At 42.1% G+C, this 44,170-nt stretch carries 28 protein-coding genes; 11 read left to right on the top strand and 17 right to left on the bottom strand.

Going from position 1 to position 44,170, the window contains the following annotated elements; all coding sequences use genetic code 11:
• Positions 1 to 468: 468 nt before the first annotated feature.
• A complete protein-coding gene (locus tag EAG18_RS18865) occupies positions 469 to 1,095 on the bottom strand; it encodes a LysE family translocator (protein WP_125253911.1) in 627 nt (208 codons plus the stop codon).
• Between the two features lie 357 nt (positions 1,096 to 1,452).
• Here EAG18_RS18865 and EAG18_RS18860 point away from each other — a divergent pair, with 357 nt between their 5' ends.
• From EAG18_RS18860 to EAG18_RS18850, 3 genes are all read left to right on the top strand, one after another.
• On the top strand, positions 1,453 to 2,814 hold the full coding sequence (locus EAG18_RS18860) for a phosphatidylserine decarboxylase family protein (RefSeq protein ID WP_125253910.1): 1,362 nt from the start codon (positions 1,453 to 1,455) through the stop codon (positions 2,812 to 2,814).
• Positions 2,815 to 3,041: 227 nt separating this feature from the next.
• Complete coding sequence (locus EAG18_RS18855) at positions 3,042 to 4,067, top strand: hypothetical protein (protein WP_125253909.1); 1,026 nt, start codon at positions 3,042 to 3,044, stop codon at positions 4,065 to 4,067.
• A gap of 105 nt (positions 4,068 to 4,172) precedes the next feature.
• A complete protein-coding gene (locus EAG18_RS18850) occupies positions 4,173 to 5,015 on the top strand; it encodes a glycosyl hydrolase family 18 protein (RefSeq protein WP_125253908.1) in 843 nt (280 codons plus the stop codon).
• A 111-nt stretch (positions 5,016 to 5,126) separates the two neighbouring features.
• Here the strand turns inward: EAG18_RS18850 and EAG18_RS18845 are convergent, their stop codons facing one another.
• The gene (locus EAG18_RS18845) at positions 5,127 to 6,392 is read right to left on the bottom strand and encodes an amidohydrolase family protein (protein ID WP_125253907.1); all 1,266 of its coding nucleotides are present in this window, start codon (positions 6,390 to 6,392) and stop codon (positions 5,127 to 5,129) included.
• Positions 6,393 to 6,482: 90 nt separating this feature from the next.
• Entirely contained in the window at positions 6,483 to 8,228 is a 1,746-nt protein-coding gene (locus tag EAG18_RS18840) for an MFS transporter (RefSeq protein ID WP_125253913.1), read from the bottom strand.
• A gap of 74 nt (positions 8,229 to 8,302) precedes the next feature.
• Between EAG18_RS18840 and EAG18_RS18835 the strand changes: the two genes are divergently transcribed.
• Complete coding sequence (locus EAG18_RS18835; RefSeq protein ID WP_125253906.1) at positions 8,303 to 10,723, top strand: hypothetical protein; 2,421 nt, start codon at positions 8,303 to 8,305, stop codon at positions 10,721 to 10,723.
• An 84-nt stretch (positions 10,724 to 10,807) separates the two neighbouring features.
• Here the strand turns inward: EAG18_RS18835 and EAG18_RS18830 are convergent, their stop codons facing one another.
• The 5 genes from EAG18_RS18830 to EAG18_RS18810 all read right to left on the bottom strand — a co-directional run bounded on the left by EAG18_RS18830 (position 10,808) and on the right by EAG18_RS18810 (position 13,716).
• Positions 10,808 to 11,332 (bottom strand): GrpB family protein, encoded by a 525-nt coding sequence (locus tag EAG18_RS18830; RefSeq protein WP_125253905.1) that lies wholly within the window; start codon positions 11,330 to 11,332, stop codon positions 10,808 to 10,810.
• A gap of 8 nt (positions 11,333 to 11,340) precedes the next feature.
• The gene (locus EAG18_RS18825) at positions 11,341 to 11,736 is read right to left on the bottom strand and encodes an ACT domain-containing protein (RefSeq protein ID WP_125253904.1); all 396 of its coding nucleotides are present in this window, start codon (positions 11,734 to 11,736) and stop codon (positions 11,341 to 11,343) included.
• Between the two features lie 198 nt (positions 11,737 to 11,934).
• Positions 11,935 to 12,357, bottom strand: coding sequence for a GFA family protein (locus EAG18_RS18820; RefSeq protein ID WP_125253903.1), 423 nt, complete (start codon positions 12,355 to 12,357; stop codon positions 11,935 to 11,937).
• A gap of 2 nt (positions 12,358 to 12,359) precedes the next feature.
• The gene (locus EAG18_RS18815) at positions 12,360 to 12,818 is read right to left on the bottom strand and encodes a YaiI/YqxD family protein (RefSeq protein ID WP_125253902.1); all 459 of its coding nucleotides are present in this window, start codon (positions 12,816 to 12,818) and stop codon (positions 12,360 to 12,362) included.
• A 100-nt stretch (positions 12,819 to 12,918) separates the two neighbouring features.
• Complete coding sequence (locus tag EAG18_RS18810; protein WP_125253901.1) at positions 12,919 to 13,716, bottom strand: PhzF family phenazine biosynthesis protein; 798 nt, start codon at positions 13,714 to 13,716, stop codon at positions 12,919 to 12,921.
• A 328-nt stretch (positions 13,717 to 14,044) separates the two neighbouring features.
• Between EAG18_RS18810 and EAG18_RS18805 the strand changes: the two genes are divergently transcribed.
• The gene (locus EAG18_RS18805) at positions 14,045 to 14,230 is read left to right on the top strand and encodes a hypothetical protein (RefSeq protein ID WP_125253900.1); all 186 of its coding nucleotides are present in this window, start codon (positions 14,045 to 14,047) and stop codon (positions 14,228 to 14,230) included.
• A gap of 270 nt (positions 14,231 to 14,500) precedes the next feature.
• On the opposite strand, the gene EAG18_RS18800 is transcribed toward EAG18_RS18805, so the two are convergent.
• From EAG18_RS18800 to EAG18_RS18775, 6 genes are all read right to left on the bottom strand, one after another.
• The gene (locus EAG18_RS18800; protein WP_125253899.1) at positions 14,501 to 14,791 is read right to left on the bottom strand and encodes a PilZ domain-containing protein; all 291 of its coding nucleotides are present in this window, start codon (positions 14,789 to 14,791) and stop codon (positions 14,501 to 14,503) included.
• A gap of 8 nt (positions 14,792 to 14,799) precedes the next feature.
• Positions 14,800 to 15,183 carry a response regulator gene (locus EAG18_RS18795; protein ID WP_125253912.1) on the bottom strand — a complete coding sequence of 128 codons (384 nt, stop codon included), beginning with the start codon at positions 15,181 to 15,183 and terminating at the stop codon, positions 14,800 to 14,802.
• 81 nt (positions 15,184 to 15,264) lie between these two features.
• Positions 15,265 to 19,158 carry an ATP-dependent RNA helicase HrpA gene (hrpA, locus tag EAG18_RS18790; protein ID WP_125253898.1) on the bottom strand — a complete coding sequence of 1,298 codons (3,894 nt, stop codon included), beginning with the start codon at positions 19,156 to 19,158 and terminating at the stop codon, positions 15,265 to 15,267.
• Positions 19,159 to 19,277: 119 nt separating this feature from the next.
• A complete protein-coding gene (locus EAG18_RS18785) occupies positions 19,278 to 19,706 on the bottom strand; it encodes a CBS domain-containing protein (RefSeq protein WP_125253897.1) in 429 nt (142 codons plus the stop codon).
• A gap of 78 nt (positions 19,707 to 19,784) precedes the next feature.
• Positions 19,785 to 20,813 (bottom strand): isoaspartyl peptidase/L-asparaginase, encoded by a 1,029-nt coding sequence (locus tag EAG18_RS18780; protein ID WP_125253896.1) that lies wholly within the window; start codon positions 20,811 to 20,813, stop codon positions 19,785 to 19,787.
• A gap of 507 nt (positions 20,814 to 21,320) precedes the next feature.
• A complete protein-coding gene (locus EAG18_RS18775; protein WP_125253895.1) occupies positions 21,321 to 22,031 on the bottom strand; it encodes a SapC family protein in 711 nt (236 codons plus the stop codon).
• A gap of 676 nt (positions 22,032 to 22,707) precedes the next feature.
• Here EAG18_RS18775 and EAG18_RS18770 point away from each other — a divergent pair.
• From EAG18_RS18770 to EAG18_RS18745, 6 genes are read left to right on the top strand one after another with little or no spacing between them, the layout of a single operon-like run.
• Entirely contained in the window at positions 22,708 to 23,628 is a 921-nt protein-coding gene (locus EAG18_RS18770; RefSeq protein ID WP_125253894.1) for a glycosyltransferase, read from the top strand.
• 27 nt (positions 23,629 to 23,655) lie between these two features.
• A complete protein-coding gene (locus tag EAG18_RS18765) occupies positions 23,656 to 29,757 on the top strand; it encodes a type I polyketide synthase (protein ID WP_125253893.1) in 6,102 nt (2,033 codons plus the stop codon).
• A complete protein-coding gene (locus EAG18_RS18760) occupies positions 29,757 to 34,436 on the top strand; it encodes a non-ribosomal peptide synthetase (RefSeq protein ID WP_125253892.1) in 4,680 nt (1,559 codons plus the stop codon). The genes EAG18_RS18765 and EAG18_RS18760 overlap by 1 nt, the downstream gene beginning before the upstream one ends.
• A gap of 2 nt (positions 34,437 to 34,438) precedes the next feature.
• Positions 34,439 to 36,037 (top strand): hypothetical protein, encoded by a 1,599-nt coding sequence (locus EAG18_RS18755; protein WP_125253891.1) that lies wholly within the window; start codon positions 34,439 to 34,441, stop codon positions 36,035 to 36,037.
• A 1-nt stretch (position 36,038) separates the two neighbouring features.
• Positions 36,039 to 37,349 (top strand): MFS transporter, encoded by a 1,311-nt coding sequence (locus EAG18_RS18750; RefSeq protein ID WP_125253890.1) that lies wholly within the window; start codon positions 36,039 to 36,041, stop codon positions 37,347 to 37,349.
• Positions 37,342 to 37,986 carry an acyltransferase gene (locus EAG18_RS18745; RefSeq protein WP_125253889.1) on the top strand — a complete coding sequence of 215 codons (645 nt, stop codon included), beginning with the start codon at positions 37,342 to 37,344 and terminating at the stop codon, positions 37,984 to 37,986. Before EAG18_RS18750 ends, EAG18_RS18745 begins: the two co-directional genes overlap by 8 nt.
• A 130-nt stretch (positions 37,987 to 38,116) precedes the next feature.
• Here EAG18_RS18745 and EAG18_RS18740 read toward each other — a convergent pair whose 3' ends face one another.
• The 3 genes from EAG18_RS18740 to EAG18_RS18730 form a co-directional block, all read right to left on the bottom strand.
• Positions 38,117 to 39,610 (bottom strand): tryptophan halogenase family protein, encoded by a 1,494-nt coding sequence (locus EAG18_RS18740; protein ID WP_125253888.1) that lies wholly within the window; start codon positions 39,608 to 39,610, stop codon positions 38,117 to 38,119.
• Between the two features lie 2 nt (positions 39,611 to 39,612).
• Positions 39,613 to 41,157 carry a tryptophan halogenase family protein gene (locus tag EAG18_RS18735; RefSeq protein WP_125253887.1) on the bottom strand — a complete coding sequence of 515 codons (1,545 nt, stop codon included), beginning with the start codon at positions 41,155 to 41,157 and terminating at the stop codon, positions 39,613 to 39,615.
• 95 nt (positions 41,158 to 41,252) lie between these two features.
• A complete protein-coding gene (locus tag EAG18_RS18730; protein ID WP_125253886.1) occupies positions 41,253 to 43,784 on the bottom strand; it encodes a TonB-dependent receptor in 2,532 nt (843 codons plus the stop codon).
• Between the last annotated feature and the right edge of the window lie 386 nt (positions 43,785 to 44,170).

The following is a 44,170-nucleotide window of genomic DNA, read 5'->3' as shown; positions in this document are numbered from 1 at the left end:
GTCCTGCTATCGCCAAGGTTCCTACATCCTTGTAGGCAAGGCAAAAATTTTGCTATTTAGTTGTTCTAAATGAGAAATTTTTAACGCTGTTAGCGTCAGATTTACTCCTTCAAATTGAGCAAGTATTAAGTCAAATTGGTATTACTATCGAAAATTAGTCAAGCAGCGACTGAGTACAAGCCACGAAAAACGGCAGCTAAGCCAAATGAAGCAAAACTTCTCGCTACTTGGTAAACAGTGGGATCCGCCGATACTGAACACTATCAACTTTTCCCGCCATAGAGCATACCTTCAGCACCATCTTCTATCACTTCGATGGCCAACTTATCTGCCAATGTTTGGCAAGCTCAAACTTGGTATACTGCGCTGATAAGAGCGCAATCCTTACAACAGACATATCTTTGCAAATTGTAGACTTTTCCATGTACCACCCAATTGGTTTATCTTGTTCGGTAACCCTGCTCTGCTCTACTTCTCGCTGGCGATAACTTTCCCAGCTAACCCTAGTAGCAACATACCCGAAGCGCCCTCAAGTGCACGAGAATAACGCGTTGTATTCGGTTGATTAAACAGCCAGCTGCCAGCAACTGCATACGCTAAGTTACAAACCGTAGCCAAAACACTAAATAGTATCCCTAGTATTAAAATTTGTAGCGACGTTGATGGTGCTGCAAGATCCACAAATTGCGGTAAAAAAGACAAAAAGAACAAGGCTACTTTGGGGTTCAGCACACTAACTAAAATACCTTGGATAAAGACATTACCCGTTTGAGTTTCAGGTTGTTTTAGCCCTAGCTGACTCTCGCCACGCCACATTGACCTTATTGATTGAACGCCTAAATAAACTAAATAGGCAGCGCCAAGCCACTTCACCACGCTAAATGCAAAAGCTGAGCTCGAAATAATTGCCGACAATCCTAAACAAGCAGCAATCGTATGAACAAAATAACCAGTACCTAAACCAAGTGCAGCCTGCAGTCCTGACGACATTTTTCCTTTCATGGTGTTGGATACGATATAGATGACATCAGGACCAGGAATAAGGTTAATCGCTAAACAAGCTATAGCGAATAAAGCGAGAGTGTGTAATTCCATAAAAATTTCCTTTTATATTGTGGCTTTTTAACATTAAATGAATAAGCCATATTTTTATCAATTTTATGTCTCAGTTGCTAGTGCTAAGCCACCAGCACCAGCGTTCACAGTCTTCGATTTCGTTCTTACGTATTTTTTCTTCTGTATTTAAAGGGGTATATTTTTGTTCGCTTAATACCTCAGGGGCAATTCCTCTAGTCGGTATATTTTCAAGTATTTGTCAGTAAAATTTGCGTGTAGGTAAACCTCTTTATAACTGCCCAAGATGTAATTCTCTGTAATAGTCATCCGCATAAAACTGAACTACATTCTTCTTGACCCGCGCCATCACCCACTCTTATTAAGGAGAGCACTCAAATGAAAGAAATCATGAATATTTTACGCGTTGTTAGTGAAAGTCGTCAGGCAGAAATTAGCCCTGAAGATAAACACAAGGTTGAGCAAATTGTAAAGTGGCAAAAAGAAACTTTGACTCAAGCTGAACTGGCTTTTTCTGGTAGCTATGAACCCGCAGTTCAGGCACTTTCAGATTACCTTTCATGCACACCGAGTAGCGACAGTACCGCAAGGCGTTTCGCCACCCAAATGTTAACTGAGGTACCCGAGCCGTATCGAGCTTTCGAGACTCTGTCGCAATGGCTCGTTGCTATTAACTACGTTATTCAACGTGCCCCCGAGTTCGATAAAGAAACTTTCCCTATGTCTAAACTATTTGTTTTCTATATGTTTGTACCATCAGGGAATAAGCTGTTCGTTATGAATGAGTTTAATACGAAGCTAACGCAAGTACTTCAAGCGTGGCAGACTTACTTAGACTCAGAAGAGTCTAAAGTCGTGCTCAATCCCGAAGGCACTATCCCCGCACCGACGGGCTGGCTATCTCAAAGTGCCCAAGAGCAACTTTGTCTATCTCAGGCAAAAAACTATGCAGATAGAGCGCAAACTTACTGGGGCTTTACCTCATATAATGATTTTTTCCATCGAGAGTTAGATCTTGACACTTATCGACCTCTTCCTGCCAATGACTCCAATAAAATAGTCGTATCTGCAAATGATGGTACTGTTTATCGCATAGCAAGAGACGTGCAATACTGTAACCAGTTCTGGTTGAAGGGCCAGCCCTACTCATTGTTTGATATGCTCGGCGGTAACGCGATTAGCAAAGAACACGATGCTCCCACCCCTTCTTATCTCATCGAGCCTTTTGTTGGTGGAGATGTGATGCAATCCTTCCTCTCTGGCGCGGATTACCACCGTTGGCATGCACCAATTTCAGGTAAAGTCGTGCGCAAACAAACTATTGAAGGATTTACCTTCAGTGAATTGCGTAGTGAGGGCTTTGATGCCAGTGCTGGCACTGAATCTCAAGGCTATCAAGCTATGGTAAACACGCGTGGTATTGTTTTTATCGAAGATGAATTCGGTAGAGGGCTAGTTGCTGTGATCCCAATTGGGATCACCGAGATTTCATCGGTAGAAATCACAGTTGATGAAGGCCAATACGTCAAAAAAGGTCAAGAGCTGGGTTATTTCAGCTATGGTGGCTCAACCTTAGCATTGGTATTTCAGCGCGGTATGGTAGCGTCATTTATGGCAGAGCCAGCCAGCGATGATGCGCAGTTCCCAGCTTGTAAAAGTGCAGAGAATTGCCCTGCAGAAAAAGGGTGCCTGCGAGTACGCTCTGCGATTGCTACGTTGCATGACCCGCAAAAATGTTAAGCGTTATCACTTTGTTACAAAGCGCTATTTAGCTCCTCTGTGGAGGAGCTAACGTGAGCTAGCTGTGTTCTTTGGTGATAAACGAGCTTAAAGAGGAGCATTAGCACCTCTTTAATCGCTCAATTACCTCTTTTGAATACTCAATCTCGTCATTGTATTGAATGACATGTCATCTTGATCTCACGTTAAATAAAACTGGCACATCTAACACCAACTAAGGAAGAGTCATGGCGCTCATAATTTACAAGACTGAAATATCACAACCGCAACAATTTTCAGATAAGATACAGACATTGCTTCAGCTTATTCACCAAGGTATGCCCTGCACCGAAGCACTCATAAAACAAAAACAAATCGTAAAGTGCAACTCAGAAGAACAATTTATTGAAATGTTATGCCTAAAATTAATGGGCTCTATTTTACTTTATTTACACCAACTTCATTTATCGGTGGGCACTGGAAAACTGCTTGAGTTACATACCCAAGACCTCTGGACACTAGCCGTTTTAAATAACCACAATTCAGAGAAAGAGCGCATTATTCTCTCGGAGATATTGGCTAAATACAACCTAGTTGATAGCAACGCTTTAAATAAAATAGCGCGTTTTTATCACCGTTATAACTTAGACTATCCAGCAATAAATTTGGGCGCATCGTTTGATGAAAAGCTGACCTTATATAATGTTATTTGTTATTGTGAACAGGCATTTACATTGTCTGAAGAAACAGTGACTACAGCTTATCATTGGGCGACGCAAAAAGCGCAAAACCTGAGTGACTTTGCCCGCTATTTTTGCATTTATTTAGCATGGGTAAACAGCCAATCAAAAACCCTCACCTCACCGGATAATCTCATTGAGACACTGGCACCTATCGTAAATAGTAACTTAAACTGCCCAATTACCGAGAGCGAACTAGACGTGGTTGCCCTGCAACAAATGATAAAATGCTGGTATCAAGATGGAAATAACTTTGGGTTTAGTGGCTTCACGTCAGGACTACTTAGTATTGTCCTGAATATAGATTTAAAGTCTGAGGACGTGGTGAAAGATGCTAGCGCCTACCTTGACGCGTTGCAAACTACATTACGWAGTACCAGCTGCAATGCCTATTATATGTCTCAGTCTGGGTTATCCCATCATTATTTATTCAACTCACAACGTGGTGAAGTCATTCTCAAACTAGACAGGCAGGGTTACCTGAGCCTATTTAGCCACTGGCCAAGCCCTTCTATATTTAATCTACACTTATGAGCTATTTAGCGCACCGGCTATTTATTGTAATCCCCTGTAATTTCATATATCGGCAAACTTAGCTAATTTGTAATAGTTGATTGTCTTTTCATAAAAGGAACTAGCATGTCAAAAACGATTACCTACTACAATTCAGGCGCTATCCCGCTTATTAATGCCAGCGAGCTGCCCTATGACGTGGTTAACCTCGCATTTTTGTCTGCAACAAGTGACAGTCCGTTTACTTTAATACTGAATGGTGCGGTCGCAGCCACTCACTCCAGCTTCACCAACGCAACCGTTGAGGCAATCAAGGCTATGCAGCAAAAAGGGCAGAAAGTGCTTATCTCTTTTGGTGGTGGAGACATGGATTATAATACTTATCGTCTACAATCCACAGATACAGCACAGTTAGCAGAAGCGCTTGCAAAATTTGTAAAAGACCACCATCTCGATGGTGTTGACATTGATTACGAAGACAGTGCTGCATTCATCGGCAAGGCTGGATACGACGGCGCACAGTTTTTGATTGCCTTAACTCAGGAACTCAGAAAGCAACTACCAAGCCCAGACTTTCTTATAACCCATGCACCTCAGCCTCCTTATCTGGAGCAAGGAGATGCTATGGCAGGATATATTGAGGTAGTAGAACAGGTAGGGCAAGATATAGATTGGTTAAATGTGCAGTTTTATAACAACCCACCTTGGAGCGCCAACCCAGACCAAATAGTTAACTCATATTTTAACTATATTAAGTTGCCGAATATGTCTCCTGAAAAGGTAGTGTTAGGATTCCCCGTTACCATGCGCGACGCAGGCTCCGGATACATGCCAGCAAGAACCATAGTTAACGAGGTGATTATGCCTATTCAAAACATTGCTAAACTGGGTGGCGTTATGAATTGGCAATTCTCCAGCGACCAAAACGGTGATTGGATCAACACCATTTCAGAAGCACTGAATAGATAAATGTACGCCAGTGAAACAGATAGCAGGCTACCTTTTGTAGCCTGTTAAGAAGAGACATTAATGTCGGTAAAAGGGGTTTGACGAATGCGACACCAGCCTTGGGTTGCTTTATTACCGTTTCTCTACTTTGCCATCTTTCATAACAAAAGTGACATTTTCCATCACACCAATGTCTTTGAGCGGATTGCCTTTAACCGCAATAATATCAGCAAGTTTCCCCGCCTCAAGCGAGCCTAATTGTGTATTTTGCTTGAGTAACGTCGCGGAGTTAATGGTAGCGGCCTGCAAAGCCTGTAGTTCAGTCATGCCAAATTTCACCATACGGCTAAACTGCTTGCCATTGTCGCCGTGAGGATAAACCCCAGCATCAGAGCCAAACACCATATTCACGCCCGCTTTTACCGCTTTTGTGAAACTGGCACGCTGAGTAGCCCCAACTTTACGTTCTTTATCTAAGCTCTCYGCTAAAATTCCCGCTTTTTCGCCCTCGCCTAGAATATATTCAGTATTGTAGATGTCCATAGAGAAGTACGTGCCTTTATCTTTGGCTAGCTGAATGGCTTCATCATCAACAAAACTGACATGCTCAACCGAGTTCACACCCGCTTTAATTGCGGACTTGATACCGTCAGTACCATGCGCGTGGGCTGCAACCGTTAAGCCGCGTAGGTGCGCTTCGGTTACTATCGCCGTCATTTCCTCTTGAGAATATTGCTGAGCTCCCACTTTAGTGCCTTTAGACAATACCCCACCCGTTGCACAGAACTTGATTAAGTTAGCACCATATTTAATATTTTCACGTACTTTTTGCCTTACCGCCCAAGGCCCATCTGCAACCCCTTCTGAAAAGACTTTATGCTCATGGGTTAAAAGGTTGTTGTCACAATGACCGCCGGTGATCCCAAGAGAAGGGCCTGCTGCATTTACACGCGGGCCTGGTACGTCACCATCAATAATGGCATCTCGCAGCGCGATGTCAGCATAGCCAGCAGCACCGAGGTTACGAACAGAAGTAAAGCCCGCATCCAGTGTGCGCTTGGCGTTTCTAACACCGGTGATCGCTGCTCGAGGAGCGGTGCGTTGCAACCTTTTGTAGCCATGAACATGAGCATCTGAAGTCAAGTGGACATGCATATCAAATAGACCGGGTAATAATGTGTGACCGCTTAGGTCTATCACCTCTGCGCCCTTTGGATAGGCTTTACGATTTGACTTTCCGACTGAGGTAATTTTATTGTCTTCAACGACCACAGTGGCAGGTGAGATAAGCTTGCCTGACACCACATCAATCGCAGAGTCAGCGTGTAAAACATACGTTTGCGCATACACACTGCTGGAAACAAAAAGCACTGTGCTCATCCATATTTTTTTATTCATGTTACTTCCTCATTTTTTGCTTGAGTGTAGAAAGAATATGGCTTGCAAACAAACCGATCGCGACCAATAACTGTTCCCATTTCAATAGTGCTATGTTTTTCTGTTTATTATCACTTTGTTGAACCAGAATAATGCAATGGCAGTGATAAACGCGATAGCGGCAAATAGTCCCCACATTAACTCAGGTGCCGCCATTTCTTGTACTAACACTTTATAGCTCCAACCAGATAAAAATCCAGCAAATAAGAAGCCCAGCGCCATAGAAACAAAATAGTATCCCATATACAGCGCAGCTTGAGATTGAGGCGCGATACTCGCGACATATTCTTGGCTTTTAGGAGAGGCAAGCATTTCACCCAGCGCGATAAGCAATATGACAGTAACAATGAGCTGACCGCTTAGCCAGTTACTATCGCTAAGTAATGCGAAAAACGCAACCGCCATCACCAGTAAACCTGTGACTAGCACATAAAATGGTCTAAATCGCTGACAGAGAAAGCTCACCAAAATTTGTGCGACCACGATCGCCGCAAAGTCTAAGTTGATGAGATACTCAGGATTGATTTGACGATATTGTACGAGTTGCTTAGCAAGGGCTTGCGCTTGGTGCTGTGAAAGTGTCTGTCCATTATCGTGAAGCGCGTTTAGCGTTTGTAGTATCAACTGTATTTGCTCATGGGGGACATTCACTTTGAGGTGAACCCATTCCAGCCTAATGGTTTCAATGGATACCATGCCACTTTCCTTAAGCTCATTGAACAGCGTAAAAATAGCAGCAGTTAACTTATCAATATCAACATACGCTAAAAACGCGACGCCAGAATCGCCAAACCACGCCAATATATCTCGGGTATCTGCATAATCACGGATATACACAGGTAAAGTATAAAACAGCTGATTATAAACAGTCCAAAAGCCTGCAAGGATCAGCAAATATAACGCAAACGGCAGGTTACTCACCTTCATCGGTTGTTGCCACCATGCTTTAGTCGACGCTCGATTTATAAGCATTCTGTCCCACACCCAGTTAGCTACTAACCAGATTGCAATCCAAGTAAACGCCTGACTGTAGTCAGAAAACCCAACGCCTGCCGACATCAATAGCGCCAGTGCGACAAACAGCGCAAGTGCTAAACGGGTATTACCCAGCACCGACTGTGCCGTTTTTAATACTTGAGTAGGAGATTGCTTGGTTTTAGGTAATGTTTGCGGGTCTTTGTAAAATAACATCAAGGGGATAAAGTTTATGGCAATCCAAATCGCCGACATCATAAATACCGCATCCCAGCTAATAGCGCGCATATACCCCGCAACCAAAGGACCTAAAAACCCACCAATATTCACCATGGTATAAAAGATCCCAAATCCCAGACCACGATTACCATCGTTTGTACTGTGGCTGACGGTGCCAACAACCACAGGCTTAAAGCAAGCAGCCCCCAGCGCAACAAAACTCAGCGCAGCAAAAAACGGCCAAAAACTCTGTGCCTGTCCCAGTAAATAATAACTTGGCGTCATCACCAAAAATGCAAAAAAGAACATCTTTTTATACCCTACGCGATCCCCTAGCGCACCAGTTACAACAGGCAAAAGATATAAAAAGAAGGGAATAATCCCCTGCACTGCGCCACGCTCTATATCAGTAAAGCCAATACCACCTTGTGATTTTGGGGTTGTCATATAAATTGATGACACAGCGAAAAAGCCATACCAAGCGAGCCGTTCAAATATTTCCATAATATTCGCAATGTAAAACGTGCGACCAAACCCAGAAGACGACTTTGACCGATTTGTCTCATTGAGATCTGGCTCACACCACTGCTGCTGATTTTGCATAATGACAATACCTGTTATCTTTGTTATTTTATATTGCATACAATATACACCAATAATAGCGAGAACAAAGTATCATGTCTTTATTTTATTTATTCCCAACCATTTCCTTTTATAGACAAATACTCTTCCTGCAAAAGCAACAACTTGTATTTGCTCCTTTGATTGCATTACTTGCTTTACTCAGCGGATGCCAAACTACGCAAAGCTATACCGTCGCTATTCCAAGCCCAGCTGATATGCGATCGGAAGTGAGCGTTAATGGCCGAGTCAGTACACTGAAGCACATCGATATCCAACACGTTGGTAAACAAATTCCGCTCACTTATAGCGAAGGAAAAATAGCTAACTCGCGGGGATATGACTGGTGGGTGAGTAAACATTTTGCACTCAAAAGTGACCTGCCTGAAGACAAAGTAAAACTTTATTTAGAATTACTTGAAATGTCTTACCCTCATTATGTTGAATTGTTTGGTATGGCACCCGCCGCGATTGATAAGAAGAGGATCGCTGTCGTTTATGGCAGTTCACGCCAACGTACAAAAGAAGCCATGCTGGACGATGGTTTTTTGCGAGGCGTACATAAAACAGCTGGCGGCGAAACTATGTTTTATAACCGTGCAGGGTACAACTTTCCGAGTCATCGCCAGCATCACCAGCGCTACATCGTGATCCACGAAACTATGCATGCGTTTCATATGGCACTGAACGGTCACTCAACTTGGGCACCCAATTGGATCACCGAGGGGATGGCAGATGCCATTGCAAGCCACGTATATGATCCAAATAAAAAGCAGTTAACTGTGATGGTTTTTGACCGTGCTCCAATGAATTATCTGCACTTGGGTTTACAGCAGTATTATCAAAATGGCCTGCCATCTTTTGAAGCCATCAATGACGACCCATCGCTCAAACGCGGGCTCAACTTTTTTATCGTACATTTTTTATTGAGCGATCCTGAGCGATATCAATATTTTAAACGCTTTATCGGCAAATTAATGGACGCAAATCCTCACTCTSAAAACACCTTGCCAACTGCTAATGCACTCTTAAAACAGACCTTCCCCGGTTGGCCTCAACTTGAACAGCAGTTTGCAGCGTTTGTGCGCTCTGCCACGCCAAGTTTTTATATTGTCGATGGGCCTTGGGAGCAAAACGGTGCCACATATTGGCTCAGAAATACCGAAAGCAAAGCTCTTAATCGTCTCGATATTCATCCAAACTTTTCCTCTACACATGCCGTGATGGATTTTCCCGCCCCCGATAAAACACCTTTAATCAACTCACTTGATGAGCATAGTGTTGCAGCAGTAATCGACTTAGAACCAGAGCAGATAAAACGTGGGGAAATTGGCTTTGCGTTAATCGTTGATTTAACAATCGAGAGCTTAGATGCGCGTCTCGGGCGCGTTAAACCAAAAGAAGTTGATTTTAGTAAAGACAACTTACTGCAATTTACCCTTCAAGAAGGGGTGAAGTTAACAGTCTCTAGCAATCAAGCATTGTTTCCTGCAAAGTCTATCGCACTGCTGCCGCAATTACGCACGGATATTAAGCTATATCATCAAGTGGCGCTCACGCTTTCAAAGCAGGACGATGCACTGATTATTAAAATGAAAACACAACACCATGAGCAATTAGCTAGGTTACCATTACGCCAAATCGACATTTCAGCGCTTAGCTTGCAAAAAATAAGCCTTATTGGCCGAAATAATAATCATAGAATAGCGCCCTACTTTGCTGCGCATAATTACTTAATCACGAATGAACAAACCACTAATCCTTGGCAATTTAACGATGCAGCGCTACTTCGCAGAGCTTTTAACACTTGTGTGGAATATAGCGCTCAGTTAAGTGATTGTATGACCCCACTTCGCGAAATCTTTAACAAACAGAAATCAAGAACAGTCACGGAAACTGAGCATAAAACCCTCAACCACTTGATGCAAAACTGGCAATCAACACTTGGCGACAATGCGCTATTTACCCTAAGTGGTATCAACATCCAAAGCTATTTTTCTGACGAAAAGCACTATCTGTACGTCAACAACCCTAGTAATCATCATATGACACTAAGTATGGCTAACTACTCTGAAACTCTGGATTTTGGTGAGCACCGTATTGAATTGCCAACACCAAGCGTTAAAAGCTTAATGATTCATTGGAACGGATTAACACAACAAAAGCCACTTCTAACGCCAAAGATACCTTTTGATGGTGTTCAAATGAAAGTTAGTGTTCGTGATAATATCACCATCACACTTAACGGCCCCTATTCAGGTGCGTCAAGTGGTGTATTGCGTGTTAATTTTATTCCATTTCACTCATTCAAAAATGATGAGCCACTTTGGCAGCTGCCCGTTACCTTTGCACCTTATGAAAGTAAAACTTTTAGCGTAGATAAGTTACGGGGATTAAAAGATGGCGTACTTAAAATAACCGGTGAGTTTGACGTTGATGGTGAACCACTTCAGTTGACTAAAACCATTAACCTGTAATGCCAAACCCTTGTAGCGAGCAGCGTATATAAAAACGCTACTCGCTGCTATGAGACGCCATTATATTGAAATCTGAAGCCGAAGTTATAGCGCCGATAATGTACGCTTTACAAACGGAGCTTTGGCTTTGCCATAGTCATCTTGTTGAGCAATACCTTGTGCTATGATTTGCCGCTTTTGTTCCTCATATTCTGAGCGAGCTTTGACATTATCAAGCATATACGCTTTAAATTGCACCTGCTTGTGATGTTCTTCACTGTCCTGTTCGATAATATGAGCATGAATTTGGAACAGTTCACCTTGAAACCGTACCGCAATATCCTTACGTGGCCTAGTAGGAGGAAATGGTTTGTCACTATGCTGATTTTCAAAGCCAAGCTTGGTTAGATGGGCAACTGCTTTTGTTAATTGACCGGGCTGATACAGCACAGATATATCAATGATCCCTTTACCTGCTACTTTAAACGAGCTTGAGCCAAAGTGTAAAAAACGAAGCTCTGGATGTGCAATTTTCTTTATCACTTCATCAGCGACTTCAATAAATATTTCGCGCCATGGATTAAAGCTTGCTGGCACTAACTTGTATGGTACAAATTCAATGACTGACATACACACTCCTAGGTTGCCAAGTTTTGAATCGCAGATATCGCTTTACTCGCATCATCTGCTGGTACAAAGATGTGATCATGATAAAAACCCGCGAAAACATTTGCGCTAACATTGACCTCTTTTAACGCATTTGAGAATGCTGCGGTCAGTCCCACCGCTTCAAGGCTAGAGTGGACTTGTAAAGTGATTTTATTCATCACACATGAATAAGCCAGTTCATGAGCATCTGCGACCGATTGTTTAACAACTAATGTTAGCCCTTCGTGTTCAACAAAAGTGGCGATAGGGTCTAGTGTTAGACACTCTCGCAAAGGCTTGTCTACGGTGCAAAAAACATAAGGTGTGCTATCTAACTGTGGTGAGATCTCTTTCAATAGCCGCGAAAGTTCATTAATTCCTGCCACTGTTGTCTCCTGATGTTAAAGTTATACCAATTTTCTTAATTAAGTGGTCTATTTTGAGGAGAGAAAATCTTGTCGATAACCCCGCTACCGCGCCCTGCTATCGCCAAGGTACCTACCCCATGTAATCAAGGCAAAAATTTTGCTATTTAGTTGTTCTAAATATGAAGTTTTTAACGCGTTAGCGTCAGATTTACTTCTTCAAATTGGTATTAAATCTCGATTCGGTTCAAACGCATCATATCGCGGTAAGCAGTCGTCTAAGTCATCCCAATTGGCTTTGGAAGAGACAAAATTATGCGACATTGGGCGTTCATTAATATCTGAATCTACAATGCCAAGGCGGAGCCTAATACGGTTAGGGTCTGCATCGTTTGAACTATAGATTGGGCTCGCGCAGTGTACGCAAAAATGGCGCTTTCGTCCCGGTTTGACTGTATATGCCTTGAGCGAATCTTTACCACTTTGCACTATAAATTCGTCTGCTTTAACAAAGCCGTTGGTTGCATAAGCGGTCCCTGTTGATTTTCGACATAACGAACAGTGACAATGGATGATGTCAGAGATAGCACCACGGATTTCAATTTTTACAGTTTGACACAAGCAGCTCGCTTTGTAGCCCATATTTAATCCTTTTTATTTCTGGTGATCCAAGTATCTAATTGATTTGCGAAATTTTGTTTATCAGATTGAGATAATGGCGGAGGACCTTGTGTTTGTACTCCGCTGGCACGCATAGTATCCATAAAATCACGAATGTTTAAACGTGATTTTATATTTTCTTTGGTCAACAACTCACCGCGAGTGTTTAGCGCAGTGCATTTTTTTTCAATAACCTCATCAGCAAGCGGAATATCACCCGTGATCACAAGATCCCCCTCATTGACACGCTTCACTATTTCATTATCAGCAATATCAAAACCCTTTGGGACTTGTAGTTTCTGAATAAAAGGAGATGGCGGGGTCTTTAGGTACTGATTCGCAACCAAAGTGACAGTGGTAGAAGTACGCACTGCAGCTCGAAATAACATTTCTTTGATAACCACGGGGCAAGCATCAGCGTCAACCCATATTTGTCTTGTCATAGTGACTCTTTTTCAATTTAATGCTGAATACCTTTGACACTCAGCTAACCTATTAATTTGAGCAATGGTTCAAGCTCTTACTTGCACTAAAACCTGATGTCTACTCGTCATCAATGTCAAACATGCCTTTGGCATATAGTACACCAAACCCAGACACAATCACATTCGCCCCCGTTACCTCACAAAATAACTCTCCACCACGTTTAGAGAGTTGATGCGCATGAAGATTATATTTTCCGAGTACATCTGCCCAATATGGTGCAAGGCCCGCGTGAATTGAACCCGTAACGGGGTCTTCATCACCGCCATTGGCTGGCCAAAAATAACGAGATACAAAGTCAACACTATCGCCTTTTGCAGTAACAACAACATCATATGGTGCAAGCAGTTTCAACGCTTCACTGTCATATTTACAATCACGTACCTGCTGCTCGTTATCTGCGATAACGAAGTAAGCTTGGCGATTTTTGAGTACTTGAGTGGGTGTTATGCTAATTCCTTTAAGTAGCGCATCTGGTACATCCGCTACAATTGGTGCTAGATTCGGAAATTTCATCACAATTCTACCGTCAGCGGATTGTTGGATGACAAGTATTCCAACCTCCTGAGTATGAAAGAATATTTCACCAGAGTTTCCTCTACAGTTAAATAATACATAAGCCGCAGCTAAAGTAGCGTGTCCACAGAAATCAATTTCAGTAATGGGTGAAAACCACCTGATCTCATAATTACTTTTATCTAAAGCCTTAACAAACGCGGTTTCAGACAAGTTATTTTCAGTGGCTATTTGCTGCATCAACTTATCACTAAACCACCGCTCAACCTCTACCACTGCGGCGTTGTTACCTCCAAACCGCTTACGAGTGAAAGCGTCTACCACAAAATACTCGAACCGCATCTGTTACTCCTTTTAGAAATATCTGAAAGTAGGATATAATTTACTCCAATTGGGGACGAATACATAATTAAATGCACTGCTGTTCAGGGATCTATATCAATTAGCTTAATAGAGCTGTCTATGTTGAGGTACTAAAACCTTCGTCTAAAACATCGCGTTTAGATGCCCTCATCATCAAGATATTTACATGCTTTGAATCAAATTTACGCCCTAAGATTGATCATGTATTAAGTCGAAACGGTATAACTAGCCAATCGCAAATCAATACGTGCAGTGCCATAACCGTCTGCTAAAAAGACACTAATACCAACCTATAGTCGAGGCTTATATGTTTACAGATGCTGTTTTATCTATCTTATGTTTATACTCTCTAGCTATGTTGATCACTAGCTTATTAATGATAGCAACAACCCCCAAAGACAATGAAGAAAAGCGCAAACAATCAATCACTGAATACACCATGTTCGCACTGGCATCCATCGCCACTTTCTTTGTGTCGTTTTATACCCTGTAGATATAGGTTTTATATACCAGCTCACTGTTGGCAATAAAGTTATTTAGAAAAAATGGGGTTATGCTGGTGGTACCAGTGCTGTTTTAGGTATCAGCTTCGATACCTCTACATCTTTTAAGTCAAGTACATACTCGCCAGTAGAGGCTTTATTGGCGAGTATATTGCGAATATTGACACTGTGATGTGCGCCAGTGAGGTATAAAATCAAACGCGCTTGATTGCATAACATCAAGTTGATAACAAAAAGACACTCTCAATATAGGGCTTGGACTAATTAAATTTGGTGATCTCTAAACCTGCAATCCATTGACCGTCTTGTTCTTGACTGCAACGTATCACGGTAGCATGGGCACTCAAAGGCTGGATCATATCACCACTTGAATCAATAAAAATATCAACAACAGTGTTTGCTTCTACAGGGTCTGATATTGTTACAGAAAGGCCTGTAGCACTAAGATCATGACACACCCCTTGGTGTGTTTTTCCGGACTCTAGCTCTCTTAATTGTGCCACCGCATCCACAGACATACGCATAAAGCGACGTTTATCTTCATTGATCATGTGTGCTCCTACACCATTGATTTTATTTTTTCTAATAACGACTGCATCGAAAATGGCTTAACTACGTACGCATCACAGCCGGCATCAAAACCTGCTTTTTGTTCTTTTTCAGATTCTAAGCCTGACACCATCAACACTGGAATGTTCTTCGTCTCTGGTGTGTTTTTCAGCATCCGACACGTATCATAGCCATCAAGCCCAGGCATACATACATCTAATAAAATTGCATCTGGAGGATCTGCAATTGCATTAGATAAACAGCTGGTACCTGAATTGGCATAACTAAGCTCAAACACCCCAGACAATGCGACCTCGAGCATTTCATAATTAAAATACTCGTCGTCAACCACTAACAGGTGCGGCGTATTTTTCCTTTTCTCTCGTGTGGACATAACCAATGCCGCTTCCTTCTCACAATCCAAAACTTTACTTCCTCATATAATAAAGTAACTGTCGTACTCTAAAATGCAAGTTTATATTTCACACTCTTTTATTGCGTTAAGAACACGTTTAGCCGAAATTGGATAAGCGGTTCCTAATGTTTGAGCAAACAAAGACACGCGAAGTTCCTGTTGCATCCAAAAAATATCTTTAAGCGATGGTGGTATCGGGAATCCTGATGGGACTTTTGCTAACTTATCTTGATAAGCCGCCGCTACCTTTTCCAATTCTAGTACACATAACCTATCTCTGTTTGGATCTACAGCAAGCTTTTCAAGTCTTTTTTCTATGGCTTTCATATAGCGTAAAATGTCTGCGATTTTTTGTGCCCCGTGTGCTGTTACAAAGCCCTTAAAAACAAGATCAGATAGCTGCGATTTAATATCACCATGCGCAGTGATCATGGTTAAATCAACACGTCCTTTCATGCGTTTATTGATACTATGAGCTACGCTGAGCAGTGACTCAACTTGTTTTGCTATCTCAACAACCGYATCACCTAATTCAGCTCGAATGTATTCTTTAGCCTGTTCAAATGCGTTGTCATCCCGCACCTCACCAAATTCGAGCAACAGCTTATCCACTCCAGCAGCAGTACAGTCGTCTATTAAGTCTTGCACTTTACCAAAAGGATTAAAATATAAGCCAAGCTTTGCCTTATTAGGTAAATGTTGCTGTAAGTACTTCACGGGTGAAGGTACATTAAGCAAGATTAGCCTCCGTACACCAGCCTGATGTGCCGCTTGTGCTTTTGTTTCATTATCAAAAAGCTCTATTGCTGCGCTTTGCTTTTTATCAACCAACGCGGGATATGCTTTAATCTCATAGTTCCCTTGTTTTTTGGTGTACTGCTCTGGCAACTCTCCAAAATTCCACTGCTGAATATCGGTTTGCTCAATCCCCTGCTCGGCGACTTGGGAGAGCGTTTGTGTCACTTGCCCCTGCAACTTGGCCTTAAGCGAACTTAAATTAAAACCGTGAGCAATTACTTTTCCGTGTTCATTCACCACTTGAAACTGCATTTTTAAATGTGGTTCAAGCGAACTTGTATCCCAGTCGGTCTGCGCAACTTTGACTCCAGTCATTTTAAGTAGACGATTTGCAACCGCTTCCAAAAATGGACCTTGCATTACCTCCACAGAGGCAAGCACAGCATCAGCATAGTTTGGCGCGGGAACAAAGTTCCGTCGTAAGGTTTTTGGTAAAGATTTAATCAATCCACATACCAGTTCATGCCTAAGTGCAGGAATATGCCAATCAAAACCCTCATCGTTAATTTGGTTTAGTAACGCCAGTGGTATATTAACCACCACGCCATCAAGCGCTTGGCCAGGATCAAAGTGATAACTTAGCGGCAATATCAAGTTATCTTGTTGCCAAGTATCGGGGTAATCTGTGGCATTAATATGATCCGCACCATGCTTCATTAGCAGTTCTCGGGTCATGTGTAAAAAGCGCTTGTCTTTTTGCTTTTTAACTCGCCACCATTTGTTAAATGCAGCGCGGTTATTCACATCCTGTGGAATTCGGTCATGGTAAAATGCCACTACATCTTCTTCATCAACCAAAATATCGCGACGCCTAGCTTTGTCTTCAAGTGCTTGCACTTCCTCGACTAACTTTTGGTTTGCAGTTAAAAAGCCTTCACTTTGTCCAAGTTGCCCGTTGGCTAGGGCTTCTCGAATGAAAATTTCGCGGCTAACTACAGGGTCTATCTCGCTATATACTGTGCGCTTACGACCTACGATAATCAAACCGTAGAGAGTTTGTTGTTCAAATGCGATTACTGCACCGGCCTTTTTTTCCCAATGCGGTTYACTATAACTGCGATTAACCAAGTGCTTGGCTAAAGGCGCTATCCAGTTCACATCGATTTTTGCATTGACCCGTGCATACAGTTTACTGGTCTCTACCAGCTCTGCCGACATCAACCATTTTGGACTTTTTTTGAATAAACTTGAGCCTGGAAAAATATGAAACTGACTATTGCGCGCCCCTTTAAAGACCTGCTTTTGTTTTTCGTCTTTCACCCCAATATGGCTCAACATACCACTGAGTAAGGCTTGGTGAATAGCTTCATCTGCTGCGGGTGTATTATTGACTTTAAAACTCAGCTCTTCACACACCGTTGTGAGCTGATACACAATGTCTTGCCATTCGCGCACTCGCATATAGGCTAAAAAATCTTTTTGACATTGCTTTCTAAACTGATTTCGGGTTAGCGCTTGTTGCTGGGCTTCAATATAGTTCCAAAGATTAAGATAGGCGACAAAATCAGAGTGCTCGCTCTCAAAACGACTATGCTTTTCGTCTGCTACTGCACGCTTATCCTGCGGCCGCTCTCGGGGGTCTTGAATGGATAAAGCCGCAGTGATTACAATAGCCTCCCAAAGTGCGCCATTTTGCGCACCAGACATGACCATTTTGGCAAGTCTGGGGTCTATTGGAAGGCGACTTAGCTTACGCCCAGAATCAGTGAGTTGAGCTTTTTCTCTACGTTTTGCAGGTACAATCGCTTCAAGTTCCTCGAGTAGCGACATACCATCTTTTATATTTCGGCTGTCAGGCGCTTGAACAAATGGAAATTGACTAATATCACCAAGTCCAAGTGCAAGCATTTGCAGGATAACTGACGCAAGGTTTGTTCTTAAGATTTCAGGATCAGTAAACTCTGGGCGGCCAAGAAAATCTTGTTCACTATACAAACGAATACAAATACCTGATGCCACCCGCCCACAGCGACCTTTTCGCTGATTGGCACTGGCTTGAGATACAGCCTCAATCGGTAGGCGCTGTACTTTGGTGCGATAACTATAGCGGCTGATCCGCGCAGTACCAGGATCGATAACATAACGTATACCAGGTACAGTCAAAGACGTTTCTGCCACATTTGTCGATAATACGATACGGCGCTGGCTGTGCGGTGCAAAAATACGATTTTGTTCAGCGTTTGAAAGGCGCGCATAGAGGGGTAATACTTCGACTCCTTTTAAATTACGCTTTGCCAAGGCATCAGCGGTATCACGTATTTCACGTTCCCCGTTCATAAATACCAGAATATCACCTGGCCCTTCTGCACACAGCTCATCAACTGCGTCAAAGATCCCTTGTAGCTGATCGTTCTCTGCTTCGCTATTTTGTGGGTCAATATCTTCGACTGGGCGATATCTTACTTCCACCGGATAGGTTCGACCTGAGACTTCAATAATCGGCGCGTCATTAAAATGTTTGGAGAAACGCTCAGGGTCAATCGTTGCAGAAGTAATAATTACTTTTAAGTCTGGGCGTTTAGGCAAAAGCTGTTTTAGATAACCTAAAATAAAGTCAATATTAAGGCTACGCTCGTGCGCTTCATCTATGATGATGGTGTCGTATTGATTTAGGAATCTATCTTGCTGAATTTCAGACAGTAAAATACCATCAGTCATTAATTTTACGTAGGTATTATCGGAAACTTGATCTGAAAACCGAATTTTAAACCCTACTTCTTGCCCCATTTCACAACCAATCTCCTCTGCAATACGAGTCGATACACTTCTAGCGGCAAGCCTTCTAGGCTGAGTGTGGCCAATGTAACCATCCACACCGCGCCCAAGTTCCAAACAAATTTTTGGTAACTGAGTGGTTTTACCAGAGCCGGTTTCACCAGCGACAATCACCACTTGGTGACTAGCAATCGCTGCTTTTATATCTTCTTTCTTTTGACTTACTGGTAGCTGTTCAGGGTACTCTACTGCCGGGATATTTGCGCTTCTCGTTACCTTTAGTTGCTGGCTTTTTGCAATTGCTGCTGCGATTTTTGCAATAACCTGCTTTTGTTTTTCTTGATCGGTAATTTTTTTCGCACCATGAAGGCGCTTTTTGAGGACGAAGTAATCCTTTTTAAGACATGAATTTAGCTCTTTAAACAGCGAGTCAACCTGCACTACACGACACCTTGTGATTACATAAAACGCCGTGTAGTTTAGCAAATCAAGTAGGACGAACCCAACTAAATTTCATCAGTACGTCTTATTTTGCGCTAATAAATGTATTACTAAAGGCGTTATACGTATCGTTGCCCAGACATATAGGTATCATGTAAATGTTTATCTATTGCGAGTAATACATTCGCCCGGCTGATCACGCCCAGCAAGCGCTTATCTTCGTCAACAACAGGGTAGATTTTGGGCTTATTACAACTCATCATATCTGCGATTTGCACGATACTATCTTCACAATTTACACATAACGGGTCTTTTGTCATCACATCAGACACTACACTATGAGACTCATTTTGATACGTTGCCTCTAACATTTTTTTAAGGCAATCCTGTTCAGACAAAAAGCCGATGACTCGTCGACTTTCATCGATGACAGGGCCACCAGATTGTCCACTTTGAAGCAGTTTTTCAACTGCAGCTTCTATGCGCATATCTTGATTAAATGTTACAGGTCGATGATTTAAGTAGTCTGCGACTTTTATTGATTGCATTGCCCATCTCCATTAAAACGCCAGCTATCATAGTAATAGTAGTTGGCGTTTTAAGAAGTTGCTTAATCTAATATTGTTTTAGTCGCGATAAATACCTACGTACGTTTCGGTGCTTGAGGATTTACTTGCTCGATACATTCCTGCTGTATTAAACGGCATGCTGATATTGCCATTGGGATCTACAATTATCACACCGCCGGTGCCACCAACAGGGTAAAGCGTGTCAAAAATAACCTCTTTGCCTGCTTTTTCTATCGACTTACCCTGATAAGCAACGCGAGCGCAAATATCGGCCGCAACATTATACCGAATAAAATACTCGCCATGGCCCGTTGCAGACACTGCACAGGAGCGGTTATCTGCAAATGTGCCTGCACCAATCACAGGTGAGTCACCTATTCGTCCAAAGCGTTTCGCCGTCATCCCACCTGTTGACGTTCCTGCAGCTAAATTCCCATGCTTATCAAGCGCCACGGCACCGACAGTCCCCACCTTATATTCGCTCTCTAATTGCTGATGTGCTGCTTGATAGTCTTTCGTGGCGGCTTCTTTCATCTGTAATCGCTTTTTTGCCTTTAAGAGCGACTGGTAACGAGCATCAGTGTCAAAGTAGTTATTTTCCACTAACTCAAAACCGCGTCTCTTAGCAAAATCTTCAGCACCATCACCACTTAGCATGACATGTACAGAGTGCTGCATGACTTCTTTTGCCAGATTGATGGGGTTTTTAATGTGCTTTACGCCAGCCACTGCGCCTGCTTGACGGTTACGACCATCCATAATTGATGCGTCTAATTCATGACCTTCATCGTAGGTGTATACGGCACCTTTCCCCGCATTAAAAAATGCAGAGTCTTCAAGAGTATTAATGGCTGCCGTTACTGCATCAAGACTTTCTCCACCTTGTGCCAGTACCTTATAGCCAGCCTCGACGGCTTCTTTTAATTTAGCTTTGTATTGTTTTTCTTTTTCCGGCGTGAAGTTACTACGCTCAATTGTGCCCGCCCCGCCATGAATAGCGATTGCAAATGGCTTTGATTGCGCCTCAGCCATCACACCTGTTGTCGTCAATGCTAGCATGAATGCAAACAAAGAAGTTTTATTCATTTTTTTACCTTGGTTCTTTATTGTGCCAACAGCATGTGATGAACTATAGAAGGATGCAAGTATTCACGTTGAAATGTTTGTGGATTATTAAGTTAAAGATGATTTTTTATAACAATTATCTTAATTAAGTGGTCTATTTTGAGGCGAGAAAATTTTGTCGATAACCCCGCTTTTGCGTCCTGCTCCTACCGAGGTGCCTATGCCCTATAGGCAAGGCAAAAATTTTGCTATTAAGTTGCTCTACACTAGAGGTTTTTAACGCAGCTAATGTCAGATTCATTCCTAAAATTGAGCAAGCATTAAGGTTAGTTGGTATTACAGTGAGGCAATTGTTTTTGAAAACGCCACCCGTCATATAAACATTTCATCATAGCAAAAGGTCGATTCGATTAGTTTTATCGCATGAAGCATCAAGACTTACAAAGAGCAAAGGTGTGACTTTTAGAGCATAAAAAAAGCGCTTCCTCTGGAAGCGCTTCTATCGAATCATTCTATATCTAAAAGCGTTTAGCTAGCTTCGCGCTGTGCTTTAATACGAGCTAGACGCGCCACTTGATGCGTAGAAGTCAAAAATGCGAAGATCGGAGCTAAATAGCCACGTTTACGTAGCTCTAGGAAATCTTCGTCACCTAACTCATTTAACTTGCGCTCATCTACAAGATAGATACCGTTGATGTCTTTCTTCTCACCACGGATCTCTACAGTTAACGTTTGTTGAACTAAAAGCTCTTTGTCAGCAAGATACTGAGTAAATGCTTCAGTTACACGAGCAAACTCAACGTAGCTTACTAACGCTTCTTTACGACGTGCTAAATACTCAGTCTCTTTACCGTCTTCAAAAAGCGCATTGCCTTCTTCTTCACCAACTAACGGGCTTGCTTCATCAATCACAATACCAAACTGATCTTGCTCTGGGTGCTTAACTAAACCAAACGGGTAACGAGCTGCTGCCATTGGTACAAAGCTACCAGTCCACTTGTCGCCTTCAACAAATAGATTTTCATTTGGCTGAAGACCAAACATAGCAACCGCTTGAAATTGACCAGTTTCTGAATTTTTAACAAAAGCCATCGGGAATTCAGTCGCTACACGTGCAAATTCGTGTGCAACCACTGGCATTAAGTGCTGAGTTTTAAGGAATTCAACATTCACGCCGTTTTTAACTTTAATGTTAGCGTGCTTCTCGTTGTGTAAAGGCTGCACTTGTTGCTCTGCCATAATACTGCTCCATTATTTTACGTATTTGTTACTTTATTTATTGCCCCTAAGGCTAGCGGTTTTCGGGGCAAATTGGAAGTTAAATATTTATTTAACCTGAGCCTTGAATAAGGAGTGAGCTAACGTTGGGATTGTTAAGACTCGCTATATTTAGCTCTCTACCTAATTAAAAAGTTGTATTGTTGCGACCGTCATCTTCTTTTTCTACTAAATATGCAACTTGTTTATTAAGACCATAATAAGGTATCGACTCAAAGTTAAGAATTGGTTGTAAACTCATATTGGTAAGCATCAATACTGGCAATAAAAGAACTCGCTATTAAACGCAAATACGATGTTAATACACGCATACAGGTGCTTCCTATAAAGCTCTTCACATTACAGTGTCCCTGCTGGTGTTGAAAATGATTAACAACATAACACGAATAAATCACCTTCCCAATTTACAAAACATTAACCATATACATATCGAACCTCATTGATGAACAATATTCAACCAAAAAAGGCGAACAAAAAAACAACAACCTTAATAATCATTAGGTTACTAAATACACACAAAATAACAACTTGAAAAAACCAAATAACATATTGACACCAATAATTCACATATTAAAAATAACGTATCCAATTTCGGTGCTATTTTTTGCGACGATTGCAAATTCAAAGGAATATAAAAATGAAAGATTGGAGACCAGGGATCAGCGTTATTATTCCCACTTATAACCGCAGCCAATTATTACAACTCACATTACAGAGTTTAGAAAGACAAACTCTTAGTAACGTTTTCTTTGAAGTTATCGTGGTAGATGACGGCTCGAACGATAATACAAAAGACATTGTTGACTCATACACAGATAAGCTACCGATACATTACTACTTTCAAAGTGATCAAGGATTTAGGGTTGCTCGAGCACGAAATATCGGCATATTAGCGGCGCAATTTGAGCATGTATTATTTTTGGACTCAGGTGTCATTGCAGAAGCATCATGTTTAGCCCAACATTTGAAGCAATACCAGTCGAGTAACATTGATGTATTAATTGGACTGTGCTTTGGGTTTGAAGAACTCGAAGAGTCCAGTATACGGGCTTTTAAGCATCGCTTATCCAATAATAATATTTTTGCTGATCACACTTTTTTAGACCAATTTCAAGATTGTCGCGCCCCTTACTTACACTCTCATGGGTTGTCACTACAGTATATTGCTGAACCTTGGCTTATCTTTTGGACTTGTCACGCGTCGTGCAAAACACAAGCGCTTTTTGACATCGAAGGCTTTGATGAATATTTCACAAGCTGGGGGGGTGAAGATGTTGAATTAGCACTTAGGCTCCACGGTATAGGTGCTAAATTTGAGCTCATCACTGATGCAAAAGCAATTCATTACCCACACCCTAAAGTAAAAGCTGATACCTATAAAAGTGCAAAAGAAAATATCAACTATATTCACGACAAACACTGTTCGGTTGCAACGTACCTACTACAACAAGGAATGAGTTGGCAAGACATACTAACCGCCCACACTCGCCCCAATGACGCGCTGAAGGGTATTTTATTCAGCCAAGCCCATGCCACATCATTTAGCCAAGCCATGTAAACACCACCGTATTTTGGAGTAACAACAATGAACAACAATCAAACTGCAACTATGCCAAACAATGACATCGCTGTCATCGGTGTTTCATGCCGACTCCCCGGAGACAACAATGCACCTTCTGACTTTCACCAGTTTTTATTGGCTGGGGGTAATGGCATCACCGAAATACCAAAAGAGCGCTGGGATATTAGTGCCTATTATGACAGCGATCGTGAAAAGTCAGGAAAAATGTATGTAAAAAATGGAGGATTCTTATCTGGTTTATCATTATTCGACGCCCCATTTTTTGGCATTTCACCAAAAGAAGCCCCATATATTGACCCTCAACAACGCTGGGTACTTGAAGCAACTTACGAAGCGCTAGAAAACGCAGGGCTAGACATCGAACAATTAAAAGGCAGTGACACCAGCGTATTCATGGGGCAATTTATGCACGACTTTGAGCAACTGCAAACTGCAAGCTGCGCACATGATTACGTTTCAAGTCACTCAGCAACGGGCTCATCGATGACGCTGACGGCAAACCGAGTGTCTTATTGTTTTGATTTCCATGGTACTAGCTTAACTCTCGATACCGCCTGCTCCTCATCACTCGTAGCGCTTGATTTAGCATGTAAGGCAATCCTACACGGAGATAGCCATATAGCGCTTGCCGGTGGCGTCAATCTGCTGCTTAGACCTGAAATGACAATGTCCATTTGCAAAGCGTCTATGCTTTCACCTGACGGCTTGTGTAAAAGTTTTTCGAGTGACGCGAATGGCTATGTTCGAAGTGAAGGCGTTGCAGTCGTGGTATTAAAAAAACTCTCTGATGCAATCAATGATCATGATCCAATCCTAGCTGTCATTAAGGCAAGTGGCACGAATCAAGACGGGCAAACAAATGGGATCACTGTACCAAATGGTCTAGCGCAGCAGCGTTTGTTGTCAAAAACATTGGAATTTGCAGGTTTGAGTGGCCACGATATTGATTATGCCGAAGCACATGGCACTGGCACAGCTGTGGGTGATCCTATCGAGGTCAATGCTTTGGGTAGTGTTTTGGGCATTCGAGATAACAACTTAATGCCATGCCTAATAGGTTCTGTTAAAAGCAACATCGGCCATACCGAGCCCACCGCAGGATTAGCTGGCTTAATTAAAACAATTAATGCAATGAACAGCGGCGTAATCCCAAAAACACTGCACTGTCACACCATAAATCCAGCCATCAATGAGGCACAGTTAAATATAAAAGTAGTCACGGAGAATACGCCTTGGCCTGATAGAGCCGATGATACACCTCGGCGCGCAATTGTGAATTCATTTGGATTTGGTGGAACAAATGCAAATGTAGTGGTAGAGCAAGCAACTCCAACCCCTACCTCAAACCCCGAGCATGCAGGTGTGCTACAACTTTTTGTTAGTGCAAAGTCGGCAGCGGCATTGACAGCGCAAGTCTCAGCGTATTTAGACTATTTAGCGCCTTTAGCAACCCATGAGCTCCCCGACTTCTGCCGTAACTCGGTACTATTGCGCACCGCTTTTAAAAACAGAGTGGTATTCACGGCCAGAGATAAGCAGACTTTGATGGCACAACTTGAAGACTTCATTCTCGAGCGCCCCAATAAAGTCTTTCGAAGTGCAACTTCTCAGCAGAGCGCATCATCTCCTACTGCTTTGGTTTTTTCCGGTATGGGAACTACTTGGCAAACGATGGGCAAAGCCCTGTATTGCAGCAGCAAAATATTTAAACAAGAGATAGATAAAGTTGATAGCGCATTGCAGCACTATGTGTCGTGGTCATTGATCGATAAAATGCACAATGGCGGTGACGAGATCCATGAAACCCAGTATGCACAACCTGCAATTTTTGCCTGTCAAATCGCTTTGTTTCAATTATTAACTTCATACGGTATTAAAGCCGATGCCATCGTTGGCCATAGCGCCGGTGAAGTTGCCGCAAGCTATTGCGCTGGCGTATACAGCTTCGAAGACGCTATTCGCATCATCTACCATCGCAGTCGGCTACAGCAAACGACCACAGGTGAAGGAAAGATGCTGGCAGTTGGGATTTCGCAAGCACAAGCACAAACGCTTTGTCACGAATACCCAAACAAAGTCTCTATCGCAGCTATCAATAGTAGCACCGCCGTCACACTTGCTGGTGATACCGACACACTTAGTGAAATTGCAGCACAGTTAGATGCCGAGGGCGAGTTTGCAAAGTTTCTCAATGTTGACGTGCCCTATCATAGCCCTGTTATGGATAAGCTAGAGCAACCGTTGTTAGATGCTTTAGCCCTTCTGTCTCCATCTGAGCCGAGCATTGCACTGTATTCCACAGTGACAGGCTCACTTACCCAACAGCAAGATTGGCACGCTGAGTACTGGCCGAGGAACGTCCGCGAACCTGTTTATTTTGAAAAAGCGATAAATACACTGCTTGATAACGGAGTAAGAAACTTTATTGAAATAAGCCCTCATGCCGTGCTCTGTAACGTGATCAAGCAAGTTGCTTCAGACCTTTCTGTGTTCACCACACCGCTTATCCTTCGAAATGAAGACGATGAAGTCCAGTTTGCAGCCGCATTAGGCGCATTAGCGGTATCTGGTTTGTTAGCTCCTAAGCTGGCACTCAACGCAATAAACTGCTTTCCAAATCACACTATCAAGCTTCCTAATTATCAATGGCAGCACCAATCATACTGGCTTGAACATCCTGATGTTCAACTCGCACGAGTTGAAAACAAACAAAAACGCGATGCTTTTTCTGACCTCTGTTTACCCACACTGGGTCAACAGTTACTCAGTCATCAACCCATTTTCCAAACCAAAGTTAACGTGAAAAAACAGCCATATTGGTCAGGTCACCAAGTTGGTACTGAGGTGATTTATCCTGGTGCAGCCTATGTTGAAGCGGCACTACAATTTGCCCGCACGCAACAGCCAGAGCCACATGCTCAGTTCACGCTCTGCGACATTGAATTTAATCGGCCTCTGTATCTTGGCGATGAAGATATTACCATAGAGACTCGCTACCATACTCAAAATGGGACAATTTCATTGTCTAGTTTAGAGGCTGATACTTGGCATCAACAATCCCGCTTTACCTTAGATACGCATGAAAGAGACTGCCATCAAGGTGACACTTTAAGCGACACTATACAACAATTTCCACAAGCCATAAGTAAGGCCGACTTCTATGCCCATTGCCACCAGCTTGATATGAATTACCAAGCGCAATTTCAAAGTGTACTACAGTGCTGGAAGTCATCATCACAAGTCATCGTCGAAATACACTGTGAGTCTCAAGATGACTCACAAGTTATGCTAAGCCCAATGTTACTTGATGGCGCTTTTCAGAGCTTTTTTCAACTTGTTAATAAGTCCTACTTACCGGTTAAAATCAGCGAATTTACCTTTTACAAAAAGCCCACAAATCGTTGCTTTTCAGTGCTTGACATTACCCTTCTCAGCGATCCAATTTGCATTGGCGATCTCCATATTTATACTTTGGACGGCCAGCTCTGTGTTGCCATTAAAGGGATTGAGTTAAAACCTAATACTCAACATCAATTAGACTCATTAAAGGAGCTCAAATATCATTACACTTGGCAACACGCTCCAGTAACGCAGGGTACAGGAGATACTCAGCCAAATACCGTGAGTATTTTAGCTGAAAATACTGATTTCTCGGCTCTTCACGTTCTTAAAAATAACTCAGTGGTGCATATCACGTCAGATGATGACTCAGCGTCACTCATTGAAAAACTACAACCCTATCTCAGTCACACTGAGCGCCTAATTGTTGATGTTAGTCATTTAGCAAAAATAGAAATGCGCAATGGCAGCCTTTCACAAACGGTTATCGAACGCGCTTTAGTTGCGCCACTTTATTACTTTCAAGCTATCCAAACTGCCAATTGGGGTAAGTCATTAGAAATCGTGATTATCACCAAACATGCACAAGGTGCTGAAGACACAGAGGTTAACCCGCAGCAAAGCGCAATATGGGGTATGCTGAGAGTATTTTCTACAGAAAACCAACAATTTAAAGTAACCTTACTCGATATTGATGCTAAGCCTTCTAGTGCTGAAACACTTAACCGACTGCTCCTAGCACAACAACTGAACGATACGGAAATGGCTATCCGTCATGGCGATGTTTTTGTACAAAAACTTGACCACTTAAGCTCCGAAGCCTGCACTGAGTCAAAAGATTTCACCATTTCCACAACGCCCACCGGCCATTACCAGTGGCTCATGGATGACAACTGTTGGGTGGCTTATGCACAAATGAATGATGACAAAGCCATCACCCCCGTCCAGGCGGTATCAATTAGTCGAGCAGCATTAAGCAATAGACCTAGTTGCTTTATTTATCAGCTTGCGGATCACACAAAACCCAAGCTTGTATTCGCCAATGCCGGTGTTACCAATTATATCGATGACGCTTTGCCGTTTGTGTCACTGCCTGACGTAAGTGCGACATGGTTAACTGAGCACTTAGCTGTATTACACCGAGCTTTGGCGTTGGTGCAAACACTGCTTACACAAACCACTGCTGTCAGCTTTTTTAATCCGTCCACCATTGAAAGCTTTGTCGCGATATCTTGTTTAAAGACCGCTGGGCGCGTTGTGCATGTTATTGACTCCACAGACAAGAGTGAGACAACTGAATCAATTGCAACTTTAGTGCTAGATCCGGCCACGAGCATACCAAATTCGATACAGGCGAGACTATGTTATGGTGCCCATATCATCTGTATCACTCCCCCACCAACAACACAGTTAAGTCATGATGACTATACTTTTATCAAGCCAACCATACAGTTAGATAACAGCCAATCTATCCACGCACTACATGGACTGACAGTACAAATCGTTGAATTGCTCAATAATGATGACCGAGTACTGAAACAACCCTCAGACTGCATTTCTGTTAATGCCCTGCCGACTGAGCTAGCAGCGGAATATTTGTCAGTTAAGTTCGACACATTACCGACTTTTGCACGTAAGCGGCATACACCGTCAGAGCAATTTGATAAGGGCAGTTATCTAGTTACTGGAGGGCAAGGAGGGATTGGTCTTGAGGTGGTGAACTGGTTATACGAAAAAGGGGCAAAGCATATTTTTGTTTCTGGTAGAAGCGCCCTTAGCGATAGCCTAAACGACACAATCCAAAAAGCTGCACTGTCGGGGTGTATTATTCAATACATTCAAGCTGATATTAGCCAGTACGACGATGTCGTAAAAGTCATCGAGCATATTGCGCATTCAGGTGCGCCACTAAAAGGAGTTTTCCATGCAGCTGGTGTCTTAAAAGATGCAACATTTTCATCCCAAAGTGCAGAACACATGTATTCAGTGCTGGCACCAAAAGTTAATGGTGCATGGTATTTACACCTTGCCACTCACGCCCTGTCATTAGACTACTTTGTTTGTTTTTCTTCTATCGCTGCTATTGTTGGCTGGGCGGGACAAGCAAACTATGCGGCTGCGAATGCCTTTATGGATGGCTTGTGTATCGCAAGAAGACAGCAAGGAAAGTCTGCGCTTAGCTTAAACTGGGGTCCTTGGTTAGAGGCGGGAATGGCGGCACAACTTTCTGAATTAGAACAGCAAGCAATGCAACAAGCTGGCATGTATCCACTCACCTCAAAAGAAGGGATCGAAGAGCTAGAACGCACAATATCCAGTGCGATGTCACAAATTGGTATTTTTAAAGTTGATTGGCAAGATGCCAAACTGGCGACTGGCAGCACAGTGTTTTCACACTTTCAGACATCAACACCAGAACAAAACGAAGATCCCATCAAAACCCAATTACACACTGCAAATTCAGCGGCTCGACAAACATTAATTGAAAGTCGGATAAAGTGTGATTTAGCTACTGTACTTGGGCTACAAGACGCAAATAACATTGAGAGCAGTGCAAGCGTGTTCGACTACGGTCTTAACTCGTTAATGGCAATCGAACTTAAGCAAAGATTACAAGCACTTTGTGATGATCCGTTACCCGCTTCTTTAGTTATGAAGCATGACTCGGTGGCAAAACTGACCAACTTTATTACCACGCTTTACAATGATCAGCTGTCAGCTATCGATACAGTTACCGATGAGCAAGTTGTAAAGGTCATGTTGTAATGGAACAGTTAATTGAAAAATGCCGTACACTTGGGATTTCATTTTCGCTAAGTGCTGATGATCAACTTGAGTTACACGCCAAAACTCAACCAAGCGCCGCACTCATTGACGAAATAAAGGCTGAGAAGCAAAACCTTATCTCACTAATTAAGCGTAATAAGCTAAAACAACTGATACAACAGCTGGCGCAGCCTATCTCGTCAAACCATGCTGTTAAACAAGCGGAGGTGTCGTTTCAACAACAGCGTATGTGGCTGGCAGACTCCCTGCGCGACGGCGCTACTGAGTATCATCTTACTAAAATATTTGCGCTCAAAGGCGCGCTGAACCAAGTAGCTTTTGAACAGGCGCTGAGGCAAGTTATTGATTGTAATAGTGCGCTCACGACACAATATGAAAAAACAGAGAATACCATAGTGCAACGTCAAGCACCTGCCAGTGCTGACGTCTATCACCTGCACTTGTGTACAAAATTAAGTGAAGAGGCAATATTTAGCGCAATTCAACAGCGTGTAGAGACCCCCTTTGATTTGCGCCACCAAAGCCCTATTCGTGTCGAAGTTTTTCAAAAAGCTCCTCACGCCTATTACTTTGTGTTTGTGATCCACCATATTGCTGCTGATGGTTGGTCTATTGCACTATTTTGTCAGCAAGTAGCAAAACGATACGAACAATTAATTGATGGGAGAGCTTACAAGCCACAGCCGGAGTCAATCAGCTACATTGACTATGCAAGGTGGCAGCGAGCGATATTAACACCAAAGCAGCTAGACTTACTTAGCCAGTGGTGGCAAAAAAAGCTTGAAGGCTGTGCCACGAATGTCACTTTTCCTTGCGATAACAGTCGGCCACTTCACTCTGATCTTCGCGCACATTTTTATACCAGCTCAATAAAGAGCAGTCAGCTTTCAAGTATAAAAGCATTTGCCAAAGCACATGCTTGTACGCCATTTACCGTGGTTTATAGCGTATTTAATGTGCTACTGGCGTTTTACAGTAACGAGTCCGATATTGTCATCGGTACGCCCGTTGCCAATCGCGATCATGCTCAATTACAAACACTCATTGGGTTTATCGCCAATACAGTTGTCATGAGACAGCATATTGACTTTAATAAATGTTTTACTGAGTTGGTGGAGGAAGCAAAACTTCAGACCACAGATGCTTTTGAACACGCCCACCTGCCATTTGAAGTGTTATTGGAGAAGCTACCCATTACTAGGCATCACAATCAGCCTCCTCTATTTAATGTTTTCCTTGCTATGCACAATATGAAGCCGATTGTGCCCACGCTAAAAAATATAGAAATCACCCCAACAAAGACACAATTTCGCAAAGCAAAATTTGACTTAACATTGGATATTTTTGAGCAGCCAGATTCTTTGCTGTTGGAATGGGAATATGCGTGTGATTTATATCATCATCAAACCATCAAACGGCTCGCCGAGAATTTTTCTAATGTTTTAGATACTTTACTTCAAAACGCGACGCAACCTATGTCTGCTATCACACTTATCGCGCCGCAGCAGCAAGCAACTTTGCAACAGGCTTGGCAAGGTGTACAGCGAGATTATAGCCACCGCGATATTTTACCTTTTGCGCTACAGCAATCCTTTGCTCGCCACAAAGATAAAATAGCCATAGTCGACCAATCTGGAACATACAGTTATCAAATGCTGCAAGCGCTGGTTAAGCAATATTCAGCACTTATCCAAACCCAGGCGCTCGATGCAAACTGCTTTATTGGTGTATATTGTCATCGTTCAGTACACATGATTGCTGCCATGTTGGCCATTTTACATAGCGGTCATGCCTATCTACCATTAGACCCCAACTACCCCACTGCCAGAATTGCCCATATGGTAGACGATTCGGATACGCAACTCATCTTGTGCGATCCCGTATTGTTAGAACACTGCCAATCCTTCGATGTCACCGTGCAATGCTTGCAGGCAGATTTTGATGTCAATAATGAAAAAAACCTGCCTGCGGTGCGTATTAATACCAACTCTCTTGCATATATCATCTATACCTCAGGCTCTACTGGCAAACCAAAAGGCGTAACAATATCTCATTTTGCATTACGAAATTTTTTATACGCAATGCAGGAAACGTTTGCGCTTGATGAACAAACATCAGCTCTAGCAATCACTTCAATTTCCTTTGATATTCATGTGTTGGAACTATATTTACCGCTGCTCGCGGGTGGTACCGTGCACTTGGCCACTAACGCTCAAAGCAAAGATCCGCAGCAGCTACAGTCATTAATCAATCGTGCAGGGGTTAACTTTATTCAAGCGACTCCTTCTTCACTAAATATGCTTAAAAGTTTTAATGTGCAATTGCATGAAAACACAACAGTATTAAGTGGTGGAGAAGCACTTCCCTTGGAGTTAAAACAGTACCTGAACATACAGGCTGTTGCTTTGTGGAATATGTACGGGCCGACAGAAACTACGGTGTGGTCTTCAGTTGCATTATTAGGTCATGATGACGACATCCACCTCGGCAAACCTATAGCCAACACACAATTCTATGTTGTTAATCAGCACCTACAGCTCGTACCACCCGGTGTTACCGGAGAATTATTGATTGCTGGTGATGGTCTCGCTAATGGCTATTTGAACCAAGCTCAGCAAACCTCTGATAAGTTTATCTCAATTGCTCACGATCAGGGTCACATTAGTGCCTACAAAACAGGAGATTTAGTCAAGATAGATAGCTGCGACAGATTAATATATCAAGGACGTATCGACCAACAAATTAAGCTAAATGGTTTTAGAATAGAGATCTCAGAGATTGAGAATACGATTTCTCAATACCCTGATATTGATGCAGCTGCTATCGTGTTAAGCCAAACAGAAAAACTCTCTGCTTTTATCGTTTTGAAGCCAAACACAGAGATAAACCTCGTCGCGTTGCGCCAGTATATCGCAGAGCGATTACCCTACTTTATGCAGCCTGCTGAAATCACAATACTACCACAGTTGCCACTGACCCCGAACGGCAAAACGGATAAACTTGCTCTGACTAAGCAAAGTAAATACGTGAATCACGAGCAACCTACACAAGGCTCGCTTCAACACTATCCAAAAGTGCTCGTACAGCTTTGGCAACGTAAGCTAAACGTTGATGTTTTTGATCCGTTTGAGTCATTTTTTGAGCTTGGGGGTAACTCAATTCAAGTGATTGACTTAATTGCAAGCATCAATCATACGCTAGGGATCTCTATTACAATAAAAGCGTTTATCCAAAACCCTTGCTTAGATCACATGGCCGGCCTTGTCGAGCAAACCCAGTCTGAGCATTTAGTGACTCTAGATTTGCGCCTTGATGAGCACCATTATCAAGATGAGGAAATTATCCCACTCCCCAGTTTACCAAATCGTCAATATTTACTCGCGATGGGGGGAGAGCATCACCTATGGGTTGTCAATCACTCTATGGCGCTTGCGGATGAAGATAACAAACTAACCTTTGATTTGCTCAATCGCGCAATTACTCTACTTATCTCCCACCACCCTGCATTTAGAACAAGGTTTGATGTCAAAAAAAGCAACGAATATATTGAAAGTGTAAAGGCCACCCTGTCTCAAAAAATTTGCTTTGATCTATCCCATTTAGCGCTTGATCAAGTCGCAGCCTTTATCACAAAAGAAGTACAAACAATCCGTTTAACATCAAGCTTATTAAGATTATTTTATGTTAAGAAAGGTAACAGTGTGTTTGTTACACTGTCACTACATCATTTGATTTTTGATGGCTTTAGTATGGAGGTTTTAGCACGACACCTAGAACGTATTATCACCGCCTTAAAAGCTGGAGCTACAACATGCCAGCTCCAAAAAGATCGTTATATCGACTTTGCTAATGCGTATAATGACTATTTTAGTCAACCCTTTAGTTCGGGTAAGTGGCAAGCCGATATTGCCTTTTGGCAGCAGGCCGCAAAGCAGCAAAGTGACAGGCTATTCCCTGTAGAGCAAGTGATGAAAGCCAATCAAGGAGATGCTCAGCGCCATACTGTCTCTGCGCTCCCTAAAGGGCTCAGTGCACAAATTAGTGCTAGCGCGAAACAGCTTGGTATTTCACAATCCACTATACACACAGCCGCTCTGGCAAACGCGCTGAAAACCACTTTTGAGCTTAACGAATTTGCTATTGAGCTTTCTCAATTCAATCGGTTTAACCAGTACCTTGGTGTTTCTGCGGAAGCTATCGTGGGCTACTTAATTTCACCGGTGAATTTGCTTCTTGAGTCATGCGCATTCGAGTCAATACACAGTACCGCTGTGTATATCGATACCTTTTTGGCATCTGCCCCTCACAACGCGACTGGATACTACGCATTGTCGCACTTAAATCCAGATGACAAAGTCAAATCAGCACTACCAGTATTACAACCTGCTGATTTTAGTTTCAATTACCAAGGTGAACTAAACACCTCAAGTAACCCCCATACTGTCACCAAGCTAGAAGATTGGCACACCAAGCTCAAGCACAAAATTCCATTTGTTGTATCTGAAGAAACAATGTCAAGCCCTTACAGTTTGTACATCTCAATTTATTTCGAGCAAGGCCAGCAACATGTATTTGTCGGTTACAGCGCAATGCTATTTAACGAACAACAAATAACAACACTTATAGAAAAATATATAAACAATCTAAAAGGAATGTAGCAATGAGATATATTTATTTAATGGTATTTGCATTTTGCAATTTCGCACTTGCAAGTAGCAACAATACAGAGTTCAAACTTGAAGCATTTTACGACACTGACTTGTATCATCAGCAATTAGGGCTAACCAAAACGCAGTTTGATGCGGTAAATAGACAACTGAGCGCTGTTGTAACACAGCAAAGTAGTCATACCATTGATGATGCAATTCAAATTACTTATTTAGAAAACCCACATGCTGAAAACGTCATCGCACTGGCTGCGATAAGATATTTGTCCAGCTCTCTTATCACCAGCAAACCCCCAACACCAACATCGCTAGAACATAGCATAGTTGCACTCTATTACCTTGAACGCCTAGAAAAAGTGGCTACCCTTCATACTTGGGCACATCAGGTACGTGAAACGCTTGGCAGGCAAGTAAATCAAGTACTTGCTTACGATAGCCTTAATGTAAATGAGCAGCTAGCATCGCATACTCAGTTCCACCATGCGTTTAATGTCCAACCAGAGCAAGGCGTTGACGCCGGCAACGCACTCGTTGAAAGTTTAATTACAGATCCGGGCAATGTAATGACACTGACCCTTGTCGCTAGCTCAAGGCTTTGGCTAGGTAGTGAGGTATCATACTCTGATCCAAATACACTGTATTATTTCATCCTTACCGGCTTCTACAGTACTAGAGCTATTTTGCTATCTCATGAAATAGAGTTACAAGCCAAACAACCAACCAGTACCAAAAAAACAATGCGACTTTCTTCAATTCTTGGCGGCTGGACTACCTTAGCTAGGCGCTGGTTAGCTGGGGTACATCAAGATACGCTAAGCCGCTCATTGATAGATCAAGAGCATGAACAGTGGTTTTCAGTAAGCCCCGGATTCCATTCGATAACGCTTGCCTCCAGTTACTTTAATGAGCCTCCTCGATTTTTCAAAGGCTACGGCTATTTAATGCAAGGGTTAGGTATTTGTAACCAAGATCTGCTGTTTAGAAGCTGTGGAGATGATCCTAGATTTTCATTCAATCGCTTAGTCTTTTTAACGACTGTTATGGACTATTCGATAAAAGCTGGTGATTTTGATACTGCAAGAAACTTGCTAGGGGCAAAATTCTGGCCTGATTTTCATTGGCATGAGTGGACTCAAGGTCAAGCACAGTGGCTACTTAGAGAGCAAAACATGGAGCAGTTGTATACGCAGTGGAACAATGACGACCCGTCTGACGATACACCTTTGATCATCAGAACGAATAGGCAATGGAGCGATAATACGATGACTTGCCAGACATGCCATCAAGAACAAAATCGCAGTTGGACAGCTGAAGAAAAAGAGCGGGCACGAACTCCTGCACCAAGTATTGAGTTCTTGCAATTTTGGCCTGAAATCTCAACCAGCTGGACTGGGGATCAGAGTACTGCATTAGAATGTGACAATATTAACTCGTGGCAAAGCAACACCGTTTACCGAGCGAAACAAAAAGCGGTTTATCAACATGCGTTATTTGAAGCAAAATGGTGGACTCGTAATGAAGTGCCCGCTAAATCAAAACAATATGATGTGTGGCGCTTTGTTGGTTTTTGCCAATCAGGAAGCATAAAGTAGTATGCCGTCACTATCAAAAAATAGTGAATTTCACCTTCATTGGGTTGGCGTAATGCTAACCCAGATAGGTGCATATTTTACGCTTATCGCCCTGCCATGGTTAACGCTGTCTGTTGCCAATAACAACCCAACAACCCTTGCTGTGATCATGGCGTGCTTTGGTATACCGCATAGTTTGTTTATATTGTTGGGAGGATCAATCGCAGACAAATACTCTCCTCTGCTCGTAATTAAGATATCACGCTTTGGCTTTGCGTTAAGTACACTACTGTTTGCACTATGCTTATACCTATATGAACCATCGCTCGTGTTACTCATCTCTTTCGCACTTTTTGCGGGAGGCTTTTCCGCCCTTGGTTTTCCTGCAAATCAGTCGTTTATTCCTCGTATCGTATTACCTGAACATATTCTAAAAGCCAACGTACTGACGATGGGTAGCAGTTTTGTGATCCAAGCCTGTGCGCCTGTATTGGTGGGGCTTTCCCTGCTAGGCATAAAATCTTATTTAGAAGTTAATGGGCTATTTCGCACAGATATTGAACATCTTATTGTGGCATTCTTTCTAGATGCCATACTGGTGACACTAGCAGCATGCTGTACATTAAAAATCCGTCATCAAGACAAAGAGCTGTCTAGGACATCGTCATCTGTCTTTCGATCTATGCTCAAAAGCTTTCAATATAGTTTCACACATCCAAATCTTAAAATTATTCTGTTGTATTTAATGTTGATTTCCATCCTTATTCACGGGCCGCTTTTTATCATGCTTCCTTACCTTGTTAAGGTAACTTTAAATATGGATGAATCGGCATTAAGCTATCTATTGGCAAGCCAAGGGATCGGCACCTTCATCGGTGCCACTTTGGTCGCGATATGTAAGCCAAATATGCAGAATTTAGGAAAATATATCTTAGTACTAGATTTGCTTACTGCGATTGTATTTATCCAGCTTGGTTTTCAGTCTTCACTCGTACTACTTTGCATCAGCTTAGTTGCCATTGGCTGTGCCGCAGGTTTTACTGTTGTTGCTGGTACCACTTGGTATCAGGTAAATGTCCCAATTGAGAAATTATCAGGTGCGATTGCTCTGGTATTATTTGCTATCCATGGCTTGATCCCACTTTCTTCAATGTTGCTTGGTACTTTGTTAGATAGATTTGAAGTGTCACAGATCACAACCTTATTGGGAGTAACCACAGCGCTCATCTGTATTATTGGTTTAGCTTCAGCAAAAATTAGAAATATGGGCAAGGTTTCATCAGCGATAGCTAATCAGGCTACAAAATTAAAGGAAGTACCACATAATGCCTAAATTTTTGAACCATACCTTTCCACAGAGCACGGAGTCACACTTGTGGCTCAACCTTATACATGATAGCAATCAAATATTTGCTTCGAAGCCCAACATTTTGGGCAAACCAAAGTTTAGCTATGTCGAAATATATGAGAATACGGCCACTCTTCCTTCAAAAATCAGTGTAGAAGCGTTCACCGACTCGATTAAAATAGGCAAAGACGCGCTACTAGACTCAAGTAGTGCAGCCGCATTTCCCAATGATATTGTAAAACTTACCGCGGTAAAACGCCCCGATTACGCCTGCGGCAAAATACGTATTGGTGATAATGCCTGCCTACAAGGAACGGCTATAGTGAGTTATCAAAGTGTTGAAATTGGCGACAATGCTTTATTTGGTCCAAACGTTGTTATCATGGACTGTGATGGACACACCCTAACAAACAGAAACGCCCCAGACGAAGTCACTAAACTCATCGTTAAACCTGTAAAAGTCGGTCACAATGTTTGGGTAGGCTATGGCGCTATCATCAATAAAGGCGTAACAATTGGAGACAATGCCGTCATTGGAGCTGGAAGTGTTGTAACAAAAGATGTGCCTGCCAACACGATGTTTGCAGGCAACCCAGCCCGATTCATTCGACAGTTAACTTAATACCGATGATATTCATCGTTCTGCGGGTTTGATTGATGCGCTGTCATATAAGCTCCATCAATAACTATTAGTAAAATTCATAAGTGGTTAATAAAGCATAAAGTCAGCTACAGTCTCTTTACTAGATATTTCACCGGGTGGTGTCGCTAGCAAATAGCTCAGCCTGGTCAATAAATAGTTCCGCAGTGTCCTCACAATAAGCTAACGCTTTTGTAGCAAGCGAGTCTAATGTTGTTCGGGCCTCAATATCCAAATCAGATAACCCCATTCCACATAAGATACTATACCATGACGCTTTCGCATATGCCGAATCTCCGAGCAATTCTTTATACGAGGATTCGAAATCATCGGAGGAAGTCCAAGCTTGTAATATCGCATTTAAATTAGCTGAGATACTGTTATTTTCTCTACAGTCTTGCCAATACTTTCCTTCCTTGGAATTTATTTTGTAGTGACACACAACATAATCTCGCACGCTATCAAATTGATCGTTTATTTTTTTGTTAAGTTTTTCTGCGCTATATTCATTTTCGACACCATTAATGTATGACATCACTGTGTATTGTACTAGCATAAGTGCTGTTGCTTCTAAAGGCTCGATAAAACCTTGTGATAGCCCAACAGCTAAACAGTTTCCTAAAAAGTGTTCATTAAGCCGGCCAACTCGCATTTTGATATGCCTTGCATGACACCCTTTGCCCTGTTCCGGCAATACGCTTCTTAACTCTTGCTCAGCTTCATCACTAGACAAATATTTACTTGAATAAACGTAGCCATTTCCATCTCTATTGCGTAACGGTATTTGCCAACGCCAACCACAGCTCATCGCAGCCGAGATAGTTTTACTTTCTAATTGCTCAGTAACTTTTGGTGTTTGAATAGCCACTGCAGCATCGTTAAACAGCATATCGCTATAAGAATGAAAGTCTCTTTTTAAGGCTTTATTTACCAAAACCCCAGAAAAGCCTGTGCAATCTACAAATAGTTCCGCCGTAACAGTCTGTTTTGTATCGAGCACTAAAGAGTCAATATTTTTATCGCTGTGGATTACACTATCGACTGTCGCTTCTTGATAAATTACACCTCGCTCAATACTTTTTTCTTTGAGGTAATCACCCAATAATGCGGAATCAAAGTGATAACCATAATCAAGCTCAATGGGCAAAGATTTCTTTGTTATTATCGCTTTGTGTTTTTTCGCCAGTGATGCTGCTACAAAAAAGTTGTCTGGCAATACATTAACCCGCTCTCCTTGTCGCCACTTTTTTGCTTGTTTTACAAAAGCTGTACTTGTTTGGCTATCCAGAGCTGAAAAAAATGGATGAAAGTAACTCTCATAGCCCGGTACTGTTGACCAGTTTGGAAATTGAATGCCGACCTTATAGGTTGCATTGCACCTTTTCATCCATTCTTTTTCATCGATATTTAGTGATTGAAAAAAGTATTTTAATGCAGGTGTTGAGCCTTCACCTACACCTATTACAGGCACATCTGGTGACTCTATCAATATAACTTTTGAATTAACCCAATTTGACTTTAGTAAAATAGCGCTCATCCAACCTGCAGTGCCACCGCCTATGATCGCGATACTTTTGGGTACACTGTTACTTATTTTTTCATTCATAATTACACCTTAGGAAACTTGTACTCTTTTAGTTTTTCTATAAGCTCCCTATGGTTAGGCAGGTTTTCCTGCACTATGGTTCTATATTTATTAACTTCGGCAAACATAGCACGTGCTTTTTTTGTTTTCTCAGCACTGAGTCTACTCGAATCAACTTCTGTCTTAAAACCCATACCATAAAGTACATATTGGTAACTATCCATGACAAATGGCTCGAAAGCACTTGCAAAATCATACTTACTTAAAGGATTATTCTGCCAATGGGCTAGTTTACTTCTCAGCTCGTCAGGAATACTGTTAATATTTTTATTATCTAGCCAAAACTGCCCATCAGTTCTTTGAGACAAAACATAGTGCATTTTTATAAACTCGATGGTTTTATTCCACCGAAATAAAAAAGATCGATTAAATTGCTTCTCTATAAATTCAAATTCATGCTGTGAATGAGGAAATTTGTCACATAGCATATTTACAGCGGCTTCCACTAAAAAAATAGCGGATGCTTCTAATGGCTCTACAAACGCAGCGGAAAGCCCAATAGCGACACAGTTTTTGTGCCAGAATTTTTCTCGATAACCAACTTGAAATTCTAAATGCTTCGCAGAAATGCCGTCGGTGTTAATACCTGCGTACTCTCTAATGCGCTGCTCTGCACAATCCTTACTGATATATTTATCACTATAAACAAACCCGATCCCTCGCCTAGATTGCAATCCTATATCCCAAATCCAACCCTCAGACTGAGCAGTAGAAATCGTTTCACAAGCAATAGGACTGTTGGGGTTTTCATAAGGAACTTGCAAAGCAACAGCTCTATTTACAAATAAAGTATGCGATAGGTCAACGAACGGTACTTTCATTGCGTCACCAAGCAATAAACATTTAAAGCCTGTACAGTCGATGAATAGGTCAGCGTGTAATTTTTCACCCGTGACCGTTTCTACATATTCAATACTACCATCGCTCTGAACGCTAACATGTCCAATATCAGCGATAATGTGTCGGACTTTCATTTTGTTTACAGCTTTATCTTTTAATAGATTGGCAAATTTAGCTGCATCAAGGTGATAGGCATACCCTTGTAGCCCTTCATATTGAGGTGTCGTTATATTTTTAGGTGCTTTACCCTGCTCACAAACATCTCCTTGCATACTGACAGCTTCAGAGTATGGTAATTCTCCAGCAACACCGCTCGACCAAAAGGGCGCAAGGTTAAACTCCCAAGGATCGTAAAGTGACGTAAACAAGTGACGATAATAAATATCCTCGTTTTCATCAGACACTTTTTTCCAATTTACAAACTTAGCACCCTGCTTGAAGGTTGCATCACAGGTATTTAAAAATTCAGTTTCACAGATATCAAGAGTTTTTAGCGTATCTCTGATCGTTGGCCAAGTCCCCTCACCCACACCAATAGTTGGAATATTGGCTGACTCAACAATACTCACTTCTATGTCACTGCCACTATCAATAAATTGTTTGGCAAGTCTAGCTGCTGTTAACCAGCCGGCGGTGCCACCTCCAACAATTAATACTTTTTTAACCATGCCACTACTCACTTATTTACCTAATCTACCTCTAGCACTATCTATAAAAAAGGAAGGCCTAAGCCTTCCTTCTCTTTTTGGCAAACCTAATTTGCTTAGAAACGGAATGAAGCACCAACGAAGTAGCGTCGACCATTCTCAGCGTTGAATTTAGTATTGTTAGTTATACCTGCTGTGGTGTGCTCAACTTCATTTAAAAGGTTAACGGCTTCAAAAGAAACGTCAATGTTTTCCGTTACATGATAAACAATTGACGCGTCTAAGTAGCCTCGAGAACTAGCAACATCTGGAGTACCAAATGTAGAGCCATTGAAGAACTCATCTCGCCAGTTATAGGCTAAGCGCGCTGCAATTAGATCGTTTTCGAAATAACCTGAAATGTTGAATGTATTTCTAGAATTACCAACTAAGTCAGCTTTCTTACCATCTTTATCTTCGCCTGAAGCATCTGAGTATGTGTAGTTAGTGACAATACCAAAGCCATTACCAAAGTCCTGTTGATACTGAACTTCAATACCCTCAACATTACCATTACCGCCATTTTCTTGAGTTGTTACAGTCCATATCCCCGGATTATCAGCGTCTGGAACAAACTTCTCTACCGTCGCGGGCAGCACGAACGACTCTAATGACTTACTAAAGAATGTAACTGAGAGCATTGAAGACTCGTTAAAATACCATTCAGCACCAAAGTCAAACTGAGATGCGCGGAATGGATCTAGCTCAGGGTTACCCTGGTTTACAAGCTGTAATGTAGGATTAGAGCCTGAGTACGCTGGACTCAAATCAGTATACTTTGGTCGTGCAAGTACTTTTGCGGCCGCAGCGCGGAGAATCACATCTTCTGATAAATTATACGCGATATTTACACTTGGTAGCCAATCGGAGTATTCGCTTTCATGCTCTACTAACTTAGTTAAAGAAGGGTCATAAGCAATTGCAGTTAGATCAGTTGAAACATGGCGTAGACCAATGTTCCCTCGATAGTTTTCACCACTAAAGTTACCTTGAACATAAAAGGCTAAATGATCTTCTTCTAGCTTGGAGTAACCAGTTCGGTCTTCAAACTCAGAAACACCAGCGTCAGAGTACATAAAGTTAAGCAATTTTGCATGGTCTGGTTTTAAAAACTTATCAACCGTTGCATCAGGCCCTGATTCGGGAAGCATTGATTCTGTTAGACCACCATTAAAATCTGCTACTGTTTTATTGTCAAAAGCACTTTGATTTGTGAAATTTGATGCAATTTTCTTTTGACCAGTTTCATGATCTCTTACTTTAAACCCTGCTTCAATCGAAGTGAAGTCACCAGAGTCTAGGTGATATTTAATATCTGCTTGTAAATACGCTTCTTCATCATACTTAGGGCTTCGACTGAACGAAGGGGCCATAAATTCATCATTTGCTAACTTTAGAGCTGAAGCATCTGTTCCGTCTAGGTTCAACCAACGGTGACCCAACCCTTTTGAAGTAATTTCAAACTCAGCATCAGAATATCCACCCCACTGTGCACCAACTTCTTTATCAGTGCCGCCTGTAGCTTCTGTTTTACCAAACTGAACAGTTAGTGTGTAGGCATCCGTTTCGTAGTTAACCGTAAAGTCTAGTACCTCTGTTTCCATCGTAGCTTCACGATAGTAAGCATCGATCACAGCATCATAATCGGTGGCGCCGTCAGTTCTATGAATACCTTTAACTGGCAGATCATCGTTAGTAGCAGTGACCTCTAAATCCGCACCAGAACGCCCAGGCATAATCAAGTAGTTACTGTTTTGGTTGTTTGCTTTTAGCTCTGTAGTGAAATAGTGGGCAACCATATCCAGCGAATCATTAGGTGCCCATTGAGCTGTAATGTCATATGCCGTACGCTCACGCTCCTGATCAAAATGCGCAACACCATTACCCCAAGTCCAATAGTTTTCGCCTTGGTGACGGACAGTATGACGCTCGGCAGTAGAAATAGCTCCTAAAATACCAAAAGTCTCGTCTTCATTTTTCCAGCTTGCTAAACCTGAAAAAGCAGGATCTGTACTCTCTGATAATTCGGAATACTGTGCTTCAACAGAGCCAAAAAAGCTATTAGATTCCAAATCTAGAGGCTTGCGTGTACGCATGATTATAGTACCGCCCACACCACCTTCATCCAATTTTGCTTGAGGCGTTTTATATACTTCTAGACCTGAAACCATTTCAGATGGCATCAGCTCAAAGTTAAATGAACGACGGGCTGGATCTAAAACATACCAACCTGTTGACGCAACCGACTGACCATTTAATTGTGTTTTGGTTAAATCAGGATCCGTACCCCTAATAGACACTTGAGAACCTTCACCAAAATCTTTGCTAATTTGTACACCAGAGATACGCTGTAGAGAGTCAGCAATGTTCTTATCTGGGAAGTCACCAATATCTTCAGCAGTCACCGCATCAACAACGGAGTTGGCAAATCTTTTTGTGTTCATTGACGCTTCTAAAGAGCGGCGAATACCGCGAACTTCAATGACTTCTACATTTTCTTGTACTTGATTTTGACTTTCTTCTGCAGCTACAGCGCCTGAAAAGCCCGCACCTAGTGCGATGCTGACGTTAACTGCAAGTAAGCTTTTTTTGAAATTATTAGCTAACACAGGATTCCCCTTGAATCATTTTGTTGGTTTTTTAAATCACTTCTGCCCAGTGATGATGACAACGCTGTCATCTAATAACAAACCATACACCGTAAATTACATATTCGCTACAATTTTTTTGGTCTGCTATTCAAAAAATATTCATATAAGAATTTATCTTGTTGATAAATATAGATTTAAATACAGCCAATATATGGTTTGTTACAAAAACAAGCTGAGAATAACACAAAAAAATTTTTTGCTGTAGGTTTTTAGGATGGAATGACGTCAAAATAGGTACGTCAAAATAGGTACGTCAAAATAGGTACGTCAAAATAGGTACGTCAAAATAGGTACGTCAAAATAGGTACGTCAAAATAGGTACGTCAAAATAGGTACGTCAAAAT

This window comes from Pseudoalteromonas sp. J010 (genome assembly GCF_003934235.1).
In the GTDB taxonomy this organism is placed as follows: Bacteria; Pseudomonadota; Gammaproteobacteria; order Enterobacterales; family Alteromonadaceae; genus Pseudoalteromonas; species Pseudoalteromonas peptidolytica.
Note: the sequence above shows the minus strand (reverse complement) of the source record. Positions and strands in the feature narration are given on the sequence as shown.

Coding starts and splice junctions, on each gene's coding strand:
- EAG18_RS18865 (WP_125253911.1), bottom strand. CDS start 1,095: ATGGAATTACACACTCTCGCTTTATTCGCTATAGCTTGTTTAGCGATT.
- EAG18_RS18860 (WP_125253910.1), top strand. CDS start 1,453: ATGAAAGAAATCATGAATATTTTACGCGTTGTTAGTGAAAGTCGTCAG.
- EAG18_RS18850 (WP_125253908.1), top strand. CDS start 4,173: ATGTCAAAAACGATTACCTACTACAATTCAGGCGCTATCCCGCTTATT.
- EAG18_RS18840 (WP_125253913.1), bottom strand. CDS start 8,228: ATGCAAAATCAGCAGCAGTGGTGTGAGCCAGATCTCAATGAGACAAAT.
- EAG18_RS18830 (WP_125253905.1), bottom strand. CDS start 11,332: ATGTCAGTCATTGAATTTGTACCATACAAGTTAGTGCCAGCAAGCTTT.
- EAG18_RS18820 (WP_125253903.1), bottom strand. CDS start 12,357: ATGGGCTACAAAGCGAGCTGCTTGTGTCAAACTGTAAAAATTGAAATC.
- EAG18_RS18815 (WP_125253902.1), bottom strand. CDS start 12,818: ATGACAAGACAAATATGGGTTGACGCTGATGCTTGCCCCGTGGTTATC.
- EAG18_RS18810 (WP_125253901.1), bottom strand. CDS start 13,716: ATGCGGTTCGAGTATTTTGTGGTAGACGCTTTCACTCGTAAGCGGTTT.
- EAG18_RS18805 (WP_125253900.1), top strand. CDS start 14,045: ATGTTTACAGATGCTGTTTTATCTATCTTATGTTTATACTCTCTAGCT.
- EAG18_RS18800 (WP_125253899.1), bottom strand. CDS start 14,791: ATGATCAATGAAGATAAACGTCGCTTTATGCGTATGTCTGTGGATGCG.
- EAG18_RS18795 (WP_125253912.1), bottom strand. CDS start 15,183: ATGTCCACACGAGAGAAAAGGAAAAATACGCCGCACCTGTTAGTGGTT.
- EAG18_RS18785 (WP_125253897.1), bottom strand. CDS start 19,706: ATGCAATCAATAAAAGTCGCAGACTACTTAAATCATCGACCTGTAACA.
- EAG18_RS18780 (WP_125253896.1), bottom strand. CDS start 20,813: ATGAATAAAACTTCTTTGTTTGCATTCATGCTAGCATTGACGACAACA.
- EAG18_RS18775 (WP_125253895.1), bottom strand. CDS start 22,031: ATGGCAGAGCAACAAGTGCAGCCTTTACACAACGAGAAGCACGCTAAC.
- EAG18_RS18770 (WP_125253894.1), top strand. CDS start 22,708: ATGAAAGATTGGAGACCAGGGATCAGCGTTATTATTCCCACTTATAAC.
- EAG18_RS18765 (WP_125253893.1), top strand. CDS start 23,656: ATGAACAACAATCAAACTGCAACTATGCCAAACAATGACATCGCTGTC.
- EAG18_RS18760 (WP_125253892.1), top strand. CDS start 29,757: ATGGAACAGTTAATTGAAAAATGCCGTACACTTGGGATTTCATTTTCG.
- EAG18_RS18755 (WP_125253891.1), top strand. CDS start 34,439: ATGAGATATATTTATTTAATGGTATTTGCATTTTGCAATTTCGCACTT.
- EAG18_RS18750 (WP_125253890.1), top strand. CDS start 36,039: ATGCCGTCACTATCAAAAAATAGTGAATTTCACCTTCATTGGGTTGGC.
- EAG18_RS18745 (WP_125253889.1), top strand. CDS start 37,342: ATGCCTAAATTTTTGAACCATACCTTTCCACAGAGCACGGAGTCACAC.
- EAG18_RS18740 (WP_125253888.1), bottom strand. CDS start 39,610: ATGAATGAAAAAATAAGTAACAGTGTACCCAAAAGTATCGCGATCATA.
- EAG18_RS18735 (WP_125253887.1), bottom strand. CDS start 41,157: ATGGTTAAAAAAGTATTAATTGTTGGAGGTGGCACCGCCGGCTGGTTA.